General features: G+C 37.3%; 50 protein-coding genes and 1 pseudogene (2 of these 51 cut by a window edge). 36 read left to right on the forward strand and 15 right to left on the reverse strand.

The window, feature by feature from the left end; all coding sequences use genetic code 11:
• Nucleotides 1-251, forward strand: the end of a protein-coding gene (locus ISU02_RS05390; protein ID WP_194700782.1) for a glycoside hydrolase family 13 protein. The gene continues 1,444 nt to the left of window position 1, outside the view; the window shows 251 of its 1,695 coding nt (coding positions 1,445-1,695); its start codon lies beyond the left edge, outside the window; its stop codon occupies nt 249-251.
• A 171-nt stretch (nt 252-422) separates the two neighbouring features.
• Here ISU02_RS05390 and ISU02_RS05395 read toward each other — a convergent pair whose 3' ends face one another.
• The gene (locus ISU02_RS05395; protein WP_194700783.1) at nt 423-1,763 is read right to left on the reverse strand and encodes an HTH domain-containing protein; all 1,341 of its coding nucleotides are present in this window, start codon (nt 1,761-1,763) and stop codon (nt 423-425) included.
• A gap of 242 nt (nt 1,764-2,005) precedes the next feature.
• Here ISU02_RS05395 and ISU02_RS05400 point away from each other — a divergent pair, with 242 nt between their 5' ends.
• The gene (locus tag ISU02_RS05400) at nt 2,006-3,388 is read left to right on the forward strand and encodes a tryptophanase (RefSeq protein WP_194700784.1); all 1,383 of its coding nucleotides are present in this window, start codon (nt 2,006-2,008) and stop codon (nt 3,386-3,388) included.
• 188 nt (nt 3,389-3,576) lie between these two features.
• On the opposite strand, the gene ISU02_RS05405 is transcribed toward ISU02_RS05400, so the two are convergent.
• Complete coding sequence (locus ISU02_RS05405; RefSeq protein WP_194700785.1) at nt 3,577-5,067, reverse strand: SLC13 family permease; 1,491 nt, start codon at nt 5,065-5,067, stop codon at nt 3,577-3,579.
• Between the two features lie 470 nt (nt 5,068-5,537).
• Between ISU02_RS05405 and ISU02_RS05410 the strand changes: the two genes are divergently transcribed.
• The 5 genes from ISU02_RS05410 to buk all read left to right on the forward strand — a co-directional run bounded on the left by ISU02_RS05410 (nt 5,538) and on the right by buk (nt 10,339).
• Nucleotides 5,538-6,059, forward strand: a complete 522-nt coding sequence (locus ISU02_RS05410) for a MarR family winged helix-turn-helix transcriptional regulator (protein ID WP_194700786.1) — start codon at nt 5,538-5,540, stop codon at nt 6,057-6,059.
• A gap of 299 nt (nt 6,060-6,358) precedes the next feature.
• Entirely contained in the window at nt 6,359-7,702 is a 1,344-nt protein-coding gene (locus ISU02_RS05415) for an FAD-dependent oxidoreductase (RefSeq protein WP_194700787.1), read from the forward strand.
• Nucleotides 7,703-7,884: 182 nt separating this feature from the next.
• Nucleotides 7,885-8,115 (forward strand): hypothetical protein, encoded by a 231-nt coding sequence (locus ISU02_RS05420; protein WP_194700788.1) that lies wholly within the window; start codon nt 7,885-7,887, stop codon nt 8,113-8,115.
• 98 nt (nt 8,116-8,213) lie between these two features.
• Nucleotides 8,214-9,116, forward strand: a complete 903-nt coding sequence (locus tag ISU02_RS05425; RefSeq protein ID WP_194700789.1) for a bifunctional enoyl-CoA hydratase/phosphate acetyltransferase — start codon at nt 8,214-8,216, stop codon at nt 9,114-9,116.
• A 146-nt stretch (nt 9,117-9,262) separates the two neighbouring features.
• Nucleotides 9,263-10,339 (forward strand): butyrate kinase, encoded by a 1,077-nt coding sequence (buk, locus tag ISU02_RS05430; RefSeq protein WP_194700790.1) that lies wholly within the window; start codon nt 9,263-9,265, stop codon nt 10,337-10,339.
• A 124-nt stretch (nt 10,340-10,463) separates the two neighbouring features.
• Here buk and ISU02_RS05435 read toward each other — a convergent pair whose 3' ends face one another.
• The 3 genes from ISU02_RS05435 to ISU02_RS05445 are packed head-to-tail and all read right to left on the reverse strand — an operon-like array spanning nt 10,464 to nt 14,585.
• Entirely contained in the window at nt 10,464-12,359 is a 1,896-nt protein-coding gene (locus tag ISU02_RS05435; protein WP_228727736.1) for an ABC transporter ATP-binding protein, read from the reverse strand.
• Entirely contained in the window at nt 12,352-14,103 is a 1,752-nt protein-coding gene (locus ISU02_RS05440) for an ABC transporter ATP-binding protein (protein WP_194700791.1), read from the reverse strand. Before ISU02_RS05440 ends, ISU02_RS05435 begins: the two co-directional genes overlap by 8 nt.
• A gap of 44 nt (nt 14,104-14,147) precedes the next feature.
• Nucleotides 14,148-14,585: a MarR family winged helix-turn-helix transcriptional regulator gene (locus ISU02_RS05445; RefSeq protein ID WP_194700792.1), complete on the reverse strand. Its 438-nt coding sequence runs from the start codon at nt 14,583-14,585 to the stop codon at nt 14,148-14,150.
• A gap of 263 nt (nt 14,586-14,848) precedes the next feature.
• Between ISU02_RS05445 and ISU02_RS05450 the strand changes: the two genes are divergently transcribed.
• A complete protein-coding gene (locus tag ISU02_RS05450; protein WP_194700793.1) occupies nt 14,849-15,043 on the forward strand; it encodes a YwbE family protein in 195 nt (64 codons plus the stop codon).
• A gap of 60 nt (nt 15,044-15,103) precedes the next feature.
• On the forward strand, nt 15,104-15,775 hold the full coding sequence (locus tag ISU02_RS05455) for an HAD family hydrolase (protein WP_194700794.1): 672 nt from the start codon (nt 15,104-15,106) through the stop codon (nt 15,773-15,775).
• 10 nt (nt 15,776-15,785) lie between these two features.
• Here ISU02_RS05455 and ISU02_RS05460 read toward each other — a convergent pair whose 3' ends face one another.
• From ISU02_RS05460 to ISU02_RS24455, 4 genes and pseudogenes are all read right to left on the reverse strand, one after another.
• Nucleotides 15,786-16,328 (reverse strand): CDP-alcohol phosphatidyltransferase family protein, encoded by a 543-nt coding sequence (locus tag ISU02_RS05460; protein WP_194700795.1) that lies wholly within the window; start codon nt 16,326-16,328, stop codon nt 15,786-15,788.
• Between the two features lie 24 nt (nt 16,329-16,352).
• Complete coding sequence (locus tag ISU02_RS05465) at nt 16,353-16,571, reverse strand: hypothetical protein (RefSeq protein WP_194700796.1); 219 nt, start codon at nt 16,569-16,571, stop codon at nt 16,353-16,355.
• 46 nt (nt 16,572-16,617) lie between these two features.
• Nucleotides 16,618-17,154, reverse strand: coding sequence for a hypothetical protein (locus ISU02_RS05470; RefSeq protein ID WP_194700797.1), 537 nt, complete (start codon nt 17,152-17,154; stop codon nt 16,618-16,620).
• A gap of 37 nt (nt 17,155-17,191) precedes the next feature.
• Nucleotides 17,192-17,494: pseudogene (locus ISU02_RS24455) on the reverse strand (NADase-type glycan-binding domain-containing protein); the annotation flags it as partial.
• A 428-nt stretch (nt 17,495-17,922) separates the two neighbouring features.
• On the opposite strand from ISU02_RS24455, the gene ISU02_RS05475 reads away from it, so the two are divergent.
• The 13 genes from ISU02_RS05475 (at nt 17,923) to ISU02_RS05540 (ending at nt 32,488) form a co-directional block, all read left to right on the forward strand.
• A complete protein-coding gene (locus ISU02_RS05475; RefSeq protein ID WP_194700798.1) occupies nt 17,923-19,167 on the forward strand; it encodes a mechanosensitive ion channel family protein in 1,245 nt (414 codons plus the stop codon).
• Nucleotides 19,168-19,740: 573 nt separating this feature from the next.
• Nucleotides 19,741-20,856: a 2-methylaconitate cis-trans isomerase PrpF family protein gene (locus ISU02_RS05485; protein WP_194700800.1), complete on the forward strand. Its 1,116-nt coding sequence runs from the start codon at nt 19,741-19,743 to the stop codon at nt 20,854-20,856.
• Nucleotides 20,857-20,868: 12 nt separating this feature from the next.
• The gene (locus tag ISU02_RS05490; RefSeq protein ID WP_194700801.1) at nt 20,869-21,924 is read left to right on the forward strand and encodes a tripartite tricarboxylate transporter substrate binding protein; all 1,056 of its coding nucleotides are present in this window, start codon (nt 20,869-20,871) and stop codon (nt 21,922-21,924) included.
• A gap of 70 nt (nt 21,925-21,994) precedes the next feature.
• Entirely contained in the window at nt 21,995-22,474 is a 480-nt protein-coding gene (locus ISU02_RS05495; RefSeq protein ID WP_194700802.1) for a tripartite tricarboxylate transporter TctB family protein, read from the forward strand.
• An 11-nt stretch (nt 22,475-22,485) separates the two neighbouring features.
• On the forward strand, nt 22,486-23,994 hold the full coding sequence (locus ISU02_RS05500; RefSeq protein WP_194700803.1) for a tripartite tricarboxylate transporter permease: 1,509 nt from the start codon (nt 22,486-22,488) through the stop codon (nt 23,992-23,994).
• Between the two features lie 72 nt (nt 23,995-24,066).
• On the forward strand, nt 24,067-25,146 hold the full coding sequence (locus ISU02_RS24255) for a methyl-accepting chemotaxis protein (RefSeq protein WP_194700804.1): 1,080 nt from the start codon (nt 24,067-24,069) through the stop codon (nt 25,144-25,146).
• 108 nt (nt 25,147-25,254) lie between these two features.
• Nucleotides 25,255-27,507 (forward strand): sensor histidine kinase, encoded by a 2,253-nt coding sequence (locus tag ISU02_RS05510; protein WP_194700805.1) that lies wholly within the window; start codon nt 25,255-25,257, stop codon nt 27,505-27,507.
• A complete protein-coding gene (locus tag ISU02_RS05515; protein WP_194700806.1) occupies nt 27,504-28,250 on the forward strand; it encodes a Na-translocating system protein MpsC family protein in 747 nt (248 codons plus the stop codon). Before ISU02_RS05510 ends, ISU02_RS05515 begins: the two co-directional genes overlap by 4 nt.
• A 327-nt stretch (nt 28,251-28,577) precedes the next feature.
• The gene (locus tag ISU02_RS05520; protein ID WP_194700807.1) at nt 28,578-29,378 is read left to right on the forward strand and encodes a DeoR/GlpR family DNA-binding transcription regulator; all 801 of its coding nucleotides are present in this window, start codon (nt 28,578-28,580) and stop codon (nt 29,376-29,378) included.
• Entirely contained in the window at nt 29,344-30,276 is a 933-nt protein-coding gene (gene pfkB / locus ISU02_RS05525) for a 1-phosphofructokinase (protein WP_194700808.1), read from the forward strand. The genes ISU02_RS05520 and pfkB overlap by 35 nt, the downstream gene beginning before the upstream one ends.
• A 38-nt stretch (nt 30,277-30,314) precedes the next feature.
• Complete coding sequence (locus tag ISU02_RS05530) at nt 30,315-30,758, forward strand: PTS sugar transporter subunit IIA (protein WP_194700809.1); 444 nt, start codon at nt 30,315-30,317, stop codon at nt 30,756-30,758.
• Nucleotides 30,759-30,776: 18 nt separating this feature from the next.
• The gene (locus ISU02_RS05535; RefSeq protein ID WP_194700810.1) at nt 30,777-32,141 is read left to right on the forward strand and encodes a PTS fructose transporter subunit IIC; all 1,365 of its coding nucleotides are present in this window, start codon (nt 30,777-30,779) and stop codon (nt 32,139-32,141) included.
• Nucleotides 32,142-32,233: 92 nt separating this feature from the next.
• Nucleotides 32,234-32,488 (forward strand): HPr family phosphocarrier protein, encoded by a 255-nt coding sequence (locus ISU02_RS05540; protein WP_194700811.1) that lies wholly within the window; start codon nt 32,234-32,236, stop codon nt 32,486-32,488.
• A 153-nt stretch (nt 32,489-32,641) separates the two neighbouring features.
• Here the strand turns inward: ISU02_RS05540 and ISU02_RS05545 are convergent, their stop codons facing one another.
• Nucleotides 32,642-33,538: a LysR family transcriptional regulator gene (locus ISU02_RS05545; RefSeq protein WP_194700812.1), complete on the reverse strand. Its 897-nt coding sequence runs from the start codon at nt 33,536-33,538 to the stop codon at nt 32,642-32,644.
• Between the two features lie 158 nt (nt 33,539-33,696).
• Here ISU02_RS05545 and ISU02_RS05550 point away from each other — a divergent pair, with 158 nt between their 5' ends.
• The 5 genes from ISU02_RS05550 (at nt 33,697) to ISU02_RS05570 (ending at nt 41,713) form a co-directional block, all read left to right on the forward strand.
• On the forward strand, nt 33,697-34,662 hold the full coding sequence (locus ISU02_RS05550) for an ABC transporter ATP-binding protein (RefSeq protein ID WP_194700813.1): 966 nt from the start codon (nt 33,697-33,699) through the stop codon (nt 34,660-34,662).
• 130 nt (nt 34,663-34,792) lie between these two features.
• Nucleotides 34,793-35,896 carry an ABC transporter substrate-binding protein gene (locus ISU02_RS05555; RefSeq protein WP_194700814.1) on the forward strand — a complete coding sequence of 368 codons (1,104 nt, stop codon included), beginning with the start codon at nt 34,793-34,795 and terminating at the stop codon, nt 35,894-35,896.
• 41 nt (nt 35,897-35,937) lie between these two features.
• Nucleotides 35,938-37,620, forward strand: coding sequence for an ABC transporter permease (locus ISU02_RS05560; protein WP_207736200.1), 1,683 nt, complete (start codon nt 35,938-35,940; stop codon nt 37,618-37,620).
• Nucleotides 37,610-38,761 (forward strand): MBL fold metallo-hydrolase, encoded by a 1,152-nt coding sequence (locus ISU02_RS05565; RefSeq protein ID WP_194700815.1) that lies wholly within the window; start codon nt 37,610-37,612, stop codon nt 38,759-38,761. The genes ISU02_RS05560 and ISU02_RS05565 overlap by 11 nt, the downstream gene beginning before the upstream one ends.
• 303 nt (nt 38,762-39,064) lie before the next feature.
• Nucleotides 39,065-41,713 (forward strand): translation factor GTPase family protein, encoded by a 2,649-nt coding sequence (locus ISU02_RS05570; protein WP_194700816.1) that lies wholly within the window; start codon nt 39,065-39,067, stop codon nt 41,711-41,713.
• Nucleotides 41,714-41,776: 63 nt separating this feature from the next.
• Here the strand turns inward: ISU02_RS05570 and ISU02_RS05575 are convergent, their stop codons facing one another.
• Nucleotides 41,777-43,159 (reverse strand): cache domain-containing protein, encoded by a 1,383-nt coding sequence (locus tag ISU02_RS05575; RefSeq protein WP_194700817.1) that lies wholly within the window; start codon nt 43,157-43,159, stop codon nt 41,777-41,779.
• A 172-nt stretch (nt 43,160-43,331) separates the two neighbouring features.
• On the opposite strand from ISU02_RS05575, the gene ISU02_RS05580 reads away from it, so the two are divergent.
• The 4 genes from ISU02_RS05580 to ISU02_RS05595 all read left to right on the forward strand — a co-directional run bounded on the left by ISU02_RS05580 (nt 43,332) and on the right by ISU02_RS05595 (nt 49,067).
• Entirely contained in the window at nt 43,332-45,047 is a 1,716-nt protein-coding gene (locus ISU02_RS05580) for a HAMP domain-containing sensor histidine kinase (RefSeq protein ID WP_194700818.1), read from the forward strand.
• Nucleotides 45,047-46,447, forward strand: a complete 1,401-nt coding sequence (locus ISU02_RS05585) for a sigma-54-dependent transcriptional regulator (protein ID WP_194700819.1) — start codon at nt 45,047-45,049, stop codon at nt 46,445-46,447. The genes ISU02_RS05580 and ISU02_RS05585 overlap by 1 nt, the downstream gene beginning before the upstream one ends.
• Before the next feature lie 192 nt (nt 46,448-46,639).
• Nucleotides 46,640-47,560: a glutaminase A gene (gene glsA, locus ISU02_RS05590; RefSeq protein ID WP_194700820.1), complete on the forward strand. Its 921-nt coding sequence runs from the start codon at nt 46,640-46,642 to the stop codon at nt 47,558-47,560.
• Between the two features lie 52 nt (nt 47,561-47,612).
• On the forward strand, nt 47,613-49,067 hold the full coding sequence (locus ISU02_RS05595; protein ID WP_407646418.1) for an alanine/glycine:cation symporter family protein: 1,455 nt from the start codon (nt 47,613-47,615) through the stop codon (nt 49,065-49,067).
• 36 nt (nt 49,068-49,103) lie between these two features.
• Here ISU02_RS05595 and ISU02_RS05600 read toward each other — a convergent pair whose 3' ends face one another.
• The 3 genes from ISU02_RS05600 to ISU02_RS05610 are packed head-to-tail and all read right to left on the reverse strand — an operon-like array spanning nt 49,104 to nt 51,082.
• The gene (locus ISU02_RS05600) at nt 49,104-49,766 is read right to left on the reverse strand and encodes a hypothetical protein (protein WP_194700822.1); all 663 of its coding nucleotides are present in this window, start codon (nt 49,764-49,766) and stop codon (nt 49,104-49,106) included.
• Nucleotides 49,767-50,753, reverse strand: a complete 987-nt coding sequence (locus ISU02_RS05605; protein ID WP_194700823.1) for a permease prefix domain 1-containing protein — start codon at nt 50,751-50,753, stop codon at nt 49,767-49,769.
• A 14-nt stretch (nt 50,754-50,767) separates the two neighbouring features.
• On the reverse strand, nt 50,768-51,082 hold the full coding sequence (locus tag ISU02_RS05610) for a PadR family transcriptional regulator (protein ID WP_194700824.1): 315 nt from the start codon (nt 51,080-51,082) through the stop codon (nt 50,768-50,770).
• Nucleotides 51,083-51,338: 256 nt separating this feature from the next.
• On the opposite strand from ISU02_RS05610, the gene ISU02_RS05615 reads away from it, so the two are divergent.
• The 3 genes from ISU02_RS05615 to ISU02_RS05625 all read left to right on the forward strand — a co-directional run bounded on the left by ISU02_RS05615 (nt 51,339) and on the right by ISU02_RS05625 (nt 55,366).
• Nucleotides 51,339-53,114 (forward strand): oleate hydratase, encoded by a 1,776-nt coding sequence (locus ISU02_RS05615; RefSeq protein ID WP_194700825.1) that lies wholly within the window; start codon nt 51,339-51,341, stop codon nt 53,112-53,114.
• Between the two features lie 525 nt (nt 53,115-53,639).
• Entirely contained in the window at nt 53,640-54,632 is a 993-nt protein-coding gene (trpS, locus tag ISU02_RS05620) for a tryptophan--tRNA ligase (RefSeq protein ID WP_194700826.1), read from the forward strand.
• 149 nt (nt 54,633-54,781) lie between these two features.
• Nucleotides 54,782-55,366 carry a GNAT family N-acetyltransferase gene (locus ISU02_RS05625; RefSeq protein WP_207736201.1) on the forward strand — a complete coding sequence of 195 codons (585 nt, stop codon included), beginning with the start codon at nt 54,782-54,784 and terminating at the stop codon, nt 55,364-55,366.
• Nucleotides 55,367-55,393: 27 nt separating this feature from the next.
• Here ISU02_RS05625 and ISU02_RS24260 read toward each other — a convergent pair whose 3' ends face one another.
• Complete coding sequence (locus tag ISU02_RS24260; protein WP_194700827.1) at nt 55,394-55,990, reverse strand: TetR/AcrR family transcriptional regulator; 597 nt, start codon at nt 55,988-55,990, stop codon at nt 55,394-55,396.
• Between the two features lie 188 nt (nt 55,991-56,178).
• Here ISU02_RS24260 and ISU02_RS05635 point away from each other — a divergent pair, with 188 nt between their 5' ends.
• Nucleotides 56,179-57,348, forward strand: coding sequence for an efflux RND transporter periplasmic adaptor subunit (locus ISU02_RS05635; protein ID WP_194700828.1), 1,170 nt, complete (start codon nt 56,179-56,181; stop codon nt 57,346-57,348).
• On the forward strand, nt 57,341-57,671 hold the 5' end (the start) of the coding sequence (locus ISU02_RS05640) for an efflux RND transporter permease subunit (RefSeq protein ID WP_194700829.1). 2,738 nt of this gene lie beyond the right edge of the window; the window shows 331 of its 3,069 coding nt (coding positions 1-331); it begins with the start codon at nt 57,341-57,343; the stop codon falls past the right edge of the window. The genes ISU02_RS05635 and ISU02_RS05640 overlap by 8 nt, the downstream gene beginning before the upstream one ends.

The raw sequence follows: 57,671 nt of genomic DNA on the forward strand, positions 1-57,671 counted from the left end.
ATTATAAGTTATTAATGCCAGACGATACGAATCTTTTCGTCTATATGAGAAGTTTAAAAAATCAAAAGTTGCTGGTGATTTGTAATTTTAAAGGTGAGTCGGTTGATTTTACTGTACCAGAAGACGAAAAATTCCATGGTGAACCAAAGTGCTTGATTTCGAATTATGGAGATGTAGATTTTGATGTTCAACTTAAATTAAAACCATATGAAGCACTTGTCTTTTTATTTGATGAGGAAAAAAAAAATTAATTTAATGCATACGTTTTATATAAATATAAGCACCTGTGACTTCATTTAAATCACAGGTGCTTTTTAATGTCATTAGTTTTCGTCCAGCTTTGAGGCCGAAATGTTTAACCTCAAGCAACATCAGCGAAAAGCGGTTCGATGCATTGCAAGATGGCTCAAATGTTGTTTCGTTCAACGATCGAGTTTATAATCAAAAGATATTTTAATAATTCGGCTTGGCCGTCCTGTGCCGGTTTCACTTTTCTTTCCAACCACCGTCATGTAGCCTGAATACTCAAGCTTATCTAGGATTCTATCCACACTTCTCTTAGAGATTTCAAGATATGTCGCCAGTTCTTTTGGGGTGAAAATGTCCTTTTGCTGATCGATATAGCATTGAATCCTGAAAATAGTATCAATGCTGATCCCGGTGGACTCCGATACTTTTAAGAATTTATCGTCTATTTTTAAAGTGCGCTTTTCTTTAGAGGGAATGGTGTTTAATATGGGACCGATATATACGCCTTCATTTACAGCATAACAGTGGTTGCCGCCACTCTTTTGTGCTTTGAGCATTCCAAGATTAGCATTATAATTTGCCTCTCTTGCTGTGATGCCGTAGCCAATACCAACGCTTATGGTACTTGAAGTGCTTGAAGAGACGTCATCGAGCAATGCCATATGTTGCAATTTCTCAGTTTCGTTTTCCAATATGTTTTTAGTACTGAAGAGCAAATAACCTCTTTTTCCAATTTCAATTACGGTGGCTTGAATGCGTTGTGCGAACAGATAGATTTTTTCGGTGACTTTTATCTTTTCTGTCATCATTTGATAGTCATTTTCAGTGATAATTGAATACTCATTGGTTTGATCAATCTCGATTGCAAGTACAACGATTTGGCTAGATTCATTAATGCGTGATCTGATTTTGAGTTCCAATTTTTGAACCGCTTGATGCACATCTTCAAAGGTGGTTTCAGAGAGCATACAGGGAATGCCCTTGCTCTTTAAATCTGCATAAATGCTGGGGAACTCAGTGATACAGACGGATACTTTTTTCTTATAATAGTTGTAGAGATGAAAATGATTGATCTCATTTGCAAAATGAGGATTGAAGATATCGGGTTTTATTTCATAAAATTGATACTCATTTTTTTGAAGACCAATTTCTGAATAAGCGTTGATAATGGATTTTTCATTAAAACAATCCACACTGATGTGAAGGGGATCATATTTTTTTTGAACCGCTATTTTAAGCAATAATCTTTGCAATTGAATATGATTTCTATCCACATAGACCCATGGATTTTTTGAGTGCATGGCATGGTTGACGATATCATAGGAGACTTTACTGCTAAAGATTACGGCGTCTAAGTTGGATTCTTGAACATGTAAATATTGAATAATATTTGGAATTTGCTCGAAGATGGAAAATTCAATTTTAAAGGTTTTGACGTCTTCGAAAAAGTTTTGCAAATATTGATCCATGAGCACCAAACTGTCTTGTGGTCCTATAATGCCTATTTTGAGCATATAGCCTCCTGTTTAAACTTTTTAATAAGAACATTATATAAGGCGAAAATATTAAAGTCAATAAAAGCAAACTTGTATAGTGTATACATAAATAATGGTTTTAGTTTTAAGGGATATTCTATTCTAAATGGCTGAAAATAAAAGATTACTGCAACTGATCAAAGTTAAAGTCATTTAAAGACAATATTCAGTCAAGCCGATGAATGCTACAATAAAGGCAAATAGGAATGGAGGGCTTACAAATGGTTAAATATGTAGCGGAACCTTTTAAAATTAAAATGGTAGAACCATTAAAAATGACAACGAGAGCAGAACGCGAGGAAAAATTAAAAAAGGCAAATTACAATCTATTTGGACTTGATTCTGATGACGTCTATATTGACTTCTTAACCGATAGTGGTACAGGCGCAATGAGTGATACTCAATGGGCTGGTATAATGTCAGGTGATGAGTCTTATGCTGGTGCGAGAGGTTATAGAAGACTGATGGAAACGGTACAGGATATTTTTGGTTACAAATATGCTCAACCGGTTCATCAAGGTAGGGCAGCTGAACAAGTATTGTTCCCATGCGTGCTTCAAAAAGGTCAAAAGTGTATTTCTAACATGCATTTTGATACCACAAGAGGTCATGTGGGTTTATTAGGTGCTAAAGCAGTGGATTTAGTCGTAGCAGCGGCAAAAGATACACAGACTTATGTGCCGTTTAAAGGCAACATGGACTTAGAAAGACTTGAAAAAGAAATCGTTGAAACAGGTGCAGAGAATGTAGGTCTTATCATCATGACTATTACGAACAACTCTGCCGGTGGACAACCCGTTTCTATGGAAAACATCAGAGAAACACGCAAGATTGCAGATAAATATGGTATTACAATGATTCTCGATGCTGCAAGATATGCAGAGAATGCATACTTTATCAGTCAACGTGAAGAAGCTTACAAAGATGCTTCTATTAAAGACATCATTAAAGAAATGTTCAGTTATGCAGATGCATTTACAATGAGTGCTAAAAAAGACGCCATTGTAAACATGGGCGGCTTAATTGGCGTGAAAGATGATGAAGCACTTTATACTAAAGTAAAAGGTCTTACGATTCCATATGAAGGTTTTGTGACTTATGGCGGACTTGCAGGCAGAGATTTAGAAGCATTATCCATTGGTTTATACGAAGGCATTGAAAAGGATTTCTTAAAATACAGAATTGGGCAAGTTGAATATCTAGGTGGTAAATTGAAAGAAGAAGGCATTGCATTCCAATATCCAGTGGGAGGTCATGCGGTGTTCTTAGATGCAAAAGCATTGCTGCCACATATTCCATATAATGAATTCCCTGGACATGCACTTGCATGCGAACTCTATTTAGAAGCAGGCATTAGATCTTGTGATATTGGTTCTTATCTACTTGATTTAGATCCTGAAACCGGGGAACAATTAGAAGCTGAAATGGAATTTACAAGACTTGCAATACCAAGAAGAGTTTATACTCAAGCGCATTTCGATGTGGTTGTGGAAGCTTTAAAAGAAATTAAGAAAAAAGCAGATCAAATTCCGGGATACCAAATCACATGGCAACCACCAGTATTGAGACACTTCACTGCTAAATTGGTACCTATTAAAAAATAGAAAAATGAAAGCGTAAAATAAATTGATAAAAGTAAAACGCTCTAACCGTAATGGTCAGAGCGTTTTAATATTATTGAATAAGATTTGAGTCAAAAGCTGTGATGAGGATTCAAACAGCGTCAGCGAAAATCGGTTCGAGACATCGAAAGATGGCTCAAATGTTGCTCAAGCTATTTCAAGTCGTTTATTTAAGCAAGTAAGAATCCAAAAGAAATACAAATGACGCAGGCAATTACAATGAAGATTCCCAAAGTGGCAAGGCCCTTTGTCCAAATGAATTTAGTTGTGATTTCTTCACGGCCAAGCAATAACGGTGCATAGGCTATGGAACCATTGGTCAAGAAAGCACACATTGCGCCAAGGATACTTGCTGCGGCCAATACTGTAGCATTGACCATACCTGCATTTTGCATTTGACATGCAATTGGAAATGCAATAGCATTGATGGTGAAGCTCACTGGCATACCATTGGTTAGATTCGTAAATGTAGCCGATAAAACAACACTGAGGATGACTAATACTGGCCAACTATTGGATCCAAGCACAGGCGCAAGAACAGTCATAATAGCTGGTTTTATACCATATGCATCTGATGCGATTGCCCTTCCGCAGATTGTAAAGAGGCCGGCAACTGTAATGATGCCCCACATTGTTTTGGATTGTAATATTTTGGTTGCGTCGATAAAAGGTGTGCCCTCTTTAGTTTTTAAGATTGCCAAGAAGCCATAGACTGCGATCCAAATCCAAACATTACCAATTCTGTTGTAATAAGCGTAAATTGTGCTTTCAGGGTTGGTAATGAATAGCCCTGCTAAGAGATAGACAATACACACGATCATAAAGCTTAGCAAAACTTTTTGTCTTGAGTTTAATTTTAAATCTTCTTCTTTAATATCCATATTGGAAAATCTAAATTCTTTTAATGGCGTCATATCAATTTTCCAGATATACTTACTAAAAATAACAAACGTAACTAATAATAAGGTCAAGATGCTTAGTGTGGTGATCAAATATGCTCCATTGTCAAATTGAAGCCCATTTTCAGCCATAATACCACTAATGATTGCAATAGAAGAAAGATGAATGCCTCTAAAAGGGAGTGCATATGATCCCATAGCGGCAAGATAAGTCCCTAATAGCATGATGCGTTTTAGATCTGTGTTCTTTTCGACACCGCATAATTCAGCGATACTATCGATTAAAGGAAACATTAGAACCAACATGAGTGTCGGTGTGATAAAGAGTGCTGTGAATCCTAAAATAGCCATGAAGAGTGTCAATAGTAGGCGCGTTGGATGTCCTGTTATAAACTTAAACTTTAATAATTTTGGAACCAAAAGATTGAAAACGCCACTATCGGCAACAGCACCAGCAAGTGCCATTACCCAAATGATTTGTTGAATAGATGGATTACCAAACCATGTGGCTAGAATACCTGCTCCAGTATCGAATCCCCCCCAAACTAATGAAAACAGGCCCAAAAGTGAAGGCCAAAATACTTGACCCGTAGTGATAGTAGCAAGTAGAACACCAAAAAAAGTACCCAAAACTGTGATTCCTAATTCGTTGATTCCAGCAAAAGGTTTAACCACAAGGCGAAATCCGAACATTAAGAGAATTGATACAATTACCCAGAAATAGTAAAAAGTGTTTTTGCTTTTTGCGGAGGTTGTAAACATAAAATACATCCTTTCTTAAACTTATTTTACTTTTTTATTTTGCTGAGCTGAAGTATGGTGTTAAATATGAGTAGCATCATATAGCTTAAAAGCAAGATTATTTTAGCCCCAACAAAAATAATCTCTGATGTTGATTGAATTTTATCATACAATATTTAATTATTCAATGATTAATAATACAAAAATTTATTATAATTAAAGTTACTATATACATATTTATTATAAAAGAATTTAGATTTATTTCAAAAGGACTTAGAACATTGGAATCGAAGGGCCACTAAAGGTTTCAATGGAGGCAGAACCCCATAAGTAAAATATGTGGCAAAAGGGTTAGTTGACTTTTTTTAAAGGGATAGGTATACTGAGTAGGAGATAGTCAATTAATGGATAATTCAAGGTAATATAAGATTTTTCAAAAACACTATGATTAAATGATATGACTAAATGAGATTAAAGGAAAGTGAATGAAAATGAGTGAGATTAAAGAAAGAAAACCAGATGCTGTAAATGATAATGTAGATCCAAAATTGAGAAAAAAAATCTTGGATACTTTAGATAATCAATCTGCTATTAACATTCAAATGAATTTTTGGTTCAATGAAATGATGAAATATCATGGCGTGAATTATTCAGAATATCGCATTATCAGACTTTTGACAAAATATCCTGATGGTGTGGAACCTTCTGTAATTGCAGATAAGCTAGCAATTCTAAGACAAACTGTAACGAATATGGTGGACAATTTGCAGAATTCTTTTTTTGTAGAGAGAATTCCTCATCCAGTGGATAGAAGACGTATTTACGTGAAGTTAACCCCAGAGGGACAAACCTTGGCGGGCAAGCTTATGGATGAAATGGAAAAGGTGCAGATCAACGTCTTATCCAAGTTTACCACTGAAGAAATGCTAGAATATCTAGAAATTAGAACGAAGATCATTGAGTACACTGAAAGTGAAATAAAGTGTAGATATATTGAAGAATGTAAAGAGTAGCGATAGAACCTGTTTCCAACTAATGGAATCAGGTTTTTTTTTAAAACAACAAGATTTGAGCCGAAAGCTGTGCTGAGGGATGTTCACCCTCAAACAGCGTCAGCGAAAATCGTTTTGGGGCATCAGAGATGACACAAATGTTGTTATAAGATCAAATGATATTAAAAATGAAAAAAAGCATTGAAAGAAAAAAACAACTGTGATAGTATTTGATTATAAAATATTTGATTATTTTAAATTTTATAATAATCTATTGGCATAAAGCCGATTTATTATTAGCGTTTAAGGAGGAGTAATTAATGAGTAAGGTAATCATGGAACCGTCAAGGCAGATTCCAATCCTTGATGAAGCAGATGTTGTGGTTATTGGTTCAGGACCAGCGGGACATTCTGCAGCGGTTGCAGCAGCAAGAAGCGGCGCAGGAAAAGTAATTCTTGTTGAGCGTTACAACCATTTAGGTGGTATGGCAACTGGCGGATTTGTACTTCTAGTACCACATCTCTCTTTTGGCGGCACAATTATGTCGGGTGGATTGCAGCAAGAATGGATTGACCGCATGGAGAAACTCAATTATGGTGCTGTTGGCCCTACTAAAGAGTCTGTGGGTAGTGTGGATCCAGAGCTCATCCAGAAATGGGCAGGGTACTGGGGATTTGTACTCAATGATAATATCAATTATGGTGCATATTTAGACCCCGACCAACTTAAAGTCGTGTTAGATGAGATGATTAATGAACAAGGCGAGAAAATTACCACTTATCTACATGGATGGGCTGTTGGTGCAGTTATGGATGGTGACGCCATTAAAGGTGTTATCATTGAAAGCAAGGAAGGGCGTCAAGCGATTATGGGAAAGGTTGTCATCGACTGTACTGGTGATGCAGATATCTGTGCATTTGCAGGGGGTGGATTTGATGAGGATCGTGATAAGTCTCTAAGAAGCGCGTCTATGGCAGCAGTATATCGTTTAGGTGGCGTTGACTTTAAGCATTTTGCAGATTGGAAAGTGAAAAATTTTAAAGAATGGTATGAAGTTCATATGGCAAATATGGCGAAAATTACAGGCTTTAAAATGTCTCCACACGCAACACCTCGTAATGATCAATGTTGGATCAATAACTGGATTCCTAAGTATTGTCTCAATATTAAAGATCTCACAAGCGTCGATATGAGCGTTAGAAAAACAATGTATGAAGCGATTGACTATCTTAAGGAAAATATTCCTGGCTTTAAAGATGCATTTCTAATTGATATAGCACCTCAAACAGGAACGCGTGGCAGTAGAAGAATTCACGGCATGTACAAATTGACTAAAGATGACTTAGATAACACTTATGCGCATGAAGACACCATTTCTGTTGTACCCCCATTTAACTTTGGTGTTTGTCAGACGCCAACTGAAATTCCGTATCGCGTAATGGTACCAGTAAAAATTGAGAATTTACTTGTGGCAGGACGTTCATTCTCTTCCTCCCATGAAGCTAATGACTGGTCCAACTTAATACCACATTGTGCGAACTTAGGGCATGCAGCAGGTGTTGCGGCAGCAATAGCAATAAAAGATGGCACGTCGGTTAGAGATGTTAATATTCAAAAAGTCCAAACCGTATTAAAAGATCAAAACACATATTTGCCAAGATAAAAGAGTGAATGTATAGATCAAGTTAAAAATGAGTTTTTTGAGCTGAAGTGGATGCTTATTAAAGCCCCAATCTTATAATAAGCTATCGCGAAATTAAATAATTCCCGGCACGTACTTCTGTCGGGAGTTATATTTATCCTTTAAAGTTAGAGCGTAGAGTACGATAAAAAGGAGGTGCAATTTTGTCTGTAAAAGCTTTTATAATTGAAATAGATGAAAATGAAGAGGCAAAAGAAGCGCATATAAAAGAGAAACACGCAAAAGAATTGTGTTTAAAAGAAGAAGAGCAAAAGGCGATTCCAGAGGCGGAAAAGAGCACTCCAGAGGCGCAAGAGACAACAGGAAATCTCAAGTTTATTGTACCGGGTTGCGCTACGGGCAATGCATGCAACAAATGCGGCAACTGTCACTAAATCAGTGATAAACTCATAAATTATGAGTACGATCATTGTATTCGAGGTATCATTTTTATTAAAGCACATATGTGGTGAAAAGGATGAGGAGAACAGGGATGGTATTTAAAAATTTTGACGAACTCGTAAATGCTGTGCAAAAATCAGAGCAGATTAAGAAAGTGGTCGTTGTATCTGCACATGAAGAACATACGATTCAAGCTGTTTTAAAAGCTCAAAAAGATCGTATTTTAAGTCCAATATGGATAGGGGATAAACCTAAAATTGAAGCCATACTTCATGAACTCGACGAAACGGTTGACGGTCATGAAATCATCCATGTGCCTGATGATGTAGAAGCTGCAGAGTTGGCAGTTAGCTTAATTCATCAAAATAGAGCAGACTTTATTATGAAAGGAAAGATACAGACTGCTGATCTTTTAAAAGCAGTTGTCAACAAGGAGAATGGCCTTGGCATGGGCACGATAATGTCTCATTTTGCAATCAACGAAATCCCTCAATATCACAAGTTAGTGGTGACAACGGATGGAGGCATGGTCATGTATCCAAACTTGATACAAAAAAAACAAATTATCCAAAATGCTGTAAAGACATTGAAAATACTTGGATATGATTGTCCTAAAGTTGCGGTTCTCGCGGCAATAGAGACTGTAAATGCAAAGATGCCAGAGACAGTTGATGCAGATCTTTTAAAGAAAATGAATCAAAGTGGCGAAATTGAGAACTGTATTGTGGAGGGTCCAATATCTTATGATTTGGTTATGAGTCGATCTTCTGCTGCAATAAAAAATTATCAAAGTCCCATTGTTGGAGATGCAGATATTCTAGTAGTGCCGAATATAACGGTGGGCAATATTTTAGGAAAGTCACTGGTCTATTCGGCAGGGGCGAAAATGGCAGGATTTGTCGTTGGCGCCAAAGTGCCTATTGTATTGACGTCAAGAGGCTCAACTTCAGAAGAAAAATATCTTTCTTTAGTTTTAGCGGCATCCGTTGCTTAAATACTTCAAGAAATAGGGTATTATATATAAATAGAAAGTCTATGAAATGAAAAGCATATAAATAATGAAAAGCATCTAAATTTTGATCGCTTTAGAGGTTATAGGATATCCTTTAAAAACTAAATACATTATACGAGGAGTGCGCAATGGGGTATAAAGTACTGGCGATAAATCCCGGATCAACATCGACTAAAATCGCTTTATTTGAAGATGAAAATGAAATTTATTCTGAAAATATAGAGCATGCCGCTGATGAATTAAATGCTTTTGATAGGGTTGGAGATCAGTTTGAAATGAGAAAAGATGCCATTCTTTCTTCACTTAATTCCAATGGCTATGATGTCACGATACTCTCTGCTGTGGTGGGTAGAGGGGGCATGTTGCCTCCAGTGAAATCTGGTGCATATGAAGTCAATGCAGTCATGGTGGACAGATTAAAAAATAGAGCAATTTATGAGCATGCTTCGAATTTAGGTGCATTGATTGCTTATGAAATAGCTAATATGGCTCAGGTAACAGCTTATATCTACGATTCTGTTCGAGTGGATGAAATGAACGATGTGGCACGGATTTCTGGAATGGTCGATATCCCCAGAGAAAGTAATAGTCATGCCCTAAATTCGCGCGCTATGGCATTAAAACTTTCCAAACAACTGGGTAAAGCCTACGATCAAATGAACTTTATTGTGGCACACATGGGTGGTGGTATTTCCATTTCGGTGCATGAAAAGGGCAAGATGGTGGATATAATAGCCGATGATGAGGGACCATTTTCTCCTGAAAGAGCTGGGAGAGTGCCTTGCAAGCAACTGGTGAATTTTTGTTATTCAGAAAAGTATAGTTTGAAGGATATCAAAAATGTCATGAGAACCCAAAGTGGTTTAAAAGGTTATTTGGGAACGGCAGATGCTAGAGCCGTTGAAAAGATGATTGAACAAGGTGATGCTTATGCAAAGCTCATATACGAATCACTTGCTTACCAGGTTTCAAAAGGGATTGGTGAACTGGCCACAGTTGTAGATGGTAAAGTAGATGCTATTATTCTAACAGGAGGCATAGCGCATTCAAAACTGCTGACATCGTGGATTGAAAAAAAGGTGGCTTTTATTGCATCCGTTTACGTGCTCCCAGGTGAGAATGAAATGTCGGCGTTGGCACTTGGCGCTCTGAGAGTTTTAAGAAATGAAGAAGTTGCAAGTCAATATTCAGAGAGCGATGCTTAAAATAGGAAGCGTGTTTTTTTAAAAGCCAAATAGAGGATCAAGAGGGGCCATTTTAAAATGACTAAAATATATCATTTTAAAATGGCCCCTCTTTGATGTGTTAAAATGAGATTTAATCTAGTTTTTAATCCAGTTCAAAAGCACCTGTGTAAAGCTGATAGTATTTGCCCTTTTGTGTAATCAGTTCATCATGGCTGCCGCGTTCAATGATTTGTCCCTGTTCAAGCACCATGATGACATCCGCATTTTTTATAGTGGAAAGTCTATGAGCAATGACGAATACAGTTCTACCTTTCATAAGTGCATCCATTCCTTTTTGTACAATGGCTTCAGTTCTGGTATCAATAGATGAAGTCGCTTCATCCAAAATCATAACAGGCGGATCGGCTACAGCTGCACGGGCGATGGAGATCAATTGTCGCTGTCCTTGAGAAAGGCTACTGCCATCACCTTTGATAATCGTTTGATAGCCTTGCGGGAGCATGTGGATAAAGCCATCTGCATTTGCAAGTTTTGCGGCAGCAATACAGTCCTCATCTGTTGCATCAAGCTTACCATAACGAATATTATCCATTACTGTCCCTGTGAACAGATTGACATCTTGCAGAACAATACCAAGCGATCGACGAAGCGAAGCTTTTTTAATCTTATTAATATTAATGCCATCATAACGAATTTTGCCGTCAGCTATATCATAGAAACGGTTAATAAGATTGGTAATTGTTGTTTTCCCAGCACCTGTAGAGCCCACAAGAGCAACTTTTTGACCGGGCTTGGCATAAAGTGTGATATCGCGGAGCACTTTTTTATTTTCTTCGTATGCAAAATCCACATTAAAGAATTGGATGTGCCCAGTCATTGGCGTAAAAGTAATGGTGCCATCACTATGCGGATGTTTCCAAGCCCATAAATCTGTTCGTTCTGTACACTCTGCCAGCTCTCCATTCTCTAGTTTTGCGTTGACGAGCATGACATAGCCATCGTCTTGCTCTTCTATCTCATCCATCAATTCAAAAATCCTTGATGCGCCAGCAAGTGCCATAACCACCATGTTAAATTGCATGGAAATCTGACCGATAGGACTGATAAAACTACGCGACAATGTAAGAAAAGATACAATTGTACCAATTGTGAGCACATTAAATCCCGTGATACTCAAATTAGGGAGCTCTGCAATACCAGCGGCACCTCCGATGATAGCAATGATGACATAGAGCATATAACCTAAGTTGCCTACGATAGGCATGGTGATATTACCATATTTATTAGCTTGAGTTGAACTGTGACAAAGTTCGTCATTTTTCTTATCGAATTCGAGTTTCGCTTGATCTTCATGGCAGAATACTTTGACGACTTTCTGACCACTGATGAGTTCTTCAATATAACCATTCACATCTCCAAGAGATTTTTGTTGTTTTACAAAGAAAGTTTGGCTCTTGCCCACTAGAAATTTAACGACTTTTAAAAGCACAAAAGTAAAGAATATAACAAAGGCAGTTAAGCCGATACTCAGGTAGAGCATGGCAACAAATACGGTTATGATGCTAATAAGTGAGGAAAACATTTGTGGCAAACTTTGTGAAATGGCTTGACGAAGCGTATCTGTATCATTGGTATAACGGCTCATGACATCCCCGTGATTATGGGTATCAAAATAATGTATGGGGAGTGTTTGCATATGTCCAAACATTTTATCTCTGATTTTCTTCAGTGTACTCTGTGCAACAACGACCATGGTTTGATTGTAGAATAAAGTGGCAAGAACACCAATTGCATAAATAGCACCTATGAGTAGAATGGCATGCAATAGAGCCTTAAATAAAGGATGGTCTTGTCCAATTAAGGGCATAATATACTGGTCGATAAGTGTTTTGAGAAACAGTGCAGAAGCTGCGCTGGCAGCTGCACTTAAAAATATGCAAATCACGACGAAAACCAATCTAATTTTGTATTCGCTCATGTAAGAAAACAGTCTTTTTATGGTCCCAGGCTTAAAGCGATGTGCTACAGTTTTACTCATGAAGACCACCTCCTCTGGTTTGAGATTCATAGACCTCTCTATAGATGTTACAGTTTTTGAGTAATTCATCATGTGTTCCAATGGCATTGATACTGCCATCGTCCATGACAATGATTTTATCAGCATCTTGAACAGAAGAAGTACGTTGTGCGATGATGATTTTTGTCGTATTAGGGATTTCCTGACGAAATGCTTGTCGGATTAAGCTATCCGTCTTCGTATCCACAGCACTGGTGGAATCATCGAGGATTATGATTTTAGGCTTTTTAAGCAATGCTCTTGCAATGCAAAGTCTTTGCCTTTGTCCACCTGAAACATTGGTGCCCCCTTGTTCGATATAGGTGTCGTATTGGTTTTCAAATGTTCTGATAAAATTATCTGCTTGTGCGAGTTCACAGGCATGAATGATTTCAGAATCTGTGGCATTTGGATTACCCCATTTGAGGTTTTCCTTGATGGTTCCAGAAAAGAGAATGTTTTTTTGAAGGACAACAGCAACTTGATTCCGTAATGATTCAAGATCATAATCTCGCACGTCGATACCTGAGACTGTAATTTTGCCCTCAGTGGCATCATAAAGGCGCGGAATGAGTTGAATCAAACTTGATTTAGAAGAACCGGTTCCTCCAATAATCCCCACTGTTTCACCTGCTTTAATGGAAAAGTTGATGTCGTGCAAAACGGGCTTATCTGCATTTTTAGTATAGGAGAAGGAGACCTTTTCAAAAGTGATGGCACCATTTTCTACATTGAAAATGGGCTTGTCCGCATTTTTTAGATCGACTTCTTCATTTAGAATTTCCACAATACGTTCTACGGATGCACGGGAAATCGTAATCATAACGACCACCATTGAGAGCATCATAAGACTCATTAAAATTTGCATTGCATAAGTAATTAAGCTTGCAAGCTCTCCTGTGGAAAGCCCTATTGCAGGATTATTACCACTTGCAATGATGGATTTTGCGCCGAACCATGAAAGTAAAAGCATGCTGGTATAAAGGCAAAATTGCATTAGAGGCATATTAAATGCCAAGCGTTTTTCTGCCTTTGAAAAATTATCGAAAATAGATTGCGAAATTGTCTCAAACTTCTCTTTTTCATGGGCTTCACGTGTGAATGATTTGACGACTCTGATGCCGTGTAAGTTTTCTTGTACGATGTTATTCAGGGTGTCATAAGTACGAAAAACTTTTTTAAAAATGGGATGCACGTTCATCATGATAAACCATAGACCTGTTCCAAGCACAGGGATAATTGCAACAAAGATGAAAGACAGCTCTGCATCAATTCGGAAAGAAAAAATCATGGCAAATAAAATCATCATTGGCGCCCTTACGGCAAGTCTCACTAACATTTGAAAAGCGTTTTGCACATTAGTGATATCGGTGGTCATCCTTGTGATGATACTGGATGTTGAAAATTTATCAATATTAGAAAATGAAAACTTTTGTACCTTATAGAATAGGTCATGCCGTAAATTCTTTGCAAATCCAGATGAAGAAATTGCAGCACTACGCCCTGCCAAGATACCGAAAAGCAAAGCTAATATTGCGGCAATCACAAGGATGAGTCCTATCCATAATATATTGGACATATTTTTGGGGTTGATACCACTATCAATTAACACAGCCATTAAAGTAGGAATAAGGATTTCAAAAATGGTTTCTAAAGTGACATATATGGGCGTTAATATAATGTCCTTTTTATATTCTCTCACACTAGAGAGCAGTTTCTTAATCATAAAAAAGTTCCTTTCAATTTTATGAGATTTAGGTTGGGAAGCGTTTAATCTCCAGCTATATTGTCTTTCATTCTTTGGATAAAAGTATAGAGATTTTCAACTTCATCTCTTGTAAAACCTTTTATAAGCGTTTGCTCCAATTGCATGATATCAGCCTTCATAAGTTCCTGAATCTTACTTGCCTTTTCGGTGAGAACGATCTTTTTTAGGCGTGCATCATGGGTGACAGCCTGCCTTAAGATCAGCTCTTTTTGCTCCATGAGACTTAAAACTCTGGAGGCGGTAGACCTTGCAATTTTAAAGTGATCTTCAATGTCTCTTTGAAAAATATCTTTGTCGGCATTTCTGGAGAGATAACCTATAATCCAGCTATTGTTACCAGTAATCGTTTCAATCTCTTTTTTGTGTGAAGAAAATTCGAAGTATCGTTTGATCATATTGCTTAATGATCTCAGTTCAAATCCAATTTGCACTTCTTCCATAATATAAATCCTTTCTAAACAAATTGTTGTATATAAAACTGTTGTATATAGAACAATATATACTTTCTAATGATTATTGTCAATCATATAAGCATAAAGGATAGTTAGTTGTTACCTTAATGGTGTGCTTTGGCAAACACAGGTTAGGATAGATATCTTTTTTTCATGAAATTGACATACAAAAAAGGATCTATTACAATGAATTGATGCAGAAAATACCGATGAAATAGAACATGTGATGACATGGAGAAAGTGAGCATAAAATGAATGGACAGAATAGATCTAATATTAAGATTGGCTCTAAAGTTATGATTGTATTAAAAGCAGATCAACGCACGGGTAAACTAACTGAAGGTGTTGTTAAAAAGATTCTAACCAATAGCAGTTCGCATCCACATGGCATAAAAGTAATGCTTGAAGATGGGCAGGTGGGGAGAGTACAGAAGATCATGGGTTAGGTATAAACAATGTATATAATTGGATATAGAGACTGTATATAAATTGAAGGGAGTTTTAAATTGAAAGGATATAGAGGTATTATTTTTGACTTAGATGGCACATTACTCAATACATTAGAAGATTTAGCCGATGCGGTTAATCATACCATGCGCCAATATCATTTGGAAGAGAAGACAATTGAAGAAGTTCGAAAGTTTGTAGGCAATGGGGTTAAACGACTAATAGAATTATGTGTGCCTATGGGTGAGGATCATTCTTGTTTTAACGCTATATTAGAGACTTTTATAACTTATTATGAAGCTAATTCCAATCATAAGACAAGACCTTATGACAATATACTTGAGTTATTGGAATCTCTATCAAGTGAAAACTATCACTTGGCTATTGTCTCTAATAAGATTGATAGTGCAGTGAAGGATTTGAACAAGCAGTATTTCAGTAAGTGGATAGAGATTGCAATAGGCGAAACCAAAGAGATTAGGCGAAAACCTGCTGCTGACATGGTTCATGCATGTCTTAATCAGATGGCACTATCTCCAAGTGAAGTGGTTTATATAGGGGACTCGGAAGTGGATATTTTAACTGCTAAAAATGCTGGGATTGACTGTATCAGCGTTAATTGGGGGTTTAGAGATGAAAAGTGGCTTAAGGCTCACGGTGCCAAATGCATCGTCAGCGATGTAAAGGGGCTTGAAAAAGAACTTTTAAATTCAAAAAGAGATTCAGCTTAAAGAAATTATTTTAAAGGTCCCTCTTTTTATCAAATAGACTCTTTCTATTTAATATTAATTTGTTGAATTTTAAATGAATGATTAATTCTTCTATTGCAGAGAGTGTTCCCATTAAACAAAGACCAATGGGTGCAAAGTCTAGTATGTCAAAAGGGCGTATTAGTGGATAAAGAAATAGCATTAAACCAGTCGCTTTATTTGCAATCGTATGCAGACTCCCAAATTTTCTATATTTTATAACAGCAATAATAAAAGCTGCGAATCGAATGCATATAATGATAAAGATCCAAATAATGTACGCCATAGGAATTTCTAATATTGGAATCAGTATGGCCATAACCACTAAGATCATAATAAGATCTGCAAATGAATCTAATTTGGCCCCTAATTCGCTTGTTGAGTTTGTTTTTCTCGCAATATAGCCATCTACAATATCGCTGAGACCACAAAATATGTAAACCAGATAAAAGGCTGTACTGAAAGGCTCTAACTTCAGCAATGATAATGCCATTAAAATTCGAGAAAGCGATATGATATTTACGATTAATTTCATTTTGGGCTCCTTATAACTGCAAACTCAAATTTTACTTTTTTTTCTAATGAAAAACAATACTATACAGGTTAAAAGGATTAATGATAAGCAGATATCAAAGCCATAAAGGATGTTGGACTCTTTAACACCCCATCCAGTAGATTTGAGTAACATAACTCGGATAATTATAGTGTTAAAAAGATTGAGAAGTGCGCCTGCTCCGAAAAGGATTCCAAGTAATTTAAAATGTTTTCTTTTGATCATGTGTGCCTCCTATGATGGGGTCAATACTAGATTCAGAAGTTTTCCTTTACTCCTGATTGAGTTCATCGGATGCCTTTTTCAGTAAACTCAGCATCATTAAGAATGATATTGTTGGAACAACAAATACAAGTATGAAGAGCAATGGTGTTAACTCAGTGAATAAAAAATGAATATAGATTATTATATTTGATATCAAATATAAATACCAAGTGATTCTTGCACTTGATTTTAAGTCTTGGAGATTTGCAAGTTTTGCTTCTAATCTAATACCATAGCAGATGTTATAAATGATAAATAAGTGGATTAATTGAGTTATTAATCCGAAAATGAGGCTCCAAATACTAAGTGGATTGTTATAAAAATCGCTCAGTGATATTAGCGGTGGGAACATATCAAAAAGAGCTATAAAAATCATGAGCAGAGCAGGTCCTCTGCTTTTATGAAAAAAAGGATTGGTATCTTTCATAGCGGATAACCCTTGATAGAAAAAAATATAGCCAATAAAATCGGGTAATATGTCAAATTCGGAGATCCTAAAATCAAAAAAGAAAATAAATCCCCATAATAGTTTGTGATAGTTCATTTGGTATCCTCTCTCCATCGTTGAGTAAGATTATGTCTTATGAGACTACAAAAAAGAACAGCTTAATTATGCTTTTGTATACATCCAATTGTTTTACCCTTGAGTTGTCTGCCCAGAGCTTTTCGCTTTTGACATAACCGTTGATTATTTCAAAATGTGTAATGCTTAAGCTTTTGTATTCAGTGTTTTCTGTCAAGGTAAGTGTTTCACCTAAACCATAACCGGCCACACCTTCACTCCAAACAGTATCCAAATCAAAGTCATGGGCGTTTTGTGCCTCATAGCTTATTGTTTTGTATGGCTTCAGTTCAGAAGAGGCAGATAAAGTAGGTGTTTCAGCAGCACAATACCAGTTACATCCCCCTTTAAATGCATGCTAGTCATCATCACAGAGATAAGATTTTATTGTATGTATTTCCGGATAGAGGTCGGTTGTATCAATAGTATTTTCATTTTCATTCCCGTAAGATAGCATTAAATTGCCTATGTATAAAGTGAGCGTAATAACCATGTACATAAAGAGTGCTGATAATATTTTTTTTCTTTGCATTTTAAACCGCCTTTCATTTTTTCAAATTTAATAATGGTGTGGGCTAGAAGCCTAAACCATCTAATATTATATCATAAAAATAGTTAAAGTAATTTGAAATGAATTTTTATAGAGCTTCACTTGTACTCCTATAAGATAAGCGCTCGATTAGCAACACGAGAAAGGTATGTTATAATGAGTATGTCAAGTTAAATGAATACAAATGAGGAGCTTTATAAATGATAGAATTTGTGGAAAAACAGTTGATTGCGTATGGTCTAAATGAGAAATTTACAGATGTTGCAACGAATGCAGTCGTCGCTATGATGATTGCTTTGATCAGTATCTGCCTTTATTTTATAGCTAAAAAGGTAGTCCTTAAAATTATTGAAAATTTTATTAAGAAGAGTAAAACAAAATGGGATGATATTCTTTTGAAACACAAGGTGTTCGAACGGCTTATTCATATGATTCCAGCAATTGTGGTGCACTCATTTGCGCCAATGTTTCCCAGTTATCAAGTCATCATTCAGAAAATTGCATTTTGTTATATTTTGGTATTCTTTTTGTTGGCACTGGATGAGTTCTTTAATGTCATAGATGACATATACAGTCATTTTGAAGCCTCAAAATCAAGACCGATCAAAGGGTACCTTCAGGTGTTTAAGATTATTTCTTATATTGTTGGCATCATTGTTGTGATTGGCGTCGTGATGGATCGATCACCACTGATTTTATTGGGCAGTATTGGTGCTGCTTCAGCAGTTCTCTTATTGATTTTTCAAAATTCAATACTGGGCCTCGTGGCTGGTGTCCAGCTTTCAGCTAACGATATGATCAGGCTTGGCGATTGGATTGAGATGAGCAAATATGGTGCAGATGGTGAGGTGATAGAAATCTCATTACATACTGTAAAAGTACAGAATTGGGATAAGAGCATCACAACGATCCCAAGTTATGCACTTATATCCGAATCATTTATCAATTGGAAAGGGATGCAAGAATCGGGCAGTAGACGGATTAAACGTGCTATTTATATTGATATGACGAGCATCAAATTTTGTGATGAATTGATGCTTGACCGTTATAAAAAAATTGAATATCTTAAACCTTATTTAGAGCGTAAGGAAAAGGAAATTCTTCATTATAATGAATCCAATTCAGTTGATCGCTCTAATATTGTCAACGGAAGACATCTCACGAATATAGGGACTTTAAGAGTCTACATTGAAACTTATTTAAAGAATCACCCAAAGATCAGTAAAGATATGATTTTAATGGTGAGACAACTCGCTCCAAATGAAAAGGGCTTGCCGCTTGAAATATATGGGTTTATAAATGACAATGCATGGGTTAATTATGAGGCTATTCAATCGGATATATTTGATCATATCTTTGCGATTATCCTGGAATTTGACCTTAGAATATTTCAAAATCCAACGGGAAATGATTTGAGATCAATGGTAAAGTGTTGCCAACTTTAGGCACTGAAGAAATAGAAATGATGGCTCAGGGTCTTAATCGGGTATACTTGGGTCTTATAGAAGCGGCAACACATTCATCAAAAGACGTCGCAAAATATGTGAAAAATCAGAATTGGAAGTCGCTAAAGATATCAAGTGTCACTGCGCACTTAACCTGAAATGGGTATATTGTGGAAAATGGGTTATTTAAAAGAAAAATTCATTCAACTGAAAAGGGGAGGGAAGCCGTTAGCAATTTCTTATATAGCAATGTAGTTGGGAAATGAAGCTTCAAAGAGGACGCAAATGTCACGTTAAATACAATCCAGAATATGGTAATGAATATTTAGTCTTGACTAAATAGAAATAATACTGTTATAATTGTGTTAACAAAGTGCTCGTATGTGAATATTTTGTTAAAGTAATGTAAAATAATTGAATATATCTGACGGTTTAAAAAGAGTGATAATATCAAGCTTTATAGAAGGTCAACACAAAATTAAATTTTTTGTGCTGGCCTTTTTTTGTTGCCAAAAATTGAGCAGACGATTTCTAAGACAATAAAAATAGTGAAGGGATTAGGAGGGTAGACATATGAATAAATTTCCATGTGTGATTATGCGAGGCGGTACAAGCAAGGCGGTTTGTTTTAAAAAAGAAGATATGCCAAAAGATGAAAAGGTTTGGCCAGAATTTTTATTGGATGTAATGGGAAGTCCAGATATAAAGCAAATTGATGGCCTTGGTGGTGCTAATTCTTTAACGAGCAAGGTGGCTATACTTGCACGTTCTGAAGAACCTGGCATTGATATCGATTATACTTTTGCGCAGGTGAGCTTAAACCAGAGTGTCGTAGATCTGAATGGGAATTGCGGTAATATCTCTTCAGCCGTAGCGCCATTTGCAATTGAACAAGGTCTTATAGAAGTTGATTCTAAATTAAAACAGAAAACGGTTGTGATTAAGAATACAAATACCAATAAAATTATTGAAGCCGAAGTTGTGGTGGAAAATGGTGCTTATGTGTCTCAAGGCACGTTGGAAATTCCCGGCGTTCCAGGAAGTGGTTCGAAAATAGGACTTATTTTTCACGGCTCTGAGGGTGCGGTTACAGGGAAGTTGCTTCCAACGGATAATCCAAGGGATTTAATTGAAACATCAAGAGGCAAGATTGAAATTTCAATTGTGGATGCAGCGAATCCGCTAGTCTTCATAAAGGCTGAAGACGTGGGTCTTAAAGGCATAGAGCTTCCTAGTGAATTCGATGGAGTGACACTGGGTTATATTGAGGAAATTAGGTCTATTGCAGCAGAACTTTGCGGGTTTTGTGATAAGAGTGAAGCAACTGTTAAATCGCCAGCAGTTCCAAAGGCAACCATCGTTTCCGCAGCTCAAAGTTATAAGGATATAAAAGGCATCCAATATGAATCTGGGGATATGGATGTCATGATTCGAATGATGTCAATGCAGAAACCACATCAAGCACTTGCTATTACAGGCGCTGTTTGCATCTCTGTAGCTTCTAAAATTGAAGATACGATTGTAAATAGGATAATGGTCAGTGATCAACTTAAGACTCGAATAGCACATCCAGGTGGTGTTATGGAGACTCAGATTCAGATGTGTGGAGAACAAATTCAATCTGTGCAAGTGTCACGAACTTCCAGAAGAATCATGGAAGGCTATGTGTTCACTCATAAAAATTATTAATTGGAGGGTAAGATGAAAAAGATTTTAGCATTAGTATTTATTTTCGTGATGGTATTTACAATGGTTGGATGTGCACCTAAAGCAGAAGCACCAGCACCGGCGCCAGCAAAAGAATCAGCACAAGCTTCAGCACCAGAGCAAGCAGCACCAGAAGCAAAAAAAGTTGATTTTCCAAAGAGACCTATTGAAATGGTAATTCCATTTGGAACAGGTGGCGCAAGTGATATCTTTGCAAGAGGCTATGCGCAAATCGTTGAAAAGTATCTTGGTAAACCTTTGACTGCAGTAAACAAAGGCGGCGCAGGCACAATTGAGGGCCTAACTTATGCTTATGGCGCGCCAGCAGATGGTTATACAGTTTTAGAAATTACACCGTCTTTACTCATTGTTGAAGCGCAAGGTAAAAGCAGTATCAAATTTAGAAGTGAGTTTGAGCCTATTATGCGTGTTCAATCGGATGTGGTTTCAATTGGTGTTTCTGTAAATAGCCAATTCCAAAATATTGATGAACTTATTGAATATGCAAAAGCAAATCCTAAAAAATTGAAAATAGGTGGTTTATCACCAGGCGGTTTAGATGATTATATTGCAAATGGATTTGCACTTGCAGCAGGTATAGAGTGGACTTATGTACCTTATAAATCTGGATCAGAACTTAAAGCGGCTGTTTTAGGTGGGGAATTAGATGTTTATCAAGATAAATTAATCTCATTTTTACCATTAGTGGAATCGGGCGATGTTAGACCGCTAGTTGTTTTAAATGATAAAAAATTGGATTCTGTGGAAGTCTTAAAAGATGTCCCATCATCTGTTGAAAAAGGCATCGACTTTACCCAAGGGTCATGGAGAGGTTTTGTTATCAAAAAAGGCGTACCTGAAGAAGTTAAAAAGATCATCATAGAAGCATTTGAAGAGGCCTATAAAGATCAAGCATATAAAGAAATGGAAGCAAGAGAAATGACCAATGTTCGTGAAGGTTATTTAAATTCTGAAGATTTTGGAAAAGCATGGGATAAAGAGTTCGATTCTTATGTTGAAATCTTCAAGCTCATGGGAGTTATCAAATAAGAGTTGGTAGATTGAATTCTGGAGGATTTCATGTGAATCCTCCAGATCATTTGAAAGGTGGTCAGGGTAAATGGAAATTGTTTTCAATTCGATTGTGGCTTTATTTATTTTACTTTACATGTTCTTTGCGATGCAGTTAGGGGCGTCAAATACCGAAGGCGACATATTTGGAGCAGGTGGATTTCCTTTAGTAATAGCAGTTTTAGGCATTGTTGTTTTAATCGTTATAACAAGAGATATCCTTAAAAATAAGAAGAAGATAGATATCCCAATGTTTAATTTAAAGACAGCTGGTGGTAAGGCAGTAACCTTGAATGTAATGGCGGTGAGTCTATACGTCGTGCTGTTAAATTTTGTTGGGTTCATAATAGCAACGCCGATATTTTTAATTACCAGTGCCAAGAGTATGGGCTATAAGGAACATAGAGCATTGGCAATATACACTATTTTAGTCAGTGCTGTTTTAGTCTTTGTCTTTGGCAAAATATTTTTTATACCACTTCCAAGAGGTATCAGCGTATTTCGTGACTTGAGTTATCTCATATATTAGGAGGGATTAAAATGAATATTATCATTCAATCATTATCACAGATCATAATGCCTTTCAATCTAATGTTGATAACTTTAGGCACATTATTTGGAATGGTATGTGGTGCGTTACCAGGGTTAAGTTCTTCAATGGCAATTATATTGTGCTTGCCTTTTACGTATTCCATGGATCCCGTATCGGGTGTTTTATTACTGGTTTCAGTCTATGTAGGTGGGGCGACAGGCGGTTCCATTTCTGCAATACTGCTTAAGACACCTGGGACCCCAGAAGCGGTTGCAACTACTTTTGATGGTTATCCCATGTCACAGCGGGGAGATGCAGGGCTTGCCTTGGGGCTTGCAGTATCTGCATCCTCATTTGGCACTATTTTTTCAGCGATTTGTATGGTGATCAGTGCACCTTTACTCGCTGTATTGGCTTTAAAATTTCAAAGTGCAGAGTATTTTGCATTAGGTCTTGTAGGCTTAAGTTGTATCACAAGCATAGGTTCAAAAAATCAGATGAAAGCCATTCTTTCTGTTCTTTTGGGATTGATGTTTTCAACCATAGGCATTGACTCCATAAACGGCATTGAAAGATTTGCTTTTAAGCAACCTTTCCTACTGAACGGCATCAATTATATATCGGTAATGATTGGCGCTTTTGCGATCGCCGAAGTGTACAGAAATGTTGAAGAGTTATCACATCGGGACACGAGTACGGTTACAAATTCCAAAGTATCCTTAGTGATTATGAAATTTTCTGAAATGCTAAAAATGTGGAAGACATTCATAAAATCGGCAATTATTGGCACGGTTATCGGGATCATTCCTGCTGCAGGCGGCTCCATTGCATCTTTGATTTCTTATGGAGAAGCCGTACGCTCTAGTGATACACCAGAAGAATTTGGCAAGGGAATACCTGAGGGCATCATTGCACCGGAGTCGGCGAATAATGCTGCTGTTGGTGGGAGTATGGTGCCAACAATGGTGCTGGGCATACCAGGGAGTCCTGTAGCTGCAGTTATAATGGCCGCTTTTATGATTTTGGGCCTCAGACCAGGACCATTATTGATTAGAGACCAGCCTATTTTGCTAAATGCTATATTTTTTGGCATGTTAATAGCGGCGTTACTTTTATTTGTTGGGGGCAGATTTGTCACACGTGAGTTCGCTAGAATTTTAAAATTGCCATATCCTCTGTTGGGCACTTTAATTGCAACATTGGGTGTTGTTGGTGCTTACTCTCTTAAAAATAGCTTTTATGACGTTGCCATTATGTTTATTTTCGGATTTATTGGCTATTATTTTGAAAAGTTTAAATATTCAAGTTCAGCTTTTATTTTGGGATTAATACTAGGCGAACTTGTTGAAAACTCTTTGAGAAAACAAATCATTATTGGAAACGGAAGCTGGAGTGGCTTTGTAGAAAGACCGCTTTCTCTGTTCATCTTAATGGTTGCAGCAATAACGTTTCTTTCGCCTATTATTTCAAAATATAAAAAGAACAAGAAGGCAAAGACTGAAAAGAGTACACACTAGTTTAATAAATATTCACAAAGAGGTAGTTTATAAAGCTACCTCTTTACGAGTTTTTTATGATTGGAGGATAGCATGAGTATTCGACTGGTATTAATTGGAGCAACAAAGACATCGGCTATAGAGTTGGAAGATGTGGTAAAGCATACTTTTGGAAATTTAGTAGAAACAACGTGTACAACTGTTAATGCGTATCAAGATTGTGTGGGCGATTTATATCTTGTATTTATAAATCGTGAAGAAGCGTTTATAAAAATATTTGGACGAGAAAAGGTAATTGCACTGGAAATGCTTCCCCCAGTAGAGTTTTTCGTATCTGTTGCTCAGATTCCTAAAGGTGCAACAGTTGGTATTGTAAGTATTAGCAGCAGTGGCGTGCAGATTCTTCAAAATGCATTAATGGAAGCCAATTTAAGTCATATTCATTATGTGCCAATCACATACGGCGATTCTTCTGAATTAGAAATTCAGAAAAAGCTTTCAAGCGTCAATTATATCATTGGAAACAATGCCTATCTTTCGAAAACCGCAGATTTTTATAAAAAGTATAGCATCTATTTTAACTCTGAGCTCAACATAATCGTCAGCCCACCGAGAGTTGCGACCTCAAAATCAGTCAGCTTAATGGCAAAAAAAGTAATGGAAGTCATTGATCAACAAAATCGGCAAGGAGAATTGATAGAAAGAGCTAAAAAGCTCAAGGATTCGATATCAAATGTTGTTGCAGCGATGCAACAGTTGAATGCATCTCAAGAAGAACTTGCAGCTACGATGAAAGCAGTTGAAACGATAACTGAAAAGGCATCAGATGGTGTTGGCAAAACTGGGGAAATACTTAAGACAATTCAATCTATAGCGAGACAGACCAATATGCTTGGGTTAAATGCTTCTATAGAAGCGGCGCGTGCCGGACAATCTGGGAAAGGATTTTCTGTGGTTGCAGAAGAAGTTCGCAAGCTTGCTGAACTCAGCAATTCAGCAGCCATATCAATAAAGGAACTGTTGACTGAATTAGGGACCTCTATGACGCGCGTTATTGAAAATACAAACATGACAACTCAAATTTCACAAGAGCAGGCACTTGCAACAAATTCGATTGCAATTATGATAGGTGAAATCAACAATTTGAGCGAAGAAATGATGCTTTCAAGTTGAATAAAAATATTCATTCTTGGAAATAGTATTTAGAATGAACCGTGTAAGCGGTATAATAGAATTGAGACAATCCAATAAAACGACATCATAAATTAAGGATGGTAGGAAATGAAAAAGATGAAAAACAATCCTTTAAAAAAAAATAATAATCTCGTTAAAAGGTCTGTATTTATTATTTTGTTAAGTATTCTTTTATCTGCCGTTTTAGCGCTTATTATTTATTCGAATTATAACCGTTTTAAAGATGATCTCATCAGAAATGAACAAGATAGACTCCTTAATATTGCAGATACAATTGCGAGATCTATTGAAAGCTATATTTCTAATCAACAAAGTATCCTTATGATTCTTGAACGCGATCTCGACGTACGTGCATTTCTAGAAGAATCCTCTGATCAAAAATCATTAGCTGTAAGTGATAAAATGCAGATGTTTCTCTCCACTCAAAAGAATGGCTTTGAAGGGATCCAACTTTACCGAACTTCTTCAGCACTCATTGGAACCTATTTAGAGCCTTATAAAAAGAATGCTAATGATAATATAGAAGATGTTAAAGAGGCGTTCAGGACAAATTTACAAACCGCTAGTGAGGTCTATTTCGATGAGGGAAAAAATCCCTATTTTTATCTAAATCAACCTATCTGGAATGAGGAGAAGGTTATTGGCAATATAAGAGCCAGAATTTCAATTAATAAAATATATCAAAATTTTATTCAACCCATAAAATTTGAAAAAAAAGGATATGCATCGGTTAAAACGAGCAGTAGTGTTTTTATTATGCATCCCAAGGCAGACCAGTTAGGGCAGGATGTTCTCAAGATTAGAAAAGAGAAATATCCCAATTATGACTGGTCTGATCTTGAAGAGATGTTTGATAAACAAATGAATGGTGAACGCGGCACTGGTGTCTACAAGTCGGTTTGGGTTACTGATGAAAAACCTAAATTGACATTAAAATTTAACGGCTATTCACCTGCATATTTTGGAAACGACTTTTGGATTGTTACGGTATCAAGCGATTATTATGAAGCGACAAAATACATTAGAACCAATCTTTATACGACAATCATTGTCATGTCAATTATCGCCTTATCTTGTAGTTTATCAGCACTTTACATTGTCTTTATGATGATGAAACAAAAAAAATTGAATGAGGTAGGCGTCCTTTTAGCTCGAGTTCAAGATCTAAATAGTGAGCTTGAAAATGATATTGAGCAAAGAATTATACTTGAAAATAATTTGAGAGAAAGTCGAAGAAAATTTATTAAATTATTTAATACAGGGACGCAGTTGACGTTTGTCGTGAATGCATCTTCGATTAAAGAGGGTGGATTAGAAATTTTAGAGGTCAATGATTATGCTTGTGAAAGGTTGGGTTATACACGTGATGAATTGTTCCAAATGAAATTATCGGATATTCTAGAAAATATGACAGATCAATTAATCACAGGAATTGAAAAGAATAGAACTGAAAAAATGATGACTGAAAATAGGCAGATTTGTATTGAAACCAATTTTACAACTTCTAGGAATGATGTTTTTCCAGTTGAGCTTTATGTACATGAATTCATAATGGAAGAAAGTCTCTTTCTCATGTTTGTGGGCAGAGATATTACAGAAAAGAAACAAAAGGATAAACTCATTGAGAAAAATAGAGGCATTATGATTTATAAGTCTAGATTAGCTGCTATGGGAGAAATGATTGCAAGTATTGCGCATCAGTGGCGGCAGCCTTTATCTAGATTGAATTTAATCATAGGCAATATTGAAGACGCCTATAACTATGATGAGCTTGAAGAAGTGTATTTTAAAGAACAAATCAGCAAGACACAAACAATTGTTCAGGAGATGTCAGCGATTATTGATGAATTTTTATACTTCTTTAATCCCAATAGTGAAAGAGACCATTTTTTCCTTATAAAAACGGTTAAAACCTCTATAGATATGCTTAAAGATAGGCTAAACATCTATGAGATAGAAACGATTATAGAAGCAGATAATGATATTGAGATTTTAGGCTATCACAGTCAATTCTCTCAAGTCCTATTAAATTTGTTAAACAACTCAATTGATGCACTTAAACTTTGTAAGGGACATCGCAAAATAGAAATACGGGTAATAGAAACGGAATGCAACTTGGTAATAGAAATTTTAGATAATGGTGGCGGCATAGCGGATGAGAACATGATTCATTTATTTACGCCTTATTTTTCAACAAAGAATAAGGGAGAAGGGACTGGCATTGGACTATACATTTCAAAATTAATTATTGAACGCAACTTTGGGGGAATGCTGTCGCTAATGAATTATGAGGATGGATTAAAAGCGATAATATCATTGGATAGAGAGGGGACAGTATGATGCAAAAGGCGCATTTGAAATTTTTAAGAGTATTGTTTGTTGAAGATGATGAAATGCAGAGGCAAGAATTGTCGGATTACCTAAAAAGGCGTGTTGGCAAAATATATTTTGCTAAAAATGGTGAAGAAGGTCTTGAAAAATACAAGCAATGCGCACCCAATATTGTTATTTGTGATATAAGAATGCCCAAAATGGATGGTTTGAAAATGGTTAGTATCTTGAGATCTTGGGCGCCATTGGTTCCAATTATTATGTTAACGGCACTATCCGATAAGGAATCCATTTTGGCAGCGGTAGATTTAAATATTACCAATTATCTCATCAAACCAGTGGATCTCAATAAGTTGGAAAAGCATTTAGATCAGGTTGCAAAAGAAATCATTAAAAGAGAAGATGCAATGCAAAATAATTTTAGCGGAGAAGGTTTAGACCAATTAAAACGAAATTTGATAAAGTATATAAAATCAGAAATGGGGAAGGGGCCAAATGAAGTCAATATCAAGCACAATAATCAACAACTGATGATCACCATTTTCGGTGCAATGACGCTCATGGAAAAAAATTTAATGAAAAACGAGAAAAATGTTAACATGGTTAATTATTTAAGAAATCAATTATACTCTGATAATCAAATTTATTTTTGTAAGATGATTGAAGATGACTTGAATATAGCCGTCAAATGGGTGAGTTGTTCAACGGATTGTCTCATTGATGAAACCCTACTGACTTTTCAGACGCAATAGTATTATCCTATAAAATCAATAGTATATTAAGAAATAACAGCAAGAGACCGAAAGGTCTCTTTTGTGATTTTTAAAAAGATATTTTTAGAAATTATCAGATAATTACTCTGTGCGGTTTTATTCCAATAATAAAAAAAAGGTTGACAACGAAAGAAAATGAAAGTAAAATAAAAGAAAACGAAAGTTAACGTCTGATAAAAGAAAAGTATCGAAAATACAAAAAAGTTAAATTGTCTATATATTGAATTATTAATAATTAATAGCATAAAAAAGGGGTATTAAACAAAATGAAAAGAAAGTACAACAAAAGATCTGAGGTGGCCTAGTATGTTTGCAGAAGAAAGAAAAAGAGAAATACTTAGAATATTAAATGAAAAAGGCAAAGTGAGAAATTTTAATCTGTCTCAAATTTTTTCGGTTTCTGAACCAACGATTCGAAAAGATATCAGTGAATTAGATGAACAGAAGTTACTCATCAGAACTCACGGCGGTGCACTTGCAATTAATGCAAATCAGGATGAACCGACGTTTGTAGAAAAAAAAGATAAATATCATAAAGAGAAGGACTTCATTGGTCGACTTGCAGCATCCTTGATTAAAGATCACGACATCGTTATATTGGATTCAGGGACGACCACTGTTGAAATTGCAAAACATATTACAGCAAAGCACATCACTGTGATTACCAATTCACTTAACGTTGCGCAGAGTCTTGAAAATAAAAATGATATTGAACTCATTGTCACAGGTGGCATAATGCGGTGGAATACCATGGCAATGGTTGGACCAATGACAGAAAAAGCCTTGACAGGCATTCACGCTGATATTGCTTTTGTAGGCACAAATGGCATTTCGGAAAAAGGATTTTCAACGCCTAACTTGATAGAATCTGAAACAAAATCCATGATGTTAGGAAAGGCGACTAAGAAATTTATTGTGTCAGATAGCAGTAAAATTGGCAAGACGAATCTATCTATATTTGCAAGTCTGTCAGATGTAGATGGCATTATAACAGATGTTGGGATAGATGAGAACTTTATTGATTACTTTGAGTCAATGGATGTTGATGTATTAATGGGAGGTGGTGATAACAATGATATTAACGGTGACGTTAAACCCCGCGATTGATCGAACCATTGAAATTGAAAATTTAGAAGTAGACAAAGTAAACCGTACATTAAAAGTTAGAAAAGACATAGGTGGCAAAGGCATAAATGTTTCCAAGACGATCTTGGCCATGGGGGGTGATTCTCTAGCAACCATCATTGTCGGTGGTCCAAATGGAGATTTCATTCTGAAAGAAGCACAGCAAATGGGTCTGAAGACAAAAGTAATTTTAAACAAGGGGAACACAAGAGAAAACATTAAAATCGTAGATGTTGTCAATAAAACGTATACGGATATCAATGAGCCGGGACCAGATGCAGACGAAGCTGTGGAAGAAGAAATTTTAAGTTTTATTGGCTCTACACTGAGTGAAAATGATTTTTTAGTACTTTCAGGTTCATCACTTAAAGGTCTAAGCGATGATATTTTTAACAAGATGGTTGAAAAGGCCAATCAAGTCGGTGCCTATACAATGGTCGATGTTGAAGGTGAAAAGCTTAGGACTGTAATTGAGAGCAAACCGAGCTTAATCAAACCCAATATTCACGAGCTGGAAGCACTTTTTAACACATCGATAACAAGGATTGAGGAAGTTGTATCCTATGCTCAAAAGCTTATTGAGAAGGGGCTTCAAACGGTGGTTGTCTCCATGGGAGAAAAGGGTCTGCTTTGGATTGATGAAAATACGGTTTATTTGGGAGAGGCTTTAAAGGTAGATGTTAAATCTACAGTAGGTGCTGGGGATGCAATTGTAGCAGGTTTAGCCAAGTCTTTAAATGAAAAACGAAACGTTGAGGAGACCTTACGTGTTGCAATTTCAGCGGCTTCATGTGTAATTGAAACAGAGGGCAGTAAGACAGGCAATATGGCATCATTAAATACCTATATATCGAAAGTTGATATCGTTAAGTTAGTTTAGACCATTACATGAGTTTAGACCATTACAAAGGAGGCAATATGATTAAGTCACTTTTAACAGAGGAATTATACATTGAAAATTTAAAAGCAAGCACTAAGAAAGAAGTTATTTTAGAGATGATCGATAAGCTTGAGCAATCAGGCAAGCTTGTAGATAGAGCGTTGTATACCGAAGCGGTTTTCAATCGTGAGTCAGAGTTCAGTACTGGAATTGGGATGGGCATTGCCATTCCTCACGGGAAAAGTTCAGGGGTAAAAACACCATCTCTTGTCTTCGCGCGCAGCAAGGAAGGTGTGGATTTTGATTCCATGGACGAAAAGCCATCATTTTTATTTTTCTTAGTAGCAGTACCAGAGGAAAGCGGAGATGAACATTTAAAAATTTTAAGTACTATTTCTAGAAAGTTGATGCATGAAGAGGTCAGAAACAGTTTGATGAAAGCTTCAAATTATATGACGGTTGTTGAAATCTTAAGTAAATAAAATGGGGAGGTCAATAATATGAAATATGTGGCGGTTACAGCATGTCCAACAGGCATAGCACATACGTATATGGCAGCAGAAGCACTCCAAATAGCTGCAAAAGAAATGAATGTAGACATAAAAGTTGAAACAAGGGGCTCTGTGGGAGCTGAAAATGCATTGACTGATGAAGACATCAAACAAGCGGATGCAGTAATTGTAGCAGCAGATACAAACGTGCCTATGGAAAGATTTGATGGCAAGAAAGTATTGATGGTTTCAGTGAAAGATGCTATTAAAGATGCAAGGGATTTGATCGATAGAGCCAACAGCGCTCAAATACAAAAGGGGGACTTAACAGATCAGGTCTCCGCTATAAAGGCTACTAAAAAATCAGAACAAAAAGGCATCTACAAGCACCTGATGACAGGTGTATCCTTTATGATTCCATTTGTAGTGGCTGGTGGTATATTAATTGCAATTTCCTTTGCATTTGGCATCGAAGCGTTTAAAGAAGAAGGCACATTAGCAGCAGCACTTATGACAATTGGCGGTGGCAATGCATTTGCTTTAATGGTGCCTATTTTAGCTGGATATATTGCATTTTCTATTGCGGATCGTCCGGGTCTCGTTCCCGGTATGGTTGGCGGTATGCTTGCAGCTTCAATTGGAGCTGGTTTCCTTGGCGGCATTATTGCAGGTTTCCTAGCGGGTTATGTCATTCTTGGACTTAAAAGCGTTATTAAATTGCCTAAGACATTGGCAGGGCTTATGCCAGTGTTGATTTTGCCAGTACTCAGTACTCTAATCGTGGGGCTTGCAATGATATACATCATTGGCACACCTGTTACAGCAATCAATAATGGTTTGAACAGCTGGCTAGAAGGTATGAGTGGCGCCAACTCGGTTATTCTTGGATTGATTTTAGGCGGTATGATGGCACTGGATATGGGCGGTCCTGTGAACAAAGCAGCATACGCGTTTGCCGCAGGCTCTTTAGTTGCTGGTCAAGCATCACCTGTGATGGCAGCAGTAATGGCGGCTGGTATGACACCACCACTTGGAATAGCACTTGCGACAACGCTTGCTAAAAATAAATTTACACCGGATGAGCACGAAGCTGGAAAAGCGGCATATGCCCTTGGCATTTCCTTTATTACTGAAGGCGCAATTCCATTTGCAGCAGCAGATCCTGCAAGAGTTATTCCTTCAATAATGTTGGGTTCTGCAGTAACAGGCGCATTGTCCATGTTATTTGGATGTGGGTTGGCAGTGCCGCACGGCGGTATATTTGTACTTCTTATTCCAAATGCAGTTGTCAATTTACCGATGTATCTCGTTGCAATTCTCGTTGGAATGGCGATTACAGCATTTTCCTTAATGGCACTTAAAAAGACAGTATAGTATAAAACCGAATGTGACTTGATCGAAAGATCGATTGGGTTTATACTGTAAGGGAAGAGGGAAATAAGAAAGTATAAAAGGAGTTTAATGACGTGGAAAAAAAATTAATTCTCAAAGCAGAAGCAGGATTTCATGCAAGACCAGCCTCCGTTTTTGCTCAAAAGGCAATGACGTTTGATGGCGACGTTTCCATTATCTTTGGTGATAAGGAAGTCAATGGCAAATCAGTTATGGGGATCTTGACACTGGGTGCTGTATGTGGTTCTGAGATCACAATCAAGCTTGCAGGAAAAGATGAAGCTGCAATGATGGCTGAATTGGTCGAAATTGTAGAAACTATGAAATAGCATCAAGAGGATTTGTGAAATATGTTTTTTTAATCTGGCAGAGCCCTAAAGAGGGACTCTGCTTTTTTTAATGCAACAAGATTTGAGCCATAAGCTGTGCTGAGGGATATTCAACCACAAACAGCGTCAGCGAAAATCGTTTTGTGCCCGTATTTACATCATTTCAATGAAGTGATTTTCAAGTAGTCTGATGAAATCTTTAAGCATCTCAGGAATATAGCGATCTTCATTGCGAATGAGATAAATATTGCGAGAAGGCGAATAGCCAGGGAGATATGCGTATGAAAGTTTACCAGAGGCAATCTCCTCACGGACGGATAATTCCGAGAGAATTGAGATGCCTACGTTGCACATAACGGCGCGTTTAATCGCTTCTGTTGAGTTGATTTCAGCAGAAGTTTTTATGTTGAGATGGATGTCATCAGCCCATTTATTTGTGAGCATTCTTGTTGTGGAATTCTGAGTATGCAAAATAAATTTTTCATTTTCTAAATGAGATTTGTTGATGACATCGTATTGATTTAGAATACTCTCTTTTGAAAAGATTAAGACCATTTTGTCAGTGCATAATTTTTGATGGGGTATGTTTTCGAGAAACACATCCGCAGATGAAATAATGCCTAAAGAAAGCTCATAATTGGAAATTAACGCTTGAATTTTAGGCGCCGTCATCACGTTTATTGTAATCATGGCGTTGGGGTAATTTTTTTTGAAGATACTTATGATCTCGGGGAGCACATAAACAGATGGCACACTGCTGGAGCCAATTGTAATGTGATAGCCTCCTGGATCATTGAACTCTTTGACAACCTTTTGGGCGTCCTCAGCCAATTGCAAAATCTTTTGTGCATAAAAGAATATGGCTTTGCCTTCAACTGTTAAGACCGTCTTACCTGCATTGGTTTGGAATATTTTGGTTTTCATCTCTTCTTCAAGACTCTTCATATGAAAGGTAACTGTAGGCTGCTTAATATTTAGATATTGAGCAGCTTTTGTAATATTATTGAACTTATCAATTGCAACCAATATTTCTAATTTTCTATAATTCATTTGTCCTCCACAACAGTTCGATATAGATAAAATCTATGGATATAGAGATTATTTCAAATTTTATTTAACTTTGGATTAACGCAGAGTAAATAGTAAGTTAATGTACAAACTTTATAATGAACCAGAACAAGTGAAGTTAAGAAAAAGTGGGTGACCGTATGAATGTTAAAATTGTCAATTTAAATAAATGGTATGGTGATGTACACGCTCTAAAAAACATCAATATAACGGTAAAAACGGGCATGTTCACATCGCTTCTAGGGCCATCTGGATGCGGCAAGACGACGCTTCTTAAAATTTTAGCTGGGTTGGAATCACCTGATCAAGGTGAAATCTACTTTGATGATCAATGTATTTTTTCAAAGGAAAGAAATATCAATGTTCCGCCTCAAAAGAGGCAAATTGGCATGGTCTTTCAGGAATTTGCACTTTGGCCGCATATGAATGTATTTGAAAATATTGCTTTTCCATTAAAAGCAAAAAAGATGCACGATGGTATTGAAAAACGTGTGGAAGCCATCCTGAAAAATGTCAGACTAGAGGGGATGTCAAAGCGTTCTCCAGATCAACTTTCTGGGGGACAACAACAGAGAGTTGCATTTGCAAGAGCTGTCATTGCAAATCCCAAAATTGTACTCTTTGATGAACCTTTAAGTGCGCTAGATGCTGTATTGAGAGATGAAATGCGCTTTGAAATCAGTCAGATGGTGAAGCAAATGGAACTCACAGGCATTTATGTGACGCATGATCAGATGGAAGCCATGTCAATGTCGGATCAAATTGTCGTCATGAATAAAGGCAAAATTTTACAAGTGGGCACGCCAGAAGAAATTTATAACAGACCTGCAAACAAAATGGTTTTGGATTTTGTAGGGAAAAGCAATTGGTTTAGATGTGGGACTAAAGCCATTAGACCAGAGAAAATTGATCTATATCCAACAGGGCCTTATAAGAAAGTTTCTGGAGTGGTTCAAAGTGTGGCCTATTTGGGGGAAAAATACGAAGTGACAGTTCATATTGAGGCAGAGGGAGATTGGTTGATTTATCATAATAGGCGTGTTCAGCTTGGTGATCAAATGGATCTCTACTTCAAACATTCAGAAGTAATACATTTTTCAGATTGATTAAGCTTTTCTGAACCTGAAAAGTTTAACATAGAACTCAGCAATAATGCCTTTTGGCAAGACTGAGTTAAACGCCAATCACAGAGCCGTAAAGGTGAGGAGAAAAATAAGTAGAAGTGAGGACAAGAAGATGAAGCGAATTTTAAGTGTACTGTTAGCAATTGTTATTTTATCAGTAGGATTAACGGCTTGTGCTGCCAGTGAAAATGCAAATAATACAGCATTGGCATCGCAGTCTGCATCAGAAGCAGCACCGCAGTCAGAAATAAAGCCAGAGACACAACCAGAAACACAACCGGTACCGCAATCAGGAAAAGATGAAAAGTCGGATAAAGTAGTGGTGTACAGTGCAGGGCCCGGGGGATTGTCCGCTGGTATTGCAGAGGCTTTTGAAGAGGAAACGGGGATAAAAGTAGAACTTCTTCAAGCGACATCGGGTAAAATTCTAAGTAAGCTGGAAGCTGAAAAAGAAAATCCTGTGGCTGATGTGGTGGTCTTGGCAACTTGGTCGGCGGCTATAGGTCTCAAAGAAGCTGGCATGCTTCAAGCCTATCCTGAGGCGAGAAACAAAGAAAAATTATATCCTGAATTTTTAGATCAAGATTCACAGATATTTGGCTACAGTGCGTCTGCTTTGGGAATTACTTATAATACGAACTTGGTCAAGAATCCAGGAAAGGACTGGAATGACTACACAGGTGCAGATTGGACTGGAAAGGTGAGCTTGCCTGATCCATCACTCTCAGGCTCTTGTATGGATTTTATATCGGGCTATATTTGCAATTGTGGTGACGAAGGCTGGCAGTTTTTTAATGATTTGAAATCCAATGAAGCCAGTGTAGACGGGGCCAATAAAGCATCTCTTGAAACCGTACTAACTGGATCTAAAAGTGCAGTGTTAATGGGTGTTGATTATATGGCTTATTCTGCCAAGGCTAAGGGAGAACCCGTGGACATTGTCTATCCAACCAGTGGTACTGTGGTTAATCCTAGAGGCGCTATGATTCTGAAGTCAAGTCAAAATGTTGAAAATGCACGCTTATTCATTGATTTTCTGTTGTCGGATAAAGCTCAAGATTTAGTTAAAAAGGCTTATATCATTCCAGGAAGGTCGGATATCAAATGCGATAACAGAGCAAATATGGATGAAATTTCTTTGTTGAAATACGATTGGCCGACTATGATGTCAAATCAAACTCAAATTATTGAAAAATTTGCATCTATTTTCCAATAAATCGTTAGGGCGACAAAAGTGAAATCAGGAGTAGAGAACAGGTGAGCGTTTTGATAAGAGCTATAAAAAAGCATATAAAAATTGAACAAATTGCTGTACTGACACTGCTGACTGTGCTGGTTGCGGCACCTATTTTCCAGATATTATCGAGAAGTATGTATGATGGTCACAGTTTTGATGTGATGGCGCCTTTTAGAATTATTTTGGAAGGCAACTTGATTAAACCCATAATGAACACGTTGATACTTGGCTTTTGTGTCGTTATTGGTGCTGGCGTGGTGGCTCTCCCTTTGGCATTTATAACTGCTAAAACGGAGATTGGCAAGCATAAATGGCTTGATTTGGTGATACTCGTTCCCTTTATGACGCCGCCTTATATTGGTTCAATGGCATGGATACTTTTTTTGCAACCCAATGGTTTTTTCAATCAACTGTTGCCAAAGATCAGTGGGCAAGAGCAGCTGTTTTTTTCCTTCTTTGGTCTTGTCATGATTATGAGCTTGCATTTGTTTCCTTTTATTTATCTTATTATAAAGAATGCGCTTGAAAATATTAGCGGCAATCTGGATGAAGCAGCTGTCGTGCATGGAGCCAGTTCAACTTATAAGCTGATCAGAATCACCATGCCGCTATTGTTTTCAGCTTTTATTTTAGGCAGTTTACTGGTCTTTGTGAAAGCTATTGGTGAATTTGGCACACCAGTTACCTTTGGTAGACGTATTGGGTTTAATGTATTGACTACAGAAATTCACAGGTACGTCTCCAGTTGGCCGATCAGTTTAAGTAGGGCAACGTCACTTTCCTATTTTTTATTGTTCACTTGTATTTTAATTTGGTGTATCCAATCGATATTTTCAAAAAAGCTGAGTTATCAAACCGTTAACGGTAAAGGTATGGCTCGTATTAAGAAGTCATTGAGCAAGCCGCAAAAAATAATCAGCTATTTCTATATTGGGCTCATACTCACGATTTCTGTGGGGATTCCCTATTTTTCCATTCTAGCGACTTCTTTGATTAAGCTTAGAGGTTATGGCCTTCAAAAGGGTAATTTTACACTAGAACACTATCTTACGCTTTTTAAAACAGGCTCTAGCAGTGCAGAAGCTTTTTTAACAAGTTTAAAAATTGCAATTTTATCGGCATCAATTTGTGTACTTATAGGTATTTTAGTGGCGCTTATCGTAACAAATCATAGTGGCAAATTGAGTAAGCTCATTGATTTACTCAGTTTACTGCCCAACTCGGTTCCAACCATTGTGCTCGTCATTGGTCTTATCCTCTTTTGGAATGCCAAGTGGCATATGATTCCCATATACAATACTTTTTGGATGATTGTTGTGACATATGTGACATTTTTTATCCCATATGCGGTGCAGTATATAAAATCTGCTCTATCGCAGATTTCTAAATCCTTGCAATCTGCTGGGAAAATATGCGGTGGCAGCTCATTTTATAATTTTAGAAAAATCATGTTGCCATTGATGATGCCTGGAATCATAGCTGGATGGACCATGACCTTTACGATTGCTTTTAGAGAGCTTGTGGGGGCAATTATGATTTTACCGCCGGGAATGCAGACGTCTTCAACATATATTTTTAATCAGTTTGAACAAGGAGAAGCATCTAAGGGCATGGCAATGGCAGTTGTTTCCGTGTTGATTACCATAACCATTCTGATGTTACTCAATATTTTTGTAGATAAAAGGGTGAATGATGGAAGGTAAACTGGAAGTGTGGGGAGGGACGACAGAACATGGTCGTGCCTGCTACTATGTAAGTGTTGGTGATCAATCGATTTTGCTGGATTGTGGCATAAATATCGTCACTGGAGAAATGCCAGAAATAGATTATGATAAATTGACTAAAGTGGATTATATTTTATTGTCACATGCTCATGAAGATCATTCTAAAGGGCTCATAGAGCTCATAAAATTGGGTTATCGGAAAAAAGTCATCATGAGTGAAGAGACTGGGCGTCAGCTGTATGAACTCTATTCTAGCATACTAAGCAATTGTGCACATGATTTTAAATATGTGGATCAGATGGCGGATTATCTTGAATGGTTTAAGTTGTCAGAGCACATTGAACTCTGCTATGGTGCCAGTGGACATATGTACGGCGCCATTTGGTTTTTGATCAAAATTGACGGGAAAGTGATCTTTTACTCTGGTGACTATAATCATCAAGTTCAAATTTTGCCCTTTCATAGTCCTGAAAAGGCCATGGGTTCAGATGTAATTGATTTTGCAATTATAGATTGTGCGAATGGCTTAGAAGAGCACAAGTCAAAAAAAGAGGCTCATGAATTTGGAAAGCGAAATCTCTTTATAGTCAATCGATTTAGCAAGGCAATCGAAGTCATAGTAGGCCTAAGTGAGCAATATCCAAATCATAGTTTCTATTATGATGAAGCACTTTACGATGAGATTGTCAGGCAAGTGAAGTCTAGAAAAAGGCGGCTTCATCTCTGTGATGAACAAAGGCATAGGCACTCTGAAAGTTTTAGATTGGAGTGGTTTAAAGAGGCGGATTTTATCTTTTTAGAACAAGATCTTTTGAATTCAGAAAGGCAATTTGCAGTGGCATCTTTTTTACAAAATAATGGGCATCAAATTTATCTGACGTCGAAAGCAAACTTTTTGAAATATCAAGAGACGTTTTTTTCAGATCGTATATTGTATCTCAGTGTGAAAGCGCATCAGGGCGTTAAAGGTGTCATCAATTTGTTGAACGTTCTTAAAGTGAAAAAAGCGATTTTATGTCATTTAGATGGGGATGAAAACATAAAAAGTGTCAAGATGCTCCAGTCCAAAGGGTTTGACAATGTTTATTTCTGTGAAGTTAGAGCATCGATTGCATTCTAGAATGAAGGGAAGTATGAATCAGGCGAAAGTCTGAGAAACTTGAGCGGATTAAAAGTGGTGACTGTCGTGATTACGCGTTTTTACAATACCATAATATGAGTTGAGAAAGTGAGTCCAATTGGAGGATTTGCTTTCTTTTTTTATGAATTAAATATAGAGCTCTAAGCATATAGTAACGCCAAAAAGCGCGATCATCCTGTGGATGTAATTGTCAAAGTCGGGTTGAGCTGATATGATGTTAAGTGAGCTGAGTTTACACAAATAAGCCTATAAAAACATAGAATGAAGGATTTTAAACAATAGATGAGAAAATTAGTAATAGGCATACTGGCACATGTGGATGCCGGTAAGACAACTTTATCAGAAAGCATGCTCTTTTTAAGTGGCAAAATACGTCAAATGGGACGTGTTGACAATAAAGATGCTTATCTGGACACTTTTGAACTTGAAAAGACCAGAGGCATCACCATTTTCTCTAAACAGGCAATCTTTAATATTAAGGATACGGAAATCACATTAATGGATACACCAGGACATGTGGATTTTTCGGCTGAGATGGAACGGACGTTACAAGTGCTTGACTATGCGATTTTAGTCATCAGCGGTGCAGATGGTGTACAGGGACATACGAAAACTTTGTGGCGGTTGCTGAGAATTTATAAAATACCAACGTTTATATTTGTCAATAAAATGGACCAAAATGGAACGGATCAAGAGGCGATCTTGGCAGACGTTAAAAAAAATTTAGGAGATAATTGTATTGATTTTGGCATTCAAAATCTCAAAGTTTTTTCCGAGGAAATTGCATTATGCGATGAAACTGTTATGGAAGCATATCTTGAAACAGATCACGTGAGCATTGAACAAATACGTGAAATGGTTAAGAATCGAAGCGTGTTCCCTGTTTTTTTTGGCTCTGCACTGAAATTACAGGGTGTGGAAGTCTTTATGGAAGCCATAAACGATTATGTGAAAGAGTCTCGTTATCCAACTGAATTTGGTGCGAAGGTATTTAAAATATCGAGAGATGATCAAGGCAATCGCTTGACGCATATGAAGCTTACTGGAGGTGCTCTCAAAGTAAGAGAGGCTCTGCAAGGCACGGGATGGACAGAAAAAGTCAATCAAATTCGAATCTATTCGGGACAGAAATTCAGTGCTGTCAATGAGATCCGTGCAGGTGCAATCTGTGCCGTGACTGGACTCAATTTGAGCAAGCCCGGAGAAGGTCTCGGGATAGAAGCCTCTTCAATGGCTCCTATATTGGAACCTGTTCTATCCTATAAGATCGTGCTTCCTGAAGGTATGGATGAACGATTGATGTTGCCTAAATTAAGATTACTGGAAGAAGAAGAGCCGGAGTTTCATTTCATGTGGGATGAAGAACTTCAGGAAATAAAAGTTCAGATCATGGGTGAAGTGCAACTTGAAATCTTACAGGCGCTTATTGAAGAAAGATTTGACGTGAGTATTTATTTTGGAGAAGGCCGCATCGTCTATAAGGAAAAAATCGTCAATGTGGTGGAAGGTGTTGGTCATTTTGAACCTCTGAGACATTACGCAGAAGTACACCTTTTAATGGAGCCAGGGGAAAAAGGGAGCGGGATTCAAGTGGATTCACTTTGCAGTGAAGAAGTGCTTGATAAAAACTGGCAAAGATTGGTTCTATCGCACCTTAAAGAGAAGGTACATCGTGGGGTGCTCACTGGTTCTGCCATTACAGACATGAAAATTACATTAGTTGCTGGTCGTGCACACAACAAACACACTGAAGGTGGCGATTTTAGAGAGGCAACCTATCGCGCTGTCAGGCAAGGCCTAATGGAAGCAGACTCTATTTTGCTGGAGCCTTATTATGCCTTTCAGTTGGAACTTCCGGAAAACTTGGTGGGGAGGGCTATGACAGATGTAGAGAACATGCATGGTACTTGTACGATTGCACATTCAGATGGTGAAATAGCCATGATATCAGGTCGAGCACCTGTTGCCACCATGAGAAATTATCAAAAGGAAGTTATCGCATATTCTAAGGGACAGGGCTTGCTCTTTTTAAATTTAGAAGGCTATGATAGCTGCCACAATGCAAGTGAGATCATAGATCAGATAGCATATGATCCCATAAGAGATAGTCAAAATCCAACGGGTTCCGTGTTCTGTGCTCATGGTTCAGGGTTTTCTGTGCCGTGGGATGAAGTCAAGACTTATATGCATGTTGAAGGGTATTTAAAGTCCGTTAAGACGGAGCAGGAGATAATTGCAAAAGAAGTTTCTGTAAAAAGCGAAACAGAATGGCTGAGTTTGGAGGAGATTGACCAGATCATCAATAGCACCTACAATGCCAATCAGGGCAAAAAATCGGCTTGGAAAGCACAAAAGAAGCGACCTAAAAACTTTTATGAGTCAACGGCGCCCCCTACGATTAAAAAACCAAAGACAACCACCGAAGCTTACTTGCTCGTGGATGGGTATAATATCATCTTTGCATGGCCTGATTTAAAAGCCCTTGCCGCTGATAATTTGGATGCCGCCCGAATGAAGCTGATGGATATTTTAAGTAACTATCAAGGGATGTGCAAGAACCATATTATCGTTGTGTTTGATGCTTATCGTCTTGAAGGGCGAAGGGAATCCATTGAAGCTTATCACAATATTCATGTGGTTTTCACAGGTGAGGCTCAAACTGCGGATCACTATATTGAAAAATTTGCGCACGCCCATCAAGATAAATACCATATTACAGTGGCCACATCAGACGGCTTGCAACAAGTGATCATCAGAGGCGCTGGATGTGCGCTGCTATCGGCCCGAGAACTCATGGCAGAAATTAAATTGCAAAGTGAACGCTTGAAGGCAGATTATCTCAAGCAAGATAATACAGAGCAAACGGCACTAGAAGATACCCTATCTGCAAGTGAAAAAGAAAAGATTGAGGCATTGATACGTAAACCTTAAATATAAAACCGCCCAAATGCGTCTCCAGAATAAATGGACGCTTTTGAGTGGTTTTTTAACGCATCAGTTGTCAGGCATGATGTCTTTGATAAGTTCATCCAATCGATTGAGTTCTGCTTCAAAGGCTAAGGTGTTGGCGTTTTGGCGTAAAGGGTTTATTTGTTCTTTGAGTTCCAATAGAAAATGACGCATGCTAATGACTTGGATTTCATGGGATTTAAGTGATAGATTAAGTGCATTTTTATAATCTGCTAGCTTTGATAGTGAATGATTAATGGCTTTGATTTTTGAGAGATCAAGTGCAGATAGATCATGTGCATGTGTACGGATATTTTCTTTTTCAGCTTCAATATGGAATAGAAGATTGATGTGTGAAGTGGTCTTTTCGTACGTCTGTCCTTCTGTTTCCAGTTTCAATAAGTCCATCTTAGGTATTTGAGAAATTGGCTTATCTTCAGTGGCCAGTATTGAGCCGCTTAAGGTTTGTATAGTGCTTCCGATCTGTTTTTTAATATACAATACACTGAAAATACTGATTGAGATGAGGGTGACGATTCCCACAAGGAGATTGATGATGATACGTGTAGTCGCTCGAGTAAACTTATAGGGATCGATGACGCCAATAGCTTTCCAGCCTGTAATTGGGTTTGTCGCATAGGAGATATAGTAGTGACCAGATTTATTTTCAAAATATAGGGCATCCGATTCATTTTGATAAATCTGATCAATGAGTTCGTTGGTAAATAACGTTTTAGAGATATCATTGTCGAGATTATCTATAATAAAATAGTTTTGATTATCCATCTTCAAGATCATAAAGACAGAACCTTCATTGTATTTTTTTAAAGCATGAATCTGCTCTGACAGATCATCCAGATAGATATCAATAGCCAATACGCCTTTAAATTCATTCTCTTTGTCAATGACAGTTTTGGACACTGTGATCACATGTTTATTCGTTGTAGTATCTACATAAGGTTCAGTCCAAGCAAAATTAGGATTTGAACGGATTGCATTAATATACCAAGGTCTTTGCTGTGCTTCCCAAGATGTATTTGAAAGCGTTTCAGAGGTATCAGGCCACGAAATAAGCTTTTGGGAACCCCATATTTTTTTTTCAGGTGTAAAATAGGCAAATGCAGTTGAGTCATAAACTTGATAAAAATTTTTCAAGAGATCCAGTGTAGAATCATAATATTTTTCTGGATCATCAGAGACATATTGGATCAGTTCATTTTTAGAGAGCATCTCAGTGGCACTTTCAATGTTGGAAAAGAAATCTTTAATAGAGAGATTATATTGTTGTACTGAGCGATCAAAAGCTTCTGTATAATCGTTTTGCAAGATGGTTTGATAGGTGTGCTTGTAAATATTGAAAAAAAGAAACCCCGTTATGAGCATGTAGATCAAGCTTTTTAGAACTTTGCTGTTTAATCGTTTGGTCACACCAACACCTCCCAAGAAATAATGCACAACCATTATAACACATGGAGGATCTATGAATCTCAATTAATGTACATAAATAGTCTTAAGAGGTGACCATTCTTTACAATTCAATATAATTCATCTATAGTGGGTTAGAGAGTCAAAATTCAAATCAGAAAGTATGTGTACTCATATGAAATTAAAGCTTCAAAGAAAAATCGTCTTTCCAATTTTAGTGCTGATGATAGTGCCTACAGTTTTGCTGAGCGTTTTATTCCTCGTCAGCATGCAACGGTTTTCCTATGAAAACACAGTGGAAAAAATAGATCATTCATTTAATTTGATCACAGAGAAAACCCATCAAGTTGAATCAGATTTCTATACGAAACAAAGATTGATTAGTGAGTTGACTGCACTGGAACACTTGGATATTTTCGTCTACGATGGGGATGAACTCATATATGTCAGTAGAGAGGCAACCCATTTAAGTATAGAAGAACTGAAGAAGCGTTATGGATCAACACAGAGATATGAAATAAAAAAAAGGCATTATGAAGATGTTCACCTGTCTATATATGTCATTATTGATAGGCGCGCGATCTTCTGGAGTGTTTTAGAGCTTTATAAACCGTATTTAATTTTAATCACGCTTTCAATATTGATTGCATTGAAAGTGGTGTTGGTCACATCTGATAGCCTTTCAAAGCCCGTATCGATATTGCTTGAGGGGTACAACGACATCATAGCCGGCAATTTTAAGAAGGATATAGAGATTAAGCGTGAAGATGAACTGGGCATGTTAGGCCAAGCTTTTAATGAAATGAAGGCACAGATTGCCATAGGGAGTAACCGCTTTTTACAAATGAAGAGATTTAATGAAGATATTTTACAGAGTATTTCAACAGGGATCATAACGACCAACGAACACGGTGAAATTATCAATTGCAACGATTTTGCAATGAACATGATCGAGCGTGTCATGTGCCTAGATAAACAAAGACCTAAGATTATCAGAGCTTTGATGATGCAGATCAATGAAACCATAGAGCGTATGGACAGCATTAATCGCGTTGCTTCTTTCAATGAATACAATACTAAAGCAGTCATCTATCTAGACATAACCACATCTTTAATGAAGCGCTCTTCCGGCGAGTTTGTAGGCGTCATTTGCAGTTTTAACGACATTACGAATAGAAAGAAAATTGAAGAAAATGTAGAACGGATAGATAGACTGGCTTCTCTAGGTCAGTTGACTGCAGCGTTAGTTCACGAAATAAGAAACCCGTTATCAGGCATAAAAATGGGGGCTCAGATTTTAAACAAGCGTCTGGGACCACACCTTGAATCCGCCGAGCAAGGTATTTTTGAGGCAATGATTAAAGAGACGGATCGCCTGGATCTTCTCATGACGGATCTTTTGAATTTTTCCAAGCCTAGAATTCCAAAGGCTCAGATTGTGGATGTGTTTGAGGTGATCGACAAGGCACTCCTATTCTCAGAAAAGAAAATAAGAGAAAAGGCGGCGCTTATAGAGGTAAAGGATCAAATGAGAGGGGTCCAAGTACTCTTTGACAAGGGACAACTCATGCAGATCTTCTTAAATGTCATTGCCAATGCGCTGGATGCAATCGCTTTAAACGGTAAACTTGAAATCACCGTACAAAATTCAAGAGGTGCTACTGGAGAAAATATATTGGTTTCGTTTGAAGACAATGGTTCTGGAATCAAGAAGGAAAATATGAATGCCATTTTTGATCCCTTTTTCACGACGAGAGAAGCGGGAACGGGTTTGGGGCTTTCTGTGGTTCATAAGTTGGTTGTCTCCAATCAAGGCAATATTGAAATTGACAGCATCGAATCTGTGGGCACAGTTGTCAAAATTTATTTACCCATGCATAGGAGTGCGTAATGAATACGAAAATTTTAATAATTGATGATGAAGAAATTATGAGATTGACACTTAGAGAAGGCCTTAGCGATCTTGGTTATGATATAGAAACGGCTGCCAGTGGCGGTGAAGCCATTCAAAAGTTAAAGCAATTTGAACCAGACGTCATTTTATTGGATATGAGATTGGGGTCAGAAAGTGGTTTAGAGATTGCAAAAAAAATCAAAATGACTGATGAATATGTGGAAATTATTATTATGACTGCTTATGCTGATATCAATACAGCCATTGAAGCTATAAAATTGGGTGCCACGGATTATATAAAAAAGCCCCTAGATCTTGACGAAATTCAAGTGAATATTTCAAGAGCCATTGCAAGCCAAAGTTTGAAAAAGAAGTTGAAATTGTACGAAGAAAAAGAAATGAAATCTGAAAATACATTTATCAGTGCAGATCCAATTATGGAGGACATTAAGAAGAGAATGTCCATATTAGCTGAAAATGACTCTGTGACTGCACTAATCGGTGGCGAAACGGGTACAGGTAAAGAAGTTGTGGCAAATTATATTCATAAAAATGGCTCTAGAAAAGACTTTCTGATGCTCAGTGTCAACTGTGCTGCGATTCCCAAACAGCTACTGGAAAGTGAACTCTTTGGATTCGAAAAGAATGCTTTTAGTGGAGCGACTTCAAGGAAGAAGGGGCTTTTGGAAATGGCACAAGGAGGCACTTTGTTTTTAGATGAACTTGGAGAAATGCCACTGGACATACAAGCTAAAATTCTCAGATTTTTGGAGACGAGAAAGTTTAATCGGATAGGCGGGTTAGAGGAAATTGAAGTGGATATTCGTATTATCGCGGCAACCAATAAGAATCTGGAAGATGCCATTGCTCAAAAGACGTTCAGAGCGGACTTATATTATAGGCTAAATGTGGTGCCAATTCATTTGCCGCCTCTCAGAGAGAGACCCATTGATCTAATAGAACTTTCAAAATACTTTTTAGAAGTTTACAATCTGAAGTTTAAAAAGAATATCAAGGGCTTTACCGATCATGCATTTAATCAAATGCGTTCTTATCAGTGGCCGGGCAATATTAGAGAGCTTAAAAATATCATAGAAAGAATTGTGATTCTCAACGACATAGACTATATTGATGTGGAGCAGCTTCCAAGTGAAGTGCGAGATCAAAGCACGAAAGCAACGAAAGTTCAGAGAGAAAAAGCAGTGGATACACCCATACCAGAAGGATTTTCTTTAGAAGAGGAAGTGGCGGACTTAGAGAAATACTATATTTTGAAAGCACTGGAAATATCGAAGGACAATTTTAGTGCCACATCCAAAATTTTGGGTATTTCAAGACATGCCCTTAACAGAAGAATCAAAAAGTATTTTGAAGATGATTTGCCTTTGAAATCATAATCCAGTTACGTATAAAAAGTGCTCGATATCGAACATGATGTTTGATTTCGAGCACTTTTTGTGTGCGATATTTTACATATGAGGTGAAGCAGATGGGAAAAAATTGTCACATACCGCTATTTTAGTATAGAAGTATCTTGGCATATATTTTGCAAAATATAGAATGTGCCAGAAATTTAATAGGAGGTTGTAATGGAAAAAACAGCTTTAAGGAATGCAATTGAGAATAATCGAGATGTGACAAAGCTTGGGGAAGTGGCATCCTATATTCCAGAGCTCGCAAAAGGGAATAGAGATGCGCTTGGGGCATGTATCTTTGATACAGGCGGGAATTTGCTTTTAGAAGGGGATTATGAGACAAAATTTACGATCCAGAGTGTTTCAAAAGTGATAACGCTCATATGTGCTTTGATAGATAATGGCAAGGAAATCGTATTTTCTAAGGTGGGTAATGAACCCTCCTCTGATCCATTCAATTCACTCTTAAAACTTGAAATTGAAGAAAATCACAAGCCGCTTAATCCATTTATCAATGCAGGTGCCATTGTATGCACTTCTCTTGTGGCAGGGGATAATGGCATAGAAAAATTCACTAGAATTTTGAATATGATTCGAAAATTGGCTAATAACGAGAACATAGAAGTCAATTATCCTGTTTTTAGATCTGAAAAGTTAACGGGCAATACGAATCGTGCAATAGCATATTTTCTTAAAGGTGCTGGAATCATTGAGAAAGATGTAGAGGATATTTTAGATACTTACTTCAAGTGTTGCTCTATCGAGGTGGATGTTGAAGACATTGCGAGAATAGCCTCTGTAATTGCCAATAATGGCATTGCGCCGTGGTCAAAAGAGATGCTCATTCCCAAAGAGGTCAACCGTATCGTCAAGGCAACGATGTCCACTTGCGGGTTATATGATTCATCAGGAAAATTTTCTGTGGATGTGGGGATTCCTGCTAAAAGTGGTGTAGGTGGCTGTATCATGGCAGTTGTGCCGAATCGCATGGGCATAGCAGTTGTGGGACCATCACTTGACAAACACGGGAACAGTGTTGCAGGTATTAAGGTGATGGAGTCGCTTTCCAGAGCACTTGAACTGAGCATCTTCTGATGTGAAATCAAACACAGTACATTATAAATAAAAAAAGGGGAATAATACAATGTTGGATTTTATCAATGATTTTATATCGTTTAGCAACAATATACTTTGGTCATATGTTTTAATATTTTTACTTATTGCAGTGGGGACCTATTTCACAATATATCTTAAATTTGCACAGTTTAGATTTTTTGCAGATACCTTTAAGATTTTGGGTGGCGGAGATAAGGCGTCTAAAGAAAAGGGTAAATCGAGTGTTTCCTCATTTCAAGCATTTTGTTTAAGTGTTGCTTCTCATGTGGGGACGGGTAACTTAGCAGGTGTTGCCATAGCAGTTACAACGGGTGGACCCGGTGCGATTTTCTGGATGTGGGTGATTGCACTTTTGGGTTCAGCATCAAGTTTTGTAGAAAATACTTTAGCACAAGTTTATAAAGTTAAAGATCATAATGGCTTTAGGGGTGGACCGGCATACTATATGGAGAAAGCCCTTGGCAAGAGAAATTTAGGCATTATATTTTCCATATTAATCACGGTTTCATTTGGTCTTGTATTTAACTCAGTGCAGGCAAATACGATTATTTCATCATTTGAAGGTGCGTTTGGTTTAGAAAAAATATGGGGCGCAGGTATTTTAGTTCTATTGACGACTTTGGTTATCTTCGGCGGCATCAGCCGGATTGCAAAAGTGACAGAAGTCATTGTACCTGTTATGGCAGTTGCTTATGTATTAGTGGCCTTTTTCGTCGTTTTTAAGAACATTACAGAATTGCCCCATGTGTTTAAAATGATTTTCGAAGGTGCTTTTGGACTTAAACAAGTTGCTGGTGGCGGTCTAGGTGCAACGATTATGATGGGGATTAAAAGAGGCTTATTTTCAAATGAAGCCGGTATGGGGAGTGCGCCTAATGCGGCGGCAACTGCTGAGGTAAGTCATCCTGTAAAGCAAGCGATTATGCAAGTATTTGGCGTTTTCCTAGATACAATTGTAATCTGTAGTTCAACTGCTTTCATCATATTCGTTTCTGATATTCCAGAAAGTGCTGGTCTCACAGGGATACAATTAACTCAGGGGGCTTTGACTTCACAAGTAGGTGCTTGGGGCAATATCTTTATTGCAGTTTGCATATTCTTATTTGCCTTTAGTTCTATACTGGGGAATTACTACTACGGAGAATCTAATATTGAGTTTGTAAATGGGAGTAAAACACTCTTAACCGTATTCAGATTTGCCGTACTCGGCATGATTTTATGGGGATCAATGTCTTCACTGGATATCGTTTGGAGCATGGCGGATCTGTTTATGGGATTGATGGCCATTATGAATCTGCTGGTTATTTTCAAGCTTAGAAAAGTGGTTTCAAAAGTTGTTGCAGATTATGTTGCACAGAAAAGAGCAGGCAAAGAGCCTGTCTTCAATTCAAAATCTATCGAAGGTCTTTTTAATGTAGAGTGTTGGGGCGATGAGCAATCTGAAACAAGAGCAAATAATAATGCTAAAGAGAAGCGAGTAGCTTAAACAGAGTTTATAGATTAATCGTTCAAAAAACTGATCTCATGCGTGATTTGAGATCAGGTTTTTTATGTCTACATATTGAGCCTCTTCAATTTTGAGTCTCGCAAAACCGTCAATAGAATTGATATCTAAATAGTAACCGCCTTTTATAAGTTCGATAAATTGGTATTTTTTGATGTGTTCATAAGCGATTAATGTGTTTCCATTCACGATGAGTGTCTTGGAAGTGAAGAAACAGGCTGAAGTGTCCAGTTGATTTAATGACCAAATAATGGGGACGGTAAAAAATAGATGTATTGTCCCTAAAAGGATAACGAGGAGTAGGTTTGACAATAATTCATAGTAAATAAATGAAATGACAACGAGTAATACTAAACTATAAATGCTTAATAAAGCTTTATAGCTCCATATGTTGCCTTTGGTAATACCAACAAAATGATCCGCGCGGTGATAAATGAGCTCATTGCCAACAGTCTGTTCAATTTTTTTCAAGTGCATTTGATGGGCTTTAAATATTTTTTTTATAAAAAAAGTGATGGTCATAATCAATAATGCAATCCACACCATCATAATGAAGCGATCGTGCCAAGTTTTTTTATAAAATACAAATACACCTACAATGAGGCATATATTGAGTAGGAAGAAGCGAAACGCTCTTTTTTTATAAATCTTACAGGATAACAAATAGTCACTATAGTTCATTTATACACGCTCCCTTAAAATAGAGATGACTTGGTGGTATTGGTTGGCGTTGACATCGATGCTTTTTTTTATGGTCATTGGAGTCGCTTTATTGTTATTGGATAATTTATGGATATGTTCAATGATGAGTTTATAGTGTTTTTCATTTGAGGCCATATAATCTCTAGACCAAGAGACCCGGTCTATTGCGGTCCAAGAGAAAAATCTATTTTTTATGACAATGCCATCTTCCAGGATTAAATACTTGGGAATTCTATATTTTTCACTGTGGATGAATAACCAAATCGAAAATGCAATTATGGCAATGAAGCCAATTATGAAGAAAATATTGTTACCTTCGTAGGCAAAGATAACCATAAAGACTAAAACAATAGGGAGAAAGAAGATCGAAATAAAAAAGTATTCCCATGGAAAACGTTTTTTATAGGCCCATAATACCAATAGGGGATCTTGTGAAATTTTAAGTTGATGCACAGGAATACCATTCATCCCAGAGAGACCTTGTGATTGGAAATTGAAATAGAACAGCATCGGGAAATATAGACAATTGAATAACAAGCTCCACAAATCACCAAGAGATCGGGGTTCATCTACTCTAGGTTCTGTAGAAGCACCAGAAAAAAACATGACAGCTCCAAGTGTGGCAAGTATGAGAATGGATGCCAGTACTTTTAAGCCAATCCGTAGAAATTTTCTGCGTTTCATGCCCTCATAATCCGTAAAGCTGTAACCAATTTCAGTAGGATCACCCATTTGGAGCAATGCTTTTCGAATAGAGGCTTCCTTGTAGTGTCCAGCAGCCATATAATCTTCTGTGAGACTGAACAAGTGATCTAGAAGTTCATCTTTTATGACTTTGCCCTCATCTTCTGTATAAACTTGATCCAGTACCTTTTGTATAAAAGCAATCACGCTCTTGTGATTTGTAATATCGGTCATCTGAAGTTGATCTTCAGTGGATTTAACTTCCGCTGTACTTTTTATCATGACTTATCTCCCAGTTACTCCATTAATAATTTCATAGCAACAGTGAAATCTTGCCATTCACTTTGCCTTTCATTCAAATTTTTCCTACCTTTATCGGTAATTTTATAGTATTTTCGTTTTCGGCCCTCAATACTGTCCCAATAAGATTCAATGTGTTCTTTCTTTTCTAAGGCATGTAAAATTGGATACAAGGTACCTTCTTTGAGTGAAAAAACGCCATTTGACATGATTTCAAAATGTTTAATCATGCCATAGCCATACATTGGCTGACGATCAAGCGCTTTGAGAATCATCATATCGGTGGTGCCCTTAAGAAGTTCTTTGTTCATGGAATGCTCCTTTCTCAGGGATACATAGTGACTCAATGCATCGGATTACTAGGTATTACTATAACAGATGAAGAAGTGATATTCAAGTCGAAATTATACATTTGATCCTAAATGTCTAATTTCTAGACACATGTCCACTTTTGTCGGTTGTGTGGCACATCTTGGAGTGGTAGATTTTAAGTATGGAAACAGTCCATATGGCAACAGTCCATGAAGTGATTGAATCCAAAAAATTTATCATTACAAGGAGGAACTTATGTATTATAGCAGTGGAAATTATGAATCTTTTGCACGTCCATTAAAACCTGAGGGTGTGGATAATAAATCGGCTTATTTAGTGGGTGCTGGACTTGCCTCTCTATCAGCAGCATGTTTTTTAGTACGTGATGGTCAAATGAAAGGTGAAAATGTTCATATTTTAGAAAAAACAGATTTATCAGGCGGCGCATGTGACGGTTATGAATACAATAATTTAGGCTATGTTATGCGTGGCGGTAGAGAAATGGACAATCACTTTGAATGCATGTGGGACTTGATGAAATCCATTCCTTCTATTGAAACTGAAGGTGTCACAGTCCTAGATGAATACTACTGGCTGAATAAAAGTGATCCCAACTATTCTCTAATGCGTGCAACTATGAATCAAGGTCAAGATGCACACACAGACGGTAAGTTTAACTTATCGGATAAGGGTGCGATGCAAATCATGAAACTCTTCTTCACACCTGATGAAGTATTAGAGGATAGACGTATAGATGAATTCTTTGATGCGGAAGTATTGGACTCGAACTTCTGGATGTACTGGCGCACTATGTTTGCATTCCAAAATTGGCACAGTGCTCTAGAAATGAAACTCTATATTAAGCGATTTGTGCATCATATTGGAGGCTTACCTGATTTTAAGGCACTTCGCTTTACAAAATACAATCAATACGAATCTTTAATCTTGCCAATGGTTAAATACTTAGAAGAACACAATGTTAAGTTCCATTACAATACACAAGTTGTCAATGTGGAGTTCGACATTAGTCCAGATAAAAAAGTAGCGAAAAAACTGCATTATATCCAAGCGGGCAAAACAGTGGAACAAGATTTAACGGAAAACGATCTCGTCTTTATCACAAACGGTGGTTGCGTTGAAAATGCAACATTAGGAGATCAAAATACTCCTGTTAATTATACACCAGAATTAAAAGAAGGCGGCGGCTGGGATATGTGGCGTAAAATAGCGGCACAAGATAAATCCTTTGGAAATCCAGATAAATTCTGTAGCGCACCAGACCAAACCAACTGGATGTCAGCAACTGTTACAACGCTGGATGATCGCATTCCACCATATGTTGAAAAAATCTGTCAAAGAGATCCATTCAGCGGTAGAGTGGTAACAGGCGGAATTGTCACTGCAACAGATTCAAACTGGCTCTTGAGTTGGACGTTTAACAGACAGCCACAGTTTAGAAATCAACCCAAAGATCAATTAGTGGGTTGGATTTACGGCTTATTTAGTGATAAACCGGGCAACTATGTCAAGAAAACAATGCTTGAATGTACAGGTAAAGAAATTTGTATGGAATGGCTCTATCACATGGGTGTTCCTGTAGATCAAATCGATGATTTGGCAGAAAAAAGTGCAAACTGTATCCCATGCATGATGCCTTATATTACAGCATTCTTCATGCCGCGTAAAAAAGGAGATAGACCAGATGTTGTGCCAGAAGGCAGTGTTAACTTTGCATTCTTAGGTCAATTTGCTGAAACCAAACGCGATACGATCTTTACGACGGAATACTCTGTCAGAACGGCAATGGAGTCTGTTTATACACTACTTGACATCGACAGAGGCGTTCCAGAAGTATGGGGCAGTGTCTATGATGTGAGAGATCTTTTAGATGCAACGGTCAAAATAAATGATGGTAAAAAAATTACGGATTTAAATATGACACCTGAACAGAGAATGATGTTGGCTGGATTAGTCGGCAAAATTCAAAATACTGATATTATGAAATTGCTTACTCAATACAATGTGATTTAATTCATAAAATTAAATGCATAAAATTAATTCATAAAAGAGGCGCTTAAGTCTCAATGAAAAAAGGTCTACCCTAGTCTGTAATCACTGGGGTAGACTTTTTTAAAGCTATAATAATGATCAGCAGGCCGTAGAAAGGTTTCATGAGCTCCAAACTAGAATCATAATTGACAAACTGGCTTTAAAAGCATAAAATAAATGTCAGTAAAATAAAAGCCAATATAATATTAAAAACCGTTGAGTAAGAGAAGTAAACATCAAATTTTGAATTCAAAGAGAGCTATGGCTGGTGAAAATATAGCATTTCAAATTATGTTGAATGGACTTATGAGGGCAACCCGAAAGCATTGCGAGTAGGCGTTGACGGAAATCCTAACCGTTATAATGGAAGCATATGTTAGTATGTGAAACGATTTAGTTTAGGTGGCTAAGCAGATGATAGACCTCTGTCCTTTATAGGATGGGGGTTTTTTGATGTCCTTCATAATCGTGACACAATATCCACAATCATAATTAGGAGGTTTCAAGATGAAGCGCATTTTAACAGGAGATCGCACAACCGGTAAGTTACACATTGGACATTATGTAGGGAGTTTACAGAACAGAGTGGCACTACAAGACGCGTATGATACGTTTATCATCTTAGCAGATGTTCAAGCCTTGACCACACACTTTGAAAATCCAGGGCTCATCAATGAGAGCATCTATGACGTCGCTATTGATAACTTATCTGTAGGCCTTGATCCAAATAAAATAACATTATTTCAGCAGTCAAGGGTAAAAGCAATAGCGGAACTCACCATATTCTATTCCATGCTGGTTTCTGTCAATGCACTAAGACATAATCCCACCATCAAAACAGAGGCCAAACAATATGGTTTTGATGACTTGAGCTATGGTTTCTTAGGTTATCCTGTCAGCCAAGCGGCGGATATGACTTTTTGTAATGCAGATTTAGTCCCTGTGGGTGAAGATCAAGTGCCCCATATTGAACAAGCGAGAAAAATCATAAGGCGGTTCAATACATTGTATGGCAAAGGCGAGAGCATCATTACTGAACCACGTGAGTTCATCAGTAATACGCCGAGGTTGATTGGGCTAGATGGCAACTCTAAAATGGGTAAAAGTCTTGGCAATGCCATCTATTTGTCAGATACAAAAGAGGCAGTCAATCAGAAAATAAAGTTAGCAGTAACCGATAAAAATAGAATTAGCATAAAGGATAAAGGCAACCCGGATATTTGCACAGTGAGCAAATATCATCAGGTTTTTAACCCAAGTTCATATAATGATATTTGTGAAATGTGCAAAAACGCAAGTATTGGCTGTGTGGCGTGTAAAAAGCAATTGTCTCAAGCCGTCAACAGCTTACTTGAACCATTTAGGGAGAAACGTGCGTATTATGAATCGCATAGAGATGAAGTACGTGCTATAATCGAAACAGGCAGTGAGAAGGCAAACCAAATTGGCAATGAAACCGTTGAACAAGTTAAAAGCGCAATGAGTATTCAGCTGATCTAGAATTAATAGACGCTCTCGGATTTTCCTATTTGAAATATGATGCCAATTTGAATAAAATAGAGAGGATATAAAATCTCTACAGAAAGTGTAAAACATTTCTACCGATGGTGAAGGTATCATCACAAATAACTTGAATTGAGGTGTGTTCAATGAAGCATAATGAGCTAATATATAAATCTCCATATGAGGCATACCCTCATGTGGAAGCTGAAGAGGTTATCATTCGAAAAATTGTATCCAGTGATCTTGATCGACTTTATGAAATTTATAGCAATGAAAACTTGTTTAGACATTCCCCTATGATGCTTAAAAAGAATAAAGAGACCGTTGCAAATATGATCGGTCACTTTGAACGAGATTTTAATAAACACAAAATGATCATGCTGGGGATTGCGTTTAGAAAAACGCCTGACGATTTGGTAGGCACTTTTGAGCTCTTTGACTACAATAAAGTGGTGAACATGATCACTGTGGGTTATAGATTAAATGAGCAATTTTGGGGGCAGGGCATTGTATCAAAAGCGGTTCAGGCCATGACAGATTATCTTTTCAATTGCATTGGCATCAACCGGATACAAGCTTTTGTAATGCCTGAAAACATTAAGTCTCAAAATGTACTCATCAGAAATGGATTCACCGTTGAAGGCACTATTAGGCAAGGGACCGTTTGGAAAGGGCATGGCGTTGTAGACCTTATTTTGTTTTCTCGATTGAGAGCCGATGAGTTCGATTGAGAGCAAATGATCTTGAGTGAAAGTCGATTAGGAGGATGGCAGTTCAAAAAACTTTGCCCCATGTTCCAGTATTTTAGTCAGTGTCGTGGCCACAGTCTCTATGGATTCCTTGTGTCCGTTTTCAAGCCACAGTTGGATGACACCGATAGAACCCGAGACCGTAAACGCAGAAAATGTTTCGTAAGAAAAGGCATCGGAGTGACGATAGAGTTGACTAAATGTATTGAAACAATCTTTTTCAATGGTCCTTTTGAGTTTGTTGAAGAATGCTCTATCCTCTGTTTTGGTCAATAGCAAGAGGCAAAGGTCTGCATTATCTTCAATATACCTGAGCAGTTCTATAAAAAACGGATAGCTTTGCTTTTGTAGTTCGCCTACATTGTTGGTCTCTAACATAGTTGTGAGTTCCTGCATCATTTCATCTTCAATTTGGTGGAGTAGATCGTTTAAATCTTTACAGTGCAAGTAAAAAGTGCCTCTGTTGATATCGACTAATTCCACCAACTCTTTTATAGTGATCTCGTGAATGCTTTTTTTCATCAAAAGGCTTATGAGTCCCTGTCTTAATAAATGTCTCGTTTTACGCACCCGTCGGTCGACTGGGTGTTTTTTAATTTCGTTCACAAAAAATTCACCTCCCATAAACATGATAATAGACGAATTGGTTCGCTATGTTGATTAATAAACAAATGACAAATAATTTGAATATTGAAAGTTTATCTCCTTTAAGTATAATGTACATATGTTTAAAAATCAACACGTGTTCATTAAAATGCTTTTATGGTTATTAGAGGATCTAGGAGGAGACAGACATGAAAATCAAAAATAAAAAGGGACGAGTGGCAATCGCCTTACTCGGGATTATAATGATTTTTTTATTATCAGGCTGTAACACTGATGAAGCGGTTAAGACAGAATATAGAAATGTGAAGACACTTTTAATAGCAAATACGGATCAGAGCACATTTGAAGGCCTTTCAGGGAATGTAACACCTATGGAAACGGTGAAAATGAGTTTTAAAATTGACGGTGTTATAGAGCGCATTTTTGTTAAAGAAGGTCAAGCAGTGATGAAAGGCGACTTGATTGCTAAATTGAAGGACCGTGACTACAATTTAGCACTTGACGCCGCTAAGGCACAATACGATGCGGCAAAGATGCAAATATCAAAAGATATCCCCAATTTATTAGATCAGGCAAAAGCACAGCTTGAACTGACACAACTCACCTATGACCGAGTGAAAGCGCTCTATGAAAATGGTGCCGTGTCAAAATCGCAATGGGATGAAATTTCAGCAAAGCTCATTGTGGATAAGAGTACTTATAAACAAGCTCAAGATGCCTACGAGATTGCCACAGTTCAGCTTGGACAGGCAAAGGCAGCGTATGAAATGGCGCAAAAAAATATAGAGGAAACTTCTATCTATAGTCCTATGGATGGCATTTTGTTAAAAAAAATGAGTTCTGAAGGAGAAGTGCAAGGCGCAGGTTATCCTGTTGTGGCATTGGGCTCAGTCGAAAATATGTGGGCAGAATTCGGTGTGACGGATGAACAGATCAATGCGTTTAAAATAGGTGAAGAAATGCCTGTATATGTTTATGGTGCCGATGTTGAAGTCAAAGGCATTGTCGATGAAATTGGCGCACTTGCAGACGAAAAAACGAGATTGTTTACAGTGAAGTTAAAACTTGAAAATAAAGACGGTTTATTAAAATCAGGCATGATTGCAAAGTCTGAGTTGCAAAGTGAAAAATCTGGAAAAATCTATGTGCCCTTTTTAAGTGTCGTCCATCTGTCTTCAGGTGAAATAGTGTACTTATATGATGAGACCTCGCATAAGGTAAAAGCATGCCCAGTGACCACAGGCGTCCTCTTGGATGATCGCATAGAAATTTTAAAAGGGCTTGCTGAAGGCGATGTGCTCGTTATAGAGGGGCAGTACCAAATCAGTGATGGTGAAGAGGTGATGATCAATGATTAAATGGTGTGTAGATCATAAAGTTATCGTCGTTTTATTCTCCATTTTGCTAATTGCTGGAGGGGTCTTTTCCTATACGGATTTAGAAAGACAGGAAAATCCGACGATAACGCCGCCGATTGCCCTTGTGCAGTGTATTTATCCCGGGGCGAGTCCTGAGGATATTGAAAAAGAAGTGACCAAAAAAATAGAAGATAAAATTGGCACAATCGAAGGCATTAAAACGATAGAAAGTTTTTCACTCGACAGCGTAGGCATTATAAAAGTAACCCTGGAAGATATGAGTGACGCTGAAATATTAAGGCGATGGGATAAATTAAGAGATA

The organism is Fusibacter ferrireducens (assembly GCF_015352425.1).
GTDB lineage: Bacteria > Bacillota > Clostridia > Peptostreptococcales > Acidaminobacteraceae > Fusibacter_A > Fusibacter_A ferrireducens.

Coding starts and splice junctions, on each gene's coding strand:
- ISU02_RS05475 (WP_194700798.1), top strand. CDS start 17,923: ATGATAGAATTTGTGGAAAAACAGTTGATTGCGTATGGTCTAAATGAG.
- ISU02_RS05425 (WP_194700789.1), top strand. CDS start 8,214: ATGGTATTTAAAAATTTTGACGAACTCGTAAATGCTGTGCAAAAATCA.
- ISU02_RS05435 (WP_228727736.1), bottom strand. CDS start 12,359: ATGAGTAAAACTGTAGCACATCGCTTTAAGCCTGGGACCATAAAAAGA.
- ISU02_RS05465 (WP_194700796.1), bottom strand. CDS start 16,571: ATGATCAAAAGAAAACATTTTAAATTACTTGGAATCCTTTTCGGAGCA.
- ISU02_RS05485 (WP_194700800.1), top strand. CDS start 19,741: ATGAATAAATTTCCATGTGTGATTATGCGAGGCGGTACAAGCAAGGCG.
- ISU02_RS05415 (WP_194700787.1), top strand. CDS start 6,359: ATGAGTAAGGTAATCATGGAACCGTCAAGGCAGATTCCAATCCTTGAT.
- ISU02_RS05555 (WP_194700814.1), top strand. CDS start 34,793: ATGAAGCGAATTTTAAGTGTACTGTTAGCAATTGTTATTTTATCAGTA.
- ISU02_RS24255 (WP_194700804.1), top strand. CDS start 24,067: ATGAGTATTCGACTGGTATTAATTGGAGCAACAAAGACATCGGCTATA.
- ISU02_RS05545 (WP_194700812.1), bottom strand. CDS start 33,538: ATGAATTATAGAAAATTAGAAATATTGGTTGCAATTGATAAGTTCAAT.
- ISU02_RS05410 (WP_194700786.1), top strand. CDS start 5,538: ATGAGTGAGATTAAAGAAAGAAAACCAGATGCTGTAAATGATAATGTA.
- buk (WP_194700790.1), top strand. CDS start 9,263: ATGGGGTATAAAGTACTGGCGATAAATCCCGGATCAACATCGACTAAA.
- ISU02_RS05490 (WP_194700801.1), top strand. CDS start 20,869: ATGAAAAAGATTTTAGCATTAGTATTTATTTTCGTGATGGTATTTACA.
- ISU02_RS05580 (WP_194700818.1), top strand. CDS start 43,332: ATGAAATTAAAGCTTCAAAGAAAAATCGTCTTTCCAATTTTAGTGCTG.
- ISU02_RS05440 (WP_194700791.1), bottom strand. CDS start 14,103: ATGATTAAGAAACTGCTCTCTAGTGTGAGAGAATATAAAAAGGACATT.
- ISU02_RS05470 (WP_194700797.1), bottom strand. CDS start 17,154: ATGAACTATCACAAACTATTATGGGGATTTATTTTCTTTTTTGATTTT.
- ISU02_RS05530 (WP_194700809.1), top strand. CDS start 30,315: ATGATTAAGTCACTTTTAACAGAGGAATTATACATTGAAAATTTAAAA.
- ISU02_RS05445 (WP_194700792.1), bottom strand. CDS start 14,585: ATGGAAGAAGTGCAAATTGGATTTGAACTGAGATCATTAAGCAATATG.
- ISU02_RS05600 (WP_194700822.1), bottom strand. CDS start 49,766: ATGAACTATAGTGACTATTTGTTATCCTGTAAGATTTATAAAAAAAGA.
- trpS (WP_194700826.1), top strand. CDS start 53,640: ATGAAGCGCATTTTAACAGGAGATCGCACAACCGGTAAGTTACACATT.
- ISU02_RS05610 (WP_194700824.1), bottom strand. CDS start 51,082: ATGAACAAAGAACTTCTTAAGGGCACCACCGATATGATGATTCTCAAA.
- ISU02_RS05585 (WP_194700819.1), top strand. CDS start 45,047: ATGAATACGAAAATTTTAATAATTGATGATGAAGAAATTATGAGATTG.
- ISU02_RS05635 (WP_194700828.1), top strand. CDS start 56,179: ATGAAAATCAAAAATAAAAAGGGACGAGTGGCAATCGCCTTACTCGGG.
- ISU02_RS05510 (WP_194700805.1), top strand. CDS start 25,255: ATGAAAAAGATGAAAAACAATCCTTTAAAAAAAAATAATAATCTCGTT.
- ISU02_RS05615 (WP_194700825.1), top strand. CDS start 51,339: ATGTATTATAGCAGTGGAAATTATGAATCTTTTGCACGTCCATTAAAA.
- ISU02_RS05460 (WP_194700795.1), bottom strand. CDS start 16,328: ATGAAATTAATCGTAAATATCATATCGCTTTCTCGAATTTTAATGGCA.
- ISU02_RS05570 (WP_194700816.1), top strand. CDS start 39,065: ATGAGAAAATTAGTAATAGGCATACTGGCACATGTGGATGCCGGTAAG.
- ISU02_RS05395 (WP_194700783.1), bottom strand. CDS start 1,763: ATGCTCAAAATAGGCATTATAGGACCACAAGACAGTTTGGTGCTCATG.
- ISU02_RS05405 (WP_194700785.1), bottom strand. CDS start 5,067: ATGTTTACAACCTCCGCAAAAAGCAAAAACACTTTTTACTATTTCTGG.
- ISU02_RS05450 (WP_194700793.1), top strand. CDS start 14,849: ATGAATGGACAGAATAGATCTAATATTAAGATTGGCTCTAAAGTTATG.
- ISU02_RS05605 (WP_194700823.1), bottom strand. CDS start 50,753: ATGATAAAAAGTACAGCGGAAGTTAAATCCACTGAAGATCAACTTCAG.
- ISU02_RS05550 (WP_194700813.1), top strand. CDS start 33,697: ATGAATGTTAAAATTGTCAATTTAAATAAATGGTATGGTGATGTACAC.
- pfkB (WP_194700808.1), top strand. CDS start 29,344: ATGATATTAACGGTGACGTTAAACCCCGCGATTGATCGAACCATTGAA.
- ISU02_RS05500 (WP_194700803.1), top strand. CDS start 22,486: ATGAATATTATCATTCAATCATTATCACAGATCATAATGCCTTTCAAT.
- ISU02_RS05520 (WP_194700807.1), top strand. CDS start 28,578: ATGTTTGCAGAAGAAAGAAAAAGAGAAATACTTAGAATATTAAATGAA.
- ISU02_RS05625 (WP_207736201.1), top strand. CDS start 54,782: ATGAAGCATAATGAGCTAATATATAAATCTCCATATGAGGCATACCCT.
- ISU02_RS05565 (WP_194700815.1), top strand. CDS start 37,610: ATGGAAGGTAAACTGGAAGTGTGGGGAGGGACGACAGAACATGGTCGT.
- ISU02_RS05495 (WP_194700802.1), top strand. CDS start 21,995: ATGGAAATTGTTTTCAATTCGATTGTGGCTTTATTTATTTTACTTTAC.
- ISU02_RS05535 (WP_194700810.1), top strand. CDS start 30,777: ATGAAATATGTGGCGGTTACAGCATGTCCAACAGGCATAGCACATACG.
- ISU02_RS05400 (WP_194700784.1), top strand. CDS start 2,006: ATGGTTAAATATGTAGCGGAACCTTTTAAAATTAAAATGGTAGAACCA.
- glsA (WP_194700820.1), top strand. CDS start 46,640: ATGGAAAAAACAGCTTTAAGGAATGCAATTGAGAATAATCGAGATGTG.
- ISU02_RS05515 (WP_194700806.1), top strand. CDS start 27,504: ATGATGCAAAAGGCGCATTTGAAATTTTTAAGAGTATTGTTTGTTGAA.